Here is a 57671-nt window from a genome sequence, read left to right on the forward strand (position 1 = left end):
CGCGCCAGGCGTGGCAGACGTGCCAGGCGTGGCAGACGTGCCAGGCGCGGCAGACGATGGAGACGAGACGATGGCATCAGAGCAGTCCTCACGGTCGACAGCGCGCCCCGGACGTTCCATGGTGGACGTTCCACACTCGTGCGCGGATCAGGTGCGCCGCACCGATCCTAATATATTAACGCCGCGGCGTCGCCCGATCGAGCAGATCAGTGCGCGCGAGGAAGGACGCGACGAGCTCCCGCTCCCGCGACGCCGTCAGACCTGCGCCGCGATCCCGGGTGAGCCCTTCGACCCGCTCCCACTCCAGCAGGTCGGCGAGCGTCTCCTCGAGCGGCCGCAGGCGGAGCCCCGCCCGTACCGCGGCGGCGTTCGACCGATCCTGGAACGCCGCCCAGGCCGGATCCGCGATCCACAGCGGCAACGACTCGGGGCCCGACCATTCGGCCACGCCCTGCTCGGCGAGCCACGCACCGGGCGCCTCGACCGACTCGCCGCGGTGCCCGCCCACCGCGCGCGACGCCGCCACGTACGCACCGACCGTCGACCGAACGCCGACGGCATCGAACGCTCCGCTCAGGCCGTGCTCGATCGAGTCGAGCATCCACGTCACGAGGTCGCGCACGTCGATGAGCTGCGCGGCGGCATCCGCGATCGCGGGGACGAGCATGGGCTCGTCGTCGCGCGCCGCCCGGGCGACGTAGTACCCCGACCGACCCGAGGCATCCCCGGGCCCGCCGATGAGGCCGGGCCGCACGATCAGCAGTCGCCCGTCGAGCGCCTCCCGGTACGCGTGTTCGATCGCCGACTTCGCCTCGCCGTATGTCTCGGGTGTCGATTCGTCGGCGTCGAGCGGCGGCAGGAGCTCCGCCGATTCATCCGCGCCCGGCTCGTCGTGCCGCGCGTAGACGTTGCCCGACGAGACGAACGTCCAGTGCGCGGCACGCCCCGCGAGCGCCGCGGCCGCGCGGCGCGCGAACCCGGGGTGACGTGTCACGTCGACCACCGCATCCCAGTGCCGACCGGCGACCGCATCGTAGGCGTCGGCGCGCGAGCGATCGGCGACCACGAGCTCGGCGCCGTCGGCGACGTCGCCGGCCTCCCCGCGCGCGAGGCAGATGACACGGTGGCCGCGACGCACGGCGTCCGCGGCGAGCGCGCGCCCGAGCCACGCGGTTCCTCCGAGAATCAGCAGCTCCATGCGCCTCATCCCACCAGACCGGATGCCTCTGACGCGCACCTGTTCGCTCCGCGCAGATGCCGCGCGCCGCCGGGAATGCCACGCTGTGGATCTTGTTGATACCCCCAGGGGGTATTAGAGTGAAGACGAACGGGCGAGAGGATGCCGACATGACACACGGCCACGCTGAGGACCGCGCGGGCGCCGCGAGAAGTGGGACCGAGCACGCCGAACGGGATGGAAACGCCGCAGGGGCGGCTTCCCACCCACACACGCACGACGAACCCACTTCCGGCGGCGACGAGGACACCGGTCGCGACGGGCATGAGCCCGGGCATGGGCAGGAGCACGAGCCCGGGCATGGGCAGGAGCACGAGCCCGGGCATGGGCAGGAGCACGGGCACGGGCACGACAGCCATCCCGACCGCGGACACGGGCATGACGAGCACAGCGTCGGCCACGACACCCCCGGCGGACACGGCGGCCATGCCGGCCACGGCGATCACGTCGCCCAGTTCCGCCGCCTGTTCTGGATCAACCTCGTCCTCGCGGTCCCGACGATCGGCTTCTCGCCGATGTTCGCGTCGATCCTCGGCTATCCGCTGCCCGATCTCGCGATCACCCCGTGGATCTCGCCCGTGCTCGGCACGGTCATGTTCGTCTGGGGCGGTCGCCCGTTCCTCACCGGCGCCTGGGCGGAGCTCCGCGCGCGCACCCCCGGCATGATGCTCCTGATCGGCCTCGCGATCACGGTCGCCTACGGCGCCTCGCTCGGCGCGAGTCTCGGACTGCTCGACCATCACCTCGACTTCTGGTGGGAGCTCGCGCTCCTGATCGTCATCATGCTGCTCGGCCACTGGATCGAGATGCGCTCGATCGCGCAGGCCGGCAGCGCGCTCGACGCACTGGCCGCGCTGCTGCCGGATGAGGCCGAGCGCGTGACGGATTCCGGTGACGGCACCACGACGACCGAGGCCGTCGCCCCGTCCGAGCTCCGCGTCGGCGACGTCGTCGTCGTCCGCCCCGGCGGCCGGATCCCGGCCGACGGTGAGGTCGTCGAGGGCACGGCCGCGGTCGACGAGTCCATGATCACCGGCGAGTCCGCGACCGTGACCCGCGGCCCCGGCACGCAGGTCGTCGCCGGCACGGTCGCCACCGACACCGCGATCCGGGTTCGTGTGACCGCCGTCGGCGCCGACACGGCGCTCGCGGGCATCCAGCGCCTCGTCGCGCAGGCGCAGGCCTCGAGCTCGCGCGCGCAGCGACTCGCCGACCGGGCCGCGGCCTGGCTGTTCTGGTTCGCACTCGGCGCGGCCGTGCTCACCGCGGTCGCGTGGACGCTGCTCGGCAACCCGGACGACGCCGTCATGCGCACGATCACCGTGCTCGTGATCGCGTGCCCGCACGCGCTCGGTCTCGCGATCCCGCTCGTCGTGCAGATCGCGACCGAGCGCGCCGCGCGCGGCGGCGTGCTCGTCACCGACCGCCTCGCGCTCGAGACGATGCGCACGGTCGACACGGTCCTGTTCGACAAGACGGGCACGCTGACCAGGGGCGAGCCGGCGATGACGGATGCCTCGGCGGCACCCGGCCGCGACCTCGACGAGGTGCTCGCCCTCGCCGCGGCCGCAGAGGGCGACTCCGAGCACCCGCTCGCGAAGGCGATCGTGCAGGCCGCCGCCGCACGCGACCTCCCTCGCCTCGCCGCGACCGACTTCGCCGCCTCCCCCGCCGTCGGCGTCCGCGCCCACGTCGCAGCCCCCGTCGGCCGAGTAGCGAGCGCCAACGCCGCACCCCTCGCTGGTCGAGTAGCGAGCGCCAGCGAGCGTATCGAGACCCCGCACACCGAAGCCGGGACGCAATCACCGGGTCTCGATACGCGCCCTCCTTCGTCGGGCGCTACGCGACCAACGGAGGCGTCGGGCGCTACTCGACCAGCGGAGACGGCGGGCGCCGTGCTCGTGGAGGTCGGCGGGCCCGCACTGCTCGAGCAGTCCGGACTCGCGCCGCTCGAGGCATCCGTCGCCTGGGCCGAGGCCGGAGCGACCGTGCTGCACGTGCTCGTCGACGGCGAGGTCGCTGGCGCGCTGGCGCTCGCCGACGAGATCCGGCCAGAGTCGCGGGACGCGGTCGACGCGCTGCACGCGCTCGGCGTGCACGTCGTGATGATCACGGGCGACGCCGAACCGGTCGCGCGCACGGTCGCCGCCGAGCTCGGGATCGACCGGGTGTTCGCGGGCGTCCGCCCGGAGGACAAGGCGGCCAAGGTCCGCGAGCTGCAGCGCGAGCGCCGGTCCGTGGCGATGGTCGGCGACGGTGTGAACGACGCGCCCGCGCTCGCGCAGGCCGACGTCGGCATCGCGATCGGCGCCGGCACGGATGTCGCGATCGCGTCCGCGGGCGTCATCCTCGCGTCGAGCGACCCCCGGTCGGTGCTCTCGGTCATCGAGCTGTCGCGGGCGAGCTACCGCAAGATGCGGCAGAACCTGTGGTGGGCCGCCGGCTACAACCTGCTGTCGGTGCCGCTCGCCGCAGGCGTGCTCGCGCCGATCGGGTTCGTGCTGCCGATGTCGGTCGGCGCGCTGCTCATGAGCCTCTCGACCGTGATCGTCGCCCTGAACGCACAACTGCTGCGGCGTCTCGACCTGCGCCCCGAGGCATCCGCCCGCGCCGCCCTGCGCCGCTGACCGATCCCTACTCAGGAAGGGCGGCGCGACACGCCGGAGGCGGACGACCGGCACGCCGCAGACGGCAGCGTTCTTCCTGAGGAAGGAGGAACGGTGGATGCGGAGCGTGCGGGTGCGGAGCGGAGCGTGCGGGTGCGGAGCATAGCGTGCGGGTGTGGGTCAGGCGCCCGAGCGGACCTCGATGGGGCCGGCGTCGTCCTTCGCACGGTTGTCGATGCGGAACGTCGCGAACTCCGAACGGTACCGCGCCTCGGCGTGCTCGACGGGGCGGCCCGAGGCATCCTTCGACAGGCGCCGCTCGCGCAGCAGCGGCGCGCCGGCCGGGATGCCGAGCGCCTCGGCGTCCAGCCGGTTCGCGGCGACCGCGTCGATCGTGTGGCTCGCGCTCATGAGCGGCGCCCCATGCCGCGCGAGCTCGGCCGAGACCGACCCGTGATCGACGTCGAACCCGAACAGGTGCCGGCCGACCTCGGGCACGAACGACGCCCGCTCGATCATGATCGGCACCTCGTCGAGCAGCCGCACGCGCACGAGATCGACCACGACGGCGCCCTCGTCGAGTTCGAGCAGCCCGGCGACCGTCGTGGTCGACGCCCGCCGTTCGAGGGTGAGCGTGCGGGTCCCGGGCGCCTTGCCCTCCTCGGTCGCCCATTCGGTGAACGAACGGAACGTCGCCAGCGACTGCGCCGGCACGACCTTGCCGACGACCGGTGCGCGACCGCGCCCGCCGACCACGAACCCCTCGGCGCGCAGCGCCGAGAGCGCCCGTCGCACCGGGCCGCGGGACGTGCCGAACTCGCGGCACAGGGCGGCTTCGCTCGGAAGCGGCATGCCCGCCGCCCACTCGCCGCGTTCGATGCGTTCGCGGAGCGCGGTGCGCACGCGCTGCGACACGGGTGCGGTGGTCACTGACATGCCCCCGACCCTATGGAGCGCGGGAGGCGTGTCCGGTTGAGCCTCAGGAACGCGCGAGTGAACTCTCCGTGAACGGACCGAACCGCCGCGCGCCGTGCCGACCGAGTCGAACGGGCGCAGATGGCGGGTGTCGCGCGATGCCACCCGCCATCCGCGACCGTTCGGCGAAGGTCTGAGCCGTCCGATCTAGACGTCGACGAGCGTCGGGGTCTCGTCGGGCGAGGCGCTCGCCGCGCGCCGCGCGCGGCGGCGCTCGCGCGCACCCTCCACCAGGTCGTAGAGCACGGGCAGCACCACGAGCGTCAGCGCGGTCGACGACACGAGCCCGCCGATCACGACGAGCGCGAGCGGCTGCGAGATGAAGCCGCCGTGCCCCGTGATTCCGAGCGCCATGGGCAGCAGCGCGAAGATCGTCGCGAGCGCGGTCATCAGGATCGGACGCAGACGACGGGATGCCCCGTGCACGAGCGCGTCGCGCACGCTCATGCCTCGATCGCGGTACTGGTTCACGAGGTCGACGAGCACGATCGCGTTCGTCACGACGATGCCGACGAGCATGAGCACGCCGACGAGCGAGGCGACGCCGAGCGGGATGCCCGTGACGACCTGCAACAGCACCGCACCGGTCGCCGCGAACGGCACCGACACGAGCAGCAGCAGCGGCTGCAGCAGCGAGCGGAACGTCGCGACCATCACGATGTACACGATGAGGATCGCCGCGAGCAGCGCCAGCCCGAGCTGGGCGAACGACTCGTTCTGATCGGCCGTGACCCCGCCGAGCGAGGCGGACGTGCCCGCCGGCAGATCGACCGACTCCACCGCGGCCGAGACCGCGGCGCTCGCGGTGCCGAGGTCGTCGCCCGAGGGCGTGGCCGAAACGGTCGCGCTGCGGAGGCCCTGCACGGTGGTGACCGTCGCGGGCCCGTCGACCTGCGCGACGGTCGCGAGGGTGTCGAGCCGCACGAGACCGGCCGTGGTCGGCACCTCGAGCGCGCTCAGCGCCTCCACGCTCGTCGGCGGGTCCTCGCTCGCGAGGTAGATGGTGAGCGTCTTCTCGTCGATGACGACCGACCCGGCCGACTGCGGCTGCATCGCGGCCGAGACGAATCCGCCGAGCGCGACCTCGGAGTATCCGGCGTCGGCGGCCGCGGTGCGGTCGATCTCGATCGCGATGTACGGACGCCCGGCCTCCAGGTTCGAGGTCACCTGCGCGAGCGAGTCGACGCCGTCGAGCTCGGCGACGACCGCGTCGGTCGCGGCGCGCAGGTCTTCGGCGTTCGACGCCGTGATGTCGACCTCGATGTCGTTGGACGCGCCGAACCCGCTCGACGCGGCGAGCGTGATCTCGCCCGCATCGTCGATGCCGTCGAGCTCTTCGCGCACGTCGGCCTGCAGCGCGTCCTGGTCGGCGCCCTCGTCGGTGGTCACCGAGTAGGTCACCGTCGCCCCGCCCCCGCCGAATGCCGCGGTGAGTCCGCTCCCCGACCCGATCGAGGTCTGCACCGTCTCGATGCCCTCGGTGCCGAGCAGCACCTCCTCGACGGGTTGCGAGGCCGCCTCGAGCGCGTCGAGGCTCGTGCCGACCGGCAGCTCCTGCGTGACCTGGAACGTGTTCTGACCCGACGATCCCAGGAAGTTCGTCTTCATGAGCGGCGTCAGCGCGATGGTCCCGCCGAGCACGAGCACCGCGGCGACGAGGGTCGCGACGCCGTGCTTCAGCGTCCAGCCGATGATCGGGAGGTAGCCGCGCTGCAGTCGCGACGGGTGCTCGAGCTCGTCGGGGCCGGTGTTCACCGGCCCGGCCGGCGCGGCCTCGTCGACGAACGCCGCCGCCGCGGCATCCGACTCGCTGTGCTTGGCCCGCTTCGCGGGCTTCAGGAACCAGTACGCGAGCACCGGCACGATCGTGAGCGACACGATCAGTGACGCGAGCAGCGCGATCGTGACCGTAAGCGAGAACGGACGGAAGAGCTCGCCCGTGACCCCTTCGACGAGCGCGATCGGCAGGAACACCGCGACCGAGGTGATCGTCGACGCTGTGATGGCGCCCGCGACCTCGCGCACGGCGTGGACGATGGTCGAGGCCTTGTCGGCGCCGGCCACGAGGTGCCGCTTGATGTTCTCGATGACGACGATCGAGTCGTCCACCACACGGCCGATCGAGATCGTGAGCGCGCCGAGCGTGAGGATGTTGAGCGTGTAGTCCGAGACCTGCAGCCCGATGAACGTGACCAGCACCGAGGTCGGGATCGAGATCGCGGTCACGAGCGTCGCGCGCACCGACAGCAGGAACACGAGGATCACGAGCACCGCGAACACGAGCCCGAGCACCCCCTCGACCGCGAGCGCCTCGATGGACTGCTCGATGTAGGGGGCCTGGTCGAACACGACCGTGAACGTCGCGCCCGGGTTCGTCGTGTCGAGCGACGCCGCGAGATCGGGAAGCAGCGCGGTCACGGCGTTCGACACCTCGACCGTGTTCGCGGCCGGGAGCTTGGTGACCGAGATGGTGAGCGCCGGCTCACCATCGACGCGCGAGATGCTGCTGACCGGGTTGTCGGTCAGGTCGACGGATGCCACGTCGGCGATGGTGGCCGAAGTGGAGCCGCCGAGCACGGGCAGTGCGGAGATCTCGTCGACGCTGCCGATCCGGGTGCCGCTCTGCACCGCGAACGTCGAGTCTCCCTCGGTGATCGTGCCCGCCGGCACGAGCAGGCCGTTCTGCTGGAGCGCGTCGCGGATCGCCTGCTGGGTGAGGCCGCGGACGGCGAGCTCGGTCTGATTCGGCGTGATCGTCACGCGCTGGCCGATGTCGCCGACGAGGGTGGCCTCGCGCACGCCGTCGAGGTCGTTGATCTCGCCGAGGGTCGTGCGGGTGATCTCGTCGGACAGCGCACTGAGGTCGTCGGCACCGGTGACCGCGACCGAGATGACCGGGAAGTCGTCGATGCTGAACGCGACGACCTGGGGGTCGACGTCGTCGGGCAGCTGGCTGGAGATGCGGTTCACCGACGACAGCAGCTTCTGTTCGGCGAAGGCGAGGTCGGTGCCGTACGTGAAGCTCGCGGTGACTCTCGAGAGACCGGTCGAGCTCGTCGTCGAGGTGGATTCGAGTCCCGTGATGCCCTGGATGGACGTCTCGATCGGCGTCGAGACGTCGGCGTTCACGACGTCGGGCGAGGCGCCGGGATAGCTCGTGACGATCGCCAGCTGCGGGAACTCGATCGAGGGGGCCAGCTCCTGCTTGAGGCTCGTGAGCGAGATCCCGCCGAAGATCGCGACGACGACCGTGATGAGAGCGATCAGGGCGCGGTTCTTCATGCTGAGTCGGGCAAGCAGATGCATGACTCGAGTTCTATCAGCCGGAGGTCACGCGGAGCTGAATACCCGCTTTGCGCTAGCACTTTTGCTCAGGAAACCACAAGGGGTTTTGCGGAGGAAATCCTCCGGCCTAGCGTGCTAGACAGATGTGGGGGTGATCGGAATGGCATCTGCGACGCGCACTCGGCGTCGGCCGTTCCTTCGCTATGCACTCCTCGGCGCCGCCGTCTCGGCGGGCTGGCTCACGATCAGCCTCGTCTCCGGCGCTCAGGGCGCCTCGGCCGACGACCGCGACGGTTCGGGCCTGCTCGGCGCCGTCGGATCGGTGCTCGGCGGCGTCTCGGACACCACCGGCGCGGTCGGTGACGCGGTCGGCGGACTCGTCGACGCGGCGGTCGAACCGGTCAATTCCGTGGTCGAGCCGGTGCTCCAGGCCGTGTCGCCGGAGCCGGCGGCCGTCCCGCCTCCGGCACCTGCGCCGACCGCACCTGCGCCCGCGCCGGCCCCGGCACCTGCGCCGACCGCACCTGCGCCCGCGCCGGCCCCGGCACCTGCGCCCGCCGCACCGCAGCCCGCGGCACCTGCTGCTCCGGCCGCTCCGGCCGCGACGCCGGCCGCTCCGGCGGGCACGATCGTGGGCGCCGTCCCCGGCGTCGTCGACGGCGCGACCGGGCTCGTGAACGGCGTGCTCGACGGCGTCGACGGGGTGACGACGGGGATCATCGGCGGCGTCTCAGGCGTACTCTCGGACACCGCGTCGAGCGGTCTCGTCGGCGGCCTCACCGGCCCGGTGACCGGCTCGGTCGACGGCATCGTCGGCGGGCTTCCCATCGTCGGCGACCTGCTCGGCGACGATCTGATCGGCGGCATCGTGACCCCCGTCGCCGGGCTGCTCGACGACACGCTCGGCACGGTCGTCGGCTCGGTCGGCACGCTTCCCGAGGACGGCGTCCTCCCGACGGTTCCCAGCATCCCGCTGCTGCCGGGCATCGGCGGTGCGCCCGGCAGCCCCGGCGCGCCCGCGCTTCCGACGCCGAGCCTGCCTGCGCTGCCGAGCCTGCCCGTGACCCCGGATGGCGCCGGTGAGGCCGTGCGCGCGGCCGAGGCATCCGTGCTCGCTTCGGCGGCCGCCGCCGCCTTCGACTCGCGAGACCGCTCCGCCGGCGCGCCGACGAGCGGTGCGCTCGAGGCATCCGGAACGACCGCGGTCCTCGACGGATCGGGCGACCACCAGGGCGCACCCGAGCCGTCGCCCGCCGCACCGGTGAACGCACCCGGCGCGGCCGGCACCGCCGGTTCGGCAAGCGCCGCCGGCGGTTCCGCCGCGGCATCCGACGCCGTCTTCGACGCCGACGCGCTCAGCGCGTCCGCGTCGCTCGTGCTCAACTCGGTCGACGATGCACTGCCGTCGTCGCCGGTCTTCGGGACCGACACCACCCCTGACTGACGGGGGCCGTTCCGCCGTGCAGGCGGACACGGTCATGGCTCGGACGCACTCTGCGTCGCCGGGCACATTCACCCAATTCAGTCAGGAGGACTGATCATCATGGACCTCAAGCGGTTCGCAACGAGGGCGCTGTACGCGACCCTCATGACCGGGGGGATCACACTCCTCGGGGCCGGCGTGGCACACGCCGCAGAGACCGGGGGCGAGGACGGGGTGCTCTCCGGCACCCAGGCCGGCATCTCGATCGACCTGCCCATCAACCTCTCCGGCAACGGCATCTCGGTGCTCGGCGACGCCACGTCGTCGGAGGCCGAGACGTCCGCGGCGGCGCCGGCGGAAGCCCCGGCCGCGCCCGTCACCTCGGGCGACGACGGCGTCGGATCGGGCAGCCAGGCCGTCATCGACGTCTCCGTGCCGGTGACGATCGGCGGGAACGCGATCAGCGTGCTCGGCGACACCTCGACGACGGATGCCACGACCGAGCAGGCTCCGGCCGCCGAGGCGCCGGCGGCTGAGGCGCCGGCCGCTCCGGCAGCGCCGGCGGAGGCGCCCGCGACGAGCGGTGACGACTCGCTGCTCGGCGGCACGCAGGGCCTCATCGACGTCGCCGTGCCGGTCACCATCGGCGGCAACGCCATCTCGGTGCTCGGCGACAGCTCGACCGACGGCGCGATGACCGGATCCGGTGCCACCGGGACCACGACCGGCACCGACGAGGGATCGTGGCGCTGGGGCGAGGAGATGAACATCAGCACCCCGTACGGCGGTGACGCCTGGACCTCGGGTTCCGAGGGCGTCGCGAGCGGCACGCAGGCCGACGCCGACGCCGTCGCCCCGGTGACCGTGGGCGGCAACGCGATCTCCGTCATCGGCGACAGCTCGACCGAGGGCGCGGCCAACGCGGTCGCGGCCGGCGGCTCGGGCTCGGGCTCGGGCTCGACCGAGGGCGCCGCGACGAGCGGTGAGGACTCGATCCTCGGCGGCACGCAGGGCCTGATCGACGCCGTCGCTCCCGTGACGGTGGGCGGCAACGCCGTCTCCATCATCGGCGACAGCTCGAGCGAGGGCGCGGCCAACGCGGTCATGCCGGGCACCGGCACGGCCGGCAGCGACGGCGCGACGACCGGCGGTGAGGACGGCGTCCTCGGCGGCACCCAGGTCGGCGCCGACGCCGTCGCCCCCGTGACCGTGGGCGGCAACGCCATCTCGGTCATCGGCGACAGCTCGAGCGAGAGCGCGGCCAACGCGGTCATGCCGGGCACCGGCACGGCCGGCGGCGAGGGCGCCTCGACCGGCGGCGATGACTCGATCCTCGGCGGCAGCCAGCTGCTGCCCGAGGTCAGCCTGCCGGTGACGGTCGGCGGCAACGCGATCTCGGTCGTCGGCGACACCTCGTCGACCGATGCGGAGACCGTGGTCGTTCCCGGGAACGGCGGCTCGGGCGAGGCGATCACCGGCGGGTCCGACGGCCTGCTCGGCGGTTCGCAGATCATCCCCGGCATCGCCCTGCCGATCACGGTCGGCGGCAACGCGATCAGCGTGATCGGCGACAGCGAGACGGATGGCCCGACGACGGTCGTCGTCCCCGGTGAGCCGACCGACCCCGGCACCCCGGTCGACCCGACCGACCCGACCGACCCGACGGACCCGGTCGACCCGGTCGACCCGACGGACCCCGGCACGCCGGTGGACCCGACGGACCCCACCGACCCGACCACTCCCGGGACTCCCGGTGACGACGGCTCGGTGACCCCGGGTTCCTCGGTCGCGGGCGCCGGTGACGTCACCGTGATCGCGGCCGGCACGTCCTCGACGGGCGTGCTCGCCTCGACCGGCGCGGATGTCGCGGGGCTCGCCATCGCCGGCGGCCTCGTGCTGCTCGCGGGCCTGCTGCTCTTCGGGTTCCGGCGCTTCGCCGCGCGGAACTGAGCGGGCGAGGCATCCGCTCGCGTGGCGGCGACCCGGACCACCCGGTCCGGGCCGCCGCCCCGCCATGCCCAGCTCAGTCGGTGATGACCGACACGTGGAGGTCCGCGCACGCCGACGCGAGGCGCTTGTCTCGCGTCCACAGCCTCGCCCCTGGAACCAGAGCCACCGCCCCGATCAGATGCGCGTCGGTCGGGCTGAGCCCTCGACCCCAGAGCCTGCGTCGATCGACCAGGAGGAGCGCCTCTCCATGACGGAGTACGGGGAAACTCCGAAGGTCACCGAGCAGGTCCAGCACGGTGTCGCGCTGCGCGATCGATCCGAGCGCGAGCTCCTCGATCACGAACGGATGAGTCCCGACCTCGTCGTGCTCCAACGCCGTGTTCAGTGCGGAATCGGCGGCACGGAAATGGTCGATCCATACTGACGTATCGACCAGGATCATGCAGCAGAACCGCGACGCCGCGGCGCCGCAGTCGCCTCAGGATCAGACCCGCCCAGCGCCGCCAGCCGCCTTCCCGCCTCAACGCGGATCAAGGTCTCGAGACCCGCGCGCAGCAAGGCCGACCGCTCCGCGACACCGGTCAGCTCCACCGCGCGCTCGACCAGCGCGTCGTCGATGGTGATGGTCGTTCGCATGAGGTTCCGATCAGAAGCCGCATCAATTGATGCGGATCTCAGCATACCTCGGTGTCCAGTGGGAACGCCAGGCTCCTGCAGTTACGCGATGGAAGGCGAAAAGTGGGTCGGAATGCCGCCCAGGCGGCACTCCAACCCACTTCCCGACTTCAGTCGCGGCACGCGGCACGCGCCGAGCGATCAGTCGTTCGTCGCGGCACCCCGACGACGGCGGATCACGAACAGCGCGCCGGCCGCTGCGAGCAGCGCGGCGAGCACGAGGCCGGGCAGCACGTCGGCACCCGTCGACGCAAGACCCGAGCCGGCCCCACCGCCAGCGCCACCGCCGCCGGCTGCCGCGGTCACGGTCACCGCGGCCGCGATCGGCTCGTGGCCCGCCGACTCGACGATCAGCGTGTGCGCCCCGACCACGAAGTCGGCGGGCACCCGGACCGTGAACGACGTGGCGCCCTCAGCGCTCGCGACCGGGATGCCCTCGATCACGAGCGGCTCGCTGAACAGCGTCGCCGAGATCTGCTGCCCCGGCTCGAGCCCGGTCACCGACACCTCGAACGAGCCGCCCTGCCGCACCGTCGAGCTGCTGAGCGAGACATCCGCCCAGTCCGTGCGCGCGACCACCGCGCGGCCGAGCGGAGCCGGCGCGACCGTGACGAACTCCTCGAAGTACGACACCGCGGCCACCAGGTCGATCTGGCCGCTGTCGGCGCGGTTCGTGCCCTCCGCGAACGCGCCGAAGTTGTCGCCGCCCGGCGCGAGGAAGGAGTTGACCGTCACGCGGAACACGTCGGACGCCTCGATCTCCTCGCCCTGGAGCGACATGGACACGATGTGCTCGCCGCGCGCGGCGTCGGGCTCGTAGACGTAGCCGAAGCCCTCGGAGACCCCCAGGTGCAGCTTCGGCCGGCTCGAGCCGTCGGGCTGCCACTGCTCTTCGAGCGCCTGCTCGATCTGCGCGCCGGTCAGGTCCATCTGGAACAGCGTGTTGCCGAACGGCTGCGTGCTCGCGACGTCCTTGTAGGTGACGGTGCCGTCCTCGCCGTAGAGCAGGTCGGCGCGGAGGCCGCCCGGGTTCATGAAGGCGATCTGCGACGGCGTGCCGGCGAACGCGTCGTTCGCGCTCGAGGTCGCCCAGAGCTGCTGGTCGGCGACCAGGTTGCCGAGCGAGGACTCCACGCCGCGGTCCGCACCGGCGGGCTCGCCGCCACGGAGGATGTCACCCGTGATCGAGCCGATCTCGACCGCACCGACCACGTCGGCCGCGGCGACCGCCGCGTCGACGATCGCCTGCACCCCGGCGTCGGCCGGGTACTGGGCGACGCCGTCGACGAGCAGCGGCAGCGTGTCGACCGTCGCCGCGGTCGCGCGCTTGGTCTCGGGGTCGATCGCCAGCTGGATGCGGGCCACGTGCTTGGCGTACTCGCCGGCCGACACCACGGGGCGGTCGAACGCGGCGCCGTCGACCGGGAACTCGCACGCGACGTTCTTGTGCGTGTGGCCCGAGAAGATGGCGTCGATGTCGGCGGATGCCTCGCGCACGAGCTCCCCGTACACCGAGTCCTCGTTCGCGATGACGTCGCACGAGGTCTCCTCCGAGCCGTCGTGCGCGAGCAGCACGACCACGTCGGCCTCGCCGTTCTGGGCGTCACCGTCACGCAGCTGCGCGGCGACCCGGTTCACGGCCTCGAGCTGCGAACCGAACTCGATCTCGGCGATGCCGTCGGGGGCGACGAGCGAGTCGGTCTGCTCGGTCACGACGCCGATGTACCCGATCTTCACGCCGCCGGTCTCGACGATCTTGAACTCATCGAGGGCCGGGGTGTCGGTGCCCTTCAGGTAGACGTTCGCACCCAGCGCGAGGCCCGCGTCGCCATAGGCCGGAATGACCCGGTCGATGAGGTCGCGGTAGCCCTGGTCGAACTCGTGGTTGCCGACCGAGCTCACGTCGAGGCCCATCGCCATGAGCGCGTCGATCGTGGGCTGGTCCTCCTGCGAGAACGACGTGAAGGTCGAGGCGCCGATGTTGTCGCCCGCCGAGGCGAACACCGTGTGCCGGTTCTCGTCGCGCAGCTGGTCGACCGCGCCGGCGAGCACGGCCGCACCGGGCAGGCCGCCGCCGAGGTCCTGCTCGAGACGACCGTGGAAGTCGTTGATCGAGAGCAGCTGCACCGTCTCGGGCGTCGCGACGTCGACCGCGAGGATCGTCGTCGTTCCGGAGACCTCGTTGCCGACCGCGAGCATGGGCTCGCCGGTCGGGCTCGTCGCCGCCGGGATGAACGTGATGCCCTCCGGGCCGAGGTCGCCCGCGGCCGAGAGCTGCGCCTCGCCGTCATCCTCGACCGAGACGTCGAAGTCGCGGTAGTTGAGGTAGGTGACGAACGCCGACTCGGTGGGGGTCGTGATGTCGAACACGGCGATGCCGCCGACCCGCTCGAAGCCGATGAACGCGTAGGTGCGGCCGTCGACCTCGCCGATCGCGAGATTCTCGGGCTCGGGTCCCTTGTCGTCGCTGCGGCCCTCGAAGTTCGACTCGCTGTGGTTCGAGTTGAAGAACTCGGGTGCGGCCTCGTGGGTGATGCGCTCGAACGCCTCGCCCGAGTCGAAGACCAGCGAGCCGTCCGTGCCCCAGATGGAGAACGAGCGGGATCCGAAGGAGTAGAGCTCCTCGTAGCAGCTGCCGTCGGCCGAGAGGCCCATGGCCGTCGACACGTTCAGCCGGCCGAGGTCGGCGTCGCCGAGGAGACCGGCGGCCGGGCTGGTCGCGCAGACCGGCGCGAGGTCGTCGTCGCCGAGGTCCTTCACGCGCGCGGGCTCGACGTACTCGCCCCATTCGCGGGCGTCACCCTCGTTCGCGGTGACCAGGTAGGTCTCGCCGCCGGCCTGGTACGACTGCATGCCGTCGGGCAGGTACATGCCCTTGAGGCCCGGGAAGGTCCGGATGTCGAAGCCGCCGTCGCGGTCCGACGCGTCGATGCCGTGACCCTCGGCCGAGTGGTCGACGAAGCCGAGCGGGAGGATGTCGGTCACGGTCGCGTCCACGAGGTCGACGACCGCGATCGCGTTCGCCTCCTGCAGCGCCGCGTAGGCGACGTCGCCGTCGATCGTGACGTACTCGGGCTCGAGGTTCCGCGAGACCGGGAGGTCGGCCTCGGGCGTCGGGCCGAACACGCGCACGTCGGGGTGCAGCGTCTTCGAGCCACCCTCCTCGAACTCGTGGAAGTCCGCCGTGCGGACCGCGCTCTGCTCGGGCGCCGCGACGGTCGAGGGCAGTTCGACGATGCCGACGGAGCCCTCGGGGTCGCTCGAGAAGTCGCCCGCCGGCTCGCCCTCGTTGGCGACGACCGCGCGCGTACCGTCAGCCGAGATGGCCACCATGTCGGGCAGTGAGCCGACGACGACGGTGCCGAGCGAGACGGGCGACGCCGCGGTCGCGTCGAAGAACATGAGCCGGCCGGGAGCGGTCTTGTCCTCGCGGTCCTCGAGCGCGACGACACCGAGGCCGTCGGCGCGCACCGCAAGCGAGTTCGCGACGCCGTCGCCGGCGAGCTCACCCACCCTCACGGGAACCGCCGGGTCGCTCACGTCGAGCACGTCGATGAGCCCCGCCAGCGCGTTGACGACGTAGAGCCGTTCGCCGTAGTAGGCGACGATCTCGGCGGCGGATCTGTCGAAGATCCCGCTCTCGTAGGTGCCCACCGTCCTCAGCGAGAGCGCTGCGCCCTCGGCCGAGACCTCGGGGGCGTCCGCGATCGGCGCGGTCGCGGTGCGGATGGGGCCGGTCAGGGCTGCGGCGGGCGCCGTGGCGAGACATCCGGCAGCGAGGGCCGCGCTCAGCACGAGCGGGACCGCGGCGCGCCGGAAGAAGGGCCGGGAGGGCAGCATGGGTCACCTTCGGTCGGTAGTGGTCGGGGATCGTCCCCACCCTGGCGACCCGAGACATCCGTCGGATGTCCGTCAGGTGAACTCGAGGCGCCGGTCGGATGGCGCGAGCACGCCCGGGCTCAATCGCGCGGGGTCGCGAATGTACTCGCGCCCGCTCTCGCGTCATCGGGTCTCGATACGCGTCGCCACTTCGTGTCGGCGCTACTCGACCAACGGGGGCGTCGCCACTTCCGTTGGTCGAGTAGCGCGCGAGGAACGAGCACGCGTATCGAGACCCGTCGCGCGCTCCACGACCAACGGATTCAGACGACCTCGGCGAGGGGCAGCGCGGGGTCGGGGGCGGGCGCGGCCGGCAACGCCTGCCAGGCGCGCGCGAGCGCCGCGATCGCGGCGTCGGTCGTCGCCGCGTCGGAGCAGAACGGGAGCCGGAGGAACCGTTCGAAGGCGCCGTCGATGCCGAACCGCGGCCCCGCGGCGACGATCAGGCCCTGGCCTCGGGCGGCGAGCGCGAGCTGCGAGCTCACGGGCGCGCCGAGGTTCACCCAGGTGACGATGCCGCCGTCGACGTGCGGGACCTGCCAGTCGGGGAACTGCTCGGCGAGCCGCGCCTCGAGGTGGTCGCGACCGGCACGAAGCTGGTCGCGGCGCAGCGCGAGCACGTCGTCCATCCGGTCGAGCAGGCGCGCGACGATGAGCTGTTCGAGGATGGGCGTGCCGAGGTCGCCGGGCGCGCGCACCGCGAGCAGCCGACGGATGAGCGGCCGGTCGGCGCGGATCCAGCCGACGCGCACGCCGCCCCAGACCGTCTTGCCGACGGAGCCGATCATGACCGCCGGCCCGTAGGCGGCGAGCGGCAGCAGAGGGCGGCGACGGTCGATGTCGAGCTCGGCGATGGTCTCGTCGGCGATGACGACCGTGCCCTGTCGCGCGGCCGCCTCGAGCACGCGCTCCCGTGTGCGCTCGTCGAGGCTGCGCCCGGTCGGGTTCTGGAAGTCGGGCATGAGGTAGGCGGCCACGGGGTTCGCGTGGCGGAGCGCCTGCACGAGCTCGTCGCCCTCGTCGGAGGTGTCGCCGAGCTCGCCGACGTCCGCGCCGTGCGGCACGACGGGCACGGGCACGAGGCGTGCGCCGGCGACCCTGAGCGCCTCGTACGCGTGCGGATAAGTGGGCGCCTCGATGACCGCCCGGTCACCACGGCCGACGAGGGCACGCGAGAGCAGCGCGATGGCGTGCTGCGCACCGATCGTGACCATGATCTCGTCGGGCGTCGTGGGCAGCCCGCGCTGCGTGTACCGGGCCGCGATCGCCTCGCGGAGCTCGGGGATGCCGATCGGGTCGAAGCCGGCGTCGCCGAGGTGCCGGGGCAGGTCGTCGGCCGCCTCGCGCGCGACGTCGGCGAGCCAGGGCAGCGCGGGCGGCGACGCCTTCGAGAAATCGACGTAGTCGGTCGCGGGAGGTGCGGGCAGGATGGCGGGCGCGCCGGGCAGCCGGGCCACCGACCCCGATCCGCGCACGCTGTGCAGCAGGCCCTGCTCGCGCAGGGCACGGTATGCCGCGGTGACGGTCGTGCGACTGAGCCTGAGACGCTCGGCGAGGTCGCGCTCGGCCGGCAGCCGAGTGCCGACGGGGATGCGACCGTCGAGCACGAGCAGGCGCACGCGTTCGGCGAGCGCCCGGTAGACGGTGCCGCCGGCAGCGCCGGCCCGCCAGTCCCCGAGCAGCGTGTCGAGTGCGCGGGCGCTGATCGAGGCATCCGTCATGCGAGCCACTTTAGGCGGATTGGCTACTTGCGTGAAGGCCAATTGTGGAATTGGATATCCCTCATGCTCCACGTCCCCGCCTCGTTCCGCGATTCCGGTCCCGTGCTCACCCGACGCCTCGTCCAGCTGTTCGTCGGGCTGTTCCTCTACGGCATGGGGATCGCCATGATCGTGCGTGGCGAGCTCGGCGTCGCGCCGTGGGACGTGCTCACGCAGGGCATCGTGAAGCAGACCGGCCTGAACTTCGGGCTCATCACGATCCTCACGTCTGGCGTGGTGCTGCTCCTCTGGATCCCGATCCGGCAGCGGCCCGGGTTCGGCACGCTCATGAACGCCGTGCTCGTCGGCCCGGCGGCCGACGTCGGCCTGTGGCTCATCCCCGAGGGCCTCGACCTCTGGGTGCGCATGCTCCTGCTGCCCGGCGGCATCGTCGTGCTCGCGATCGCGACCGGGCTGTACATCGGGGCGCACTTCGGGCCGGGCCCGCGCGACGGGCTCATGACGGGCCTGCACCGCGTGACGGGCTGGCGCATCTGGATCGTGCGCACGGGCATCGAGGTCATCGTCCTCGCGATCGGCTGGCTGCTCGGCGGCAACGTCGGCATCGGGACACTCCTGTTCGCGCTCACGATCGGGCCGCTCTGCGGGTGGGCGATCCCGCTCTTCGCGATCAGGCGGGCGGATGGCTCGCCCGCAGCCAGGCCTCGCCTCGACCCTGCCGTGCCGGAACCCAGCCGCCCCGAGCCACCGCTCATCCCCGACGACTCCCCCGCCAACTAGCTCCGGCGGCGAGGCCCGCTGGTCGAGTGAGCTACGCTCCAGCGAGCGTATCGAGACCCGGCGCCGGGTCTCGATACGCTTCGCTACTCGACCAACGAGGGGTTAGAGGTTCGCTTCCGCGTAGACGCGGAGCGCGTCGCGCACGAACTCGGCACCCTGCGTGCCGCCGTAGTTCGCGCCGAAGCGCGGGTCCGCGACGTACATCTCGCCGAGCCCGATGACGTACGCCTTCGCGTCGCCGCCGTGCGCGGGCGTGCCGGGCACACTCGTCAGCCACTCGACGTGGCGCTTCGCGAGCGCCTGCGCCTCGTCCCCGTCGGGCGTCGCGCCCGAGGTCGCGGCCGAGACCCAGTCGCGGCCCAGCTCCTCGACTCGGGCCTTCCAGGCCGTGCGCTCCTCATCGCTCATGCCGCGCCACCAGCGGTCGCTCCGCTCGTACGCATCCTTGCCCCAACGCTGTTCGACCTCCTCCTTGTACCGGGTGTGGTCGAACCCGTCGAACATGTCGCTTGCCATGATCTGATCACCTCCTTCCACGGCGTCGATGGTGCGTTCGACCGACGCGATCTGTCGCGCCAGCCGGTCCTGTTCCTGCCTGAGCGACGCCAGGTGGCCGGTGAGCGCCCGGGACTCGGACGCCTCACCCGCGATCACGTCCGCGATGACGGGCAGCCCGAGACCGAGGTCGCGCAGCAGCAGGATGCGCTGCAGCCGCACGAGTGCGGCCTGGTCGTAGTAGCGGTATCCGTTGGTCCCGACCCGGGTCGGGGCGAGCAGGCCGAGATCGTCGTAGTGACGCAGCGTGCGGCTCGTCGTGCCCGCCAGCCTCGCGACCTCCTGGATCGACCAGTCCATGTCGCCTCCTTCCGGTTCGGTCTGTTCGGCGTGTATCGTTCGGATGCCACGGTAGAGGTTGACGTTACGTCAAGGTCAACCCCGAGGCATCCGGAATCTCGCGCTGAACCCTTGCCGCCCGCCGAAACGCGTTATATCGTGACTTCGTTCATACGCGATATAGCGCGATTTCCGACGGGTTCGGCCCGATCGCGCGAACGAAGGAGCGCATCACCATGACCATGGAACAGTGGAGCATCGCACCCGGCGAGAGCCGGGTGATCGACCTCGAACTCGTCCGCACCCTCAAGGTGAGCCTCGTCGGCGGCAAGGTCGATGTCATCGCGCACGACGAGCCCGGCGCGCGCGTCGAGATCTCGAACGTGAGCGGCAAGGACCTCGCGGTCTCCATCGACGGCGACCGCCTCGAGATCGACCACCCCCAGTTGCGCTGGGACAACTTCCTCGAGGTCTTCGCCAACTTCCGCGGCCACGCGAAGGCGGATGTCTCGATCCTCGCGCCGCGCAGCGCCGCCCTGAAGCTCGGGGTCGTGACCGGCGAGGCGCTCGTCTCCGGGTTCGACGGCGACGCCCGCTTCAGCACCGTGTCGGGCGACCTCGTCGTCGACAACCACCGCGGCGACGTCGAGCTGTCGAGCGTCTCGGGCGAGCTCTCGGCGGGCAATCATGTCGGCCGCGTCAGGGCGAACTCCGTGTCTGGCGACGTGATCGCGTCCGGCGAGGTGTCGGCGTTCACGGCGAAGACCGTGTCGGGCAACATGATCCTCGACGCCAAGGGCACCCCCGCGAAGGTCGACGCGAACACGATCTCTGGCGACCTCACCGTGCGCTGCGACCTCGGTTCGGGCGCGCGCTACCGCGTGAACTCGGTGAGCGGGACGTTGCTCATCGACGACTCGCAGTTCCGCGGCGTGCTCGGCAAGGGGTTCGAGCGCACCGTCGGCGAGCTCGCGGGCGAGTGGCTCGACCTCAGCGCCAACAGCGTCACCGGCAACATCTCGGTCATGCACCGCGCGAGCGCCGGTCGCGCGGAGGCCTCGGGCGGCGCGGGCGAAGGAGCATCCGAATGACGCCGCCGGTCTTCTCCCATGGCAGCCTGCGCCTGTATCTGCTCGCGCTGCTCGACGAGCGCCCGCGACACGGGTACGAGCTGATCCAGGCGCTCTCCGAGCGGTTCGGCGGCACGTACTCGCCGAGCGCCGGCACGATCTACCCGCGCCTCGCGAAGCTCGAGGAGGAGGGGCTCGTCTCCAAGCAGGCCGACGGCCGCAAGACCGTGTACGCGATCACCGAGGCCGGCCGCGCCGAGCTCGAGGCGCGACGACCCGAGCTCGACGCCATCGAGGACGAGGTGACCGACTCGGTCCGCCGCCTCGCCGACGGCGTGCGCGCCGAGGTCAACGACGCCATGCGCACGCTGCGCGCCGAGCTCGCAAGCGCCGCGCGGGAGGCGAAGCGCGCCGCACGGTCGGCGAGCGGGTCGAGTGGATCTGGCGGGTCGGCGAGCGGCTCGGGTGGCGGCACGACGAACCTGCACGTGGACTCGAACCGAGCCGTGCACGAGGCGGACCTGGTGATCAACGAGTTCCGGCAACAGTTGCGCACCGACCTGCGCACGCAGGCGCATCGCGCGCGTGTCTCGCCGGACACGGTCGACCGGCTGCGCACGCAGCTCGCGCAGGTTCGCGCCGACGTGCTCGCCGAGCTCGGCCTCCCTCGCGAGTGATACCGATCCGTCTCGACCGTGGCCGAGATGCGGCTGCGTTCGGGTCGTTCCTGTATCACTCGACCCAGGGCGCGCGGGGCGCGCGGGGCGCGGGTGGCGGATGCTTCACTGGGAACATGAGCGATGTCGCCCTCCGGCCGTGGGCCGACGATGACCTCGAGACGCTGCGGCGTGCGAACGCGCCGGAGATGATGACGTATCTCGGCGGGCCCGAGACCGAGGAGCAGCTCGTCGCACGTCACGAGCGGTATCTGCGCCTAGGCCGCGAGGGCTCGGCGTGGATGTTCCGCATCGTGACGCCGGACCACCCCGAGGGCGTCGGCACGATCGGGTACTGGCGGCACGAGCACCACGGCGAGCGCGCGTTCGAGACCGGCTGGGCCGTGGAGACCGACTACCAGGGCCGCGGTCTCGCGACCGCCGCCCTACTTCTTGCCCTCGCCGACGCCGCCCGCCGCGAACCCGGCCTCCCGGTCTACGCCTACCCGCGGGTCGCGAACACCGCATCGAACGCCATCTGCCGCAAGGCGGGCTTCACTCTCGAGGGCGAGGAGGAGTTCGAACACCCGAAGGGCACCCGGGCCACGTCGAACGTGTGGGTGTTCCGGCGATCGGGTGCGTGACGACGCCACGGATCACTCCGCACGAGGCGTACCCACCGTCAGCAACCCCGGACAGTACCGCGCCCTTCACGCGGATGTGCGTGAAGGGCGCGGTGCCGACTCGACCGTAGGTTTCGTTAACGCGGTCAGTACGACTCAGCGACCTTGCTCATCCGGATAGTCGTGGATGGCCTCCGCCATCGCAATACGGTGCGGGACGCTCGCGTCGAGGACGTTCCCGGTGATGTCCGCGTACGCCGTCGAGTACCCGTACTGCCATGGTGCGCCGGCAGCTGAAACCCGGACGTTCACGTGACGGGGCTTTCCGGTGCAGGGCACGGTGACACTCGCTTTCCCTTGTCGAGCATCGTCCTGGACCAGCTTCACGGTCACCACGGCCTCGGTCTCTGCCGCGCACGTGTAGAGCACGGCGAGGTAGGCCGTCGTCTCGTCATTGAGCAGCACGGCACCGCCGATCCAGTAGGCCTGATTGCCAGTCTCAACCGATTGGGCGTGCGCCGGGGCACCCGCGAACGCACCTAGGGCAACCAGGCTGGCCGCCGCGACAACCGCGATTCGGCCTCGAGAACGGGGGCGAAGGGGGATAGTCATGGCAATCTCCTTTGTGTACTAATATTCCTGATCGTATCAGTGGATCTCTCGATTTTGAAGGTCTGAGCCACCCAGTTCCAGGCGACGCGGTCGTGCGCCTCCGCTGAAGGATCCGAGCGATGACCGAGAGCCAAACATTCAAAAACTAATATGGCAATACACTGACGGTTTCGGAATGCTCGTGCCCTGGCCGTTCTCGACAGAATCGCGCGCCCGCCGGCTCAGCGCGTCAGGCGCCCCGCGAGGTCGGGCCAGTCGACGATGACGGCCTCGCCGTGGACGAGCGCCTTCGAGAGCAGCGCGTCGCGCAGCACGATGCCGTTCGCCGAGAGCTCGGAGATCGCGAGCGCCTGCCCTCCCCCGTCGAGCCGCCAGTGCTCGGCGAGCTCGCCGATGCCGCGGTCGATGAGCAGCTCTTCGGCCTCGACGTACTCCTGCGGGCCGCCGACGGCGTGCCCGAGCCGGTTCCGCGGGATCACCGCGGCGAAGTCGGGTGCGGTCGGCTGCAGGTAGCCCACGACCTCGCGATCGTCACGGGTCACCGCGACCCACGTCGACGGGTCGAGGCCGTACGGGGCACGGTCCGCCGCGCCGGTCACGGCGCGTCGGCACCCGGCGGCCGCCGCCGCGTGGTGCGCACGATGAGCACGATCACCAGGCCGAGGATCACGATGCCGCCCACGACGAACGCGGCGATCGCCCAGCCATCGGGGCCGGACTCGCCGCCGGTCGTCGCAGCCGTGTCGGAGTCGTCGTCGGCCGCCGCGTCGTCGTGCGGCGGCTCCGACTCCCAGACCCCGGTCGCTCCGGCGCCCACGCCGAAGTCGATCGTTCCCTCGATGGGGTGCCCGTCGGACGAGACGACCCGCCACCGCACCTGGTACTCGCCCGACAGGTCGGACGGCAGCGTCGCCGAGACCTCCGGACCGAGCACCTCGGTCGCGCCCACATCGATCGCCTCGCCGTGGTGATCGACGACCTCGATGACCGTGCCGACCTCGATCACGTCGTTCGAGAACGTCAGCTCGACGGCCTCGGGCGCGGTCTCGAGCACCGCACCGGGCTCAGGCGACGAGCCGAGCAGCTCGTCATGCGCGATCGCGGGCGCGGCAGCGCCCGCGACGGCGAGCGCCATCGCCCCGAAGAGCGCCGCGGCAGCGGCGATCGCGCGGGTCGAACGAACGCGTCGGGGGCGGGTGAGCGTGGTCATGTATGGTCCTGTCGTCGCCGGCGGATGCCTCCCGCGGGCAGCGCCCGCGGCCGCCGCCATGCTAGCAACCCCCGACCACTTGACACTGGGTGCGGCAGGTGTAATGTCATCCGCCGTGATACATGAGGAGGACACACCTCCAGCCGCCCCGCCCGCCGAGCTCAAGTCGGCGAAGCACTGGATCATCGGCGATCCGCTCCCCACCGAGAAGCTCGAGGGCCAGCTCCTCCCGAAGCGCCTCGCGTTGCCGATCTTCGCGAGCGACCCGCTGTCGTCGGTGGCGTACGCCCCACAAGAGCTGTTGATGATCCTGCTCGTCGGCGGGCTCGCGTTCCTGTCGTTCGCGCCGTGGGTCGCGCTCGCGGTCGTCGTGCTGCTGGTGACCGTGGTCGCGAGCTACCGGCAGCTCATCCGCGCCTACCCGTCGGGTGGCGGCGACTACGAGGTCGCGCACCGCAACCTCGGCGAGAAGCCGGGGCTCGTGGTCGCGTCGGCGCTGCTGGTCGACTACGTCATGACCGTGGTCGTCTCGGTCGCGTCGGGCGTCGACAACATCATCTCCGCCATCCCCGAGCTGAACCCGTGGCGGGTCGGGCTCGCGGTGGCCTTCGTGCTCATCCTGGCCGCGATCAACCTGCGCGGCGTGAGCGAGTCCTCACGCGCGTTCGCGGTGCCGACCTACCTCTTCATCGGCAGCGTGTTCCTGATGGTCGTCGTCGGGCTCGTCCGCACCGTCTTCGGCGACCCTCCGGTCGCCGAGTCGGCCGGCTACGAGGTGCAGGCCGAGTCGCTCACGCAGGCCGCGGTCGTCCTGTTGCTGCTGCGCAGCTTCGCGAGCGGATGCTCCGCCCTGACGGGCGTGGAGGCGATCTCGAACGGCGTGCCCGCGTTCCGCCGGCCGAAGATCGGCAACGCCCAGCGCACGCTCGTCGCCATGGGCGGGATCGCGATCGTGCTGTTCGCCGGCCTCACCGCGGTCGCGCTCATCTCGGGCGTGCACTACGCCGAGGTGCCGTGCCACCTCATCGGCTGGACCGACTGCGCGACCGAGCCGCAACGGAGCCTGATCGCCCAGGTCGCGGCCGCCACGTTCGGCGACGCCACGGTGCTCTTCTACGTCATCCAGGCCGCGACCGCGCTCGTCCTCCTGCTCGCGGCGAACACGGCGTTCAACGGCTTCCCGTTGCTCGGGTCGGTGCTGGCACGCGACGGCTACGCGCCGAAGTCGCTCTCGACGCGCGGCGACCGGCTCATCTACTCCAACGGCGTGATCATCCTGGCGCTCGCGGCCAGCCTCATCCTCGTCGTGTTCCAGGCGAATCTGACGGTGCTCATCCAGCTGTACATCATCGGGGTGTTCGTCTCGTTCACGCTCGGGCAGACCGGCATGGTGCGGCACTGGTTGCGTGAACTCGGCCGGGCGGGCCATCGGGGCTCGTCGAGGCATCCGTCGTCGACGAAGCATCCGTCGACGAAACGGCCATCGACGAAGGCCAAACCGGCGCAGCATCACTCGCCCGTGCCATCCGATGTGCGCCCGCTGACCCGGCCAGCCATGATGCGTGCGCTCGTGATCAACGCGCTCGGCGCGGTGATGACCGCGGTCGTGCTCATCGTCGTCACGATCACGAAGTTCACGCACGGCGCCTGGATCGTGTTCGTGCTGATGCCCATCCTGTTCCTGCTCATGCTGGGCGTGCACCGGTACTACCGCGACGTCGAGAAGGAGATCGAACCCGACCCGACCACGACGTTCGGCGCGAGCGGCGACCACGCGATCGTGCTCGTCGGCCGGATGCAGAAGCCGACCCTCAAGGCGCTCGACTACGCGATCGCCGCCCGGCACGATTCGCTCGAGGCGGTGCACGTCTCGCTCGACGAGGCGCAGACCAAGCGGCTGAAGCGCGACTGGGTGAAGCAGAACATCCACGTGAAGCTGCGCATCCTGTCATCGCCCTACCGCGACCTGAGCTACCCGCTCGTGCACTACATCAAGGAGCGGCGCCAGGAGTACGGCCCGCAGGTCGTGACCGTGTACATGCCGCAGTTCATCGTGGGCCACTGGTGGGAGAACCTGCTGCACAACCACAAGGCCCGTCGCATCCGGCAGAAGCTCATGCTCGTGCACGGCGTGACCGTCGCGCTCGTGCCGTGGCTGCTCGACTCCTCCGACCTGCTCTACGGGCGGCGCTCGCGCCCGCTGCCCGGGCAGGACCGGCGCGGCGAGCCGGTGCGGCCGGCACGGCCGGTGCCGCGGCGGCCGCTCGAAGGCGCGACGCCGAAGCGGATCCGGGCGGGCGGGTAAGCTCAGTCGGTGACCCGCCTCCCCCAGCTCGCCGGCGGCCCGGTCGGCGCCACCGCGCTCGTCGTGCTCGGGCTGATCGCCCAGGAGGCCGGGGCCGCGCTGGCCGTGCTGCTGTTCCCCAGCGCGGGCCCGCTCGGCATGGTGACGTTCCGGCTCGTCTTCTCGGCGCTCATCCTGCTCGCGATCGCGCGACCCAGCTGGCGCGGCCGGTCGACCCGCGCCTGGGCGACCGTGGTCGCGTTCGGCGCGGTGCTCGCGATCATGAACGGCCTCTTCTACCTCTCGCTCGACCGCATCCCGCTCGGGGCCGCCGTGACCATCGAGGTGCTCGGGCCGCTCGTGCTCTCGGTCATCGCGAGTCGTCGCGCGTCGGCCTGGCTGTGGGCCGGGCTCGCCGCCGTCGGCGTCGTGCTCCTCGGCCAGGGCAGCTTCGGGCACCTCGACCCGCTCGGCATCCTGCTCGCCGCGGGCGCCGGGGTGGGCTGGATGCTCTACATCCTGCTCTCCGCACGCACCGGCGCCGAGTTCGCGCGCCTCGACGGGCTCGCGATCGCCATGGCGATCGGCGGGGTGATGATCCTCCCGTTCGGCATCGCGACCTCGGGCTCGGCACTCGTACGACCCGACCTGCTCCTGCTCGGCGCGGCCGTCGCCCTGCTCAGCTCCGCCATCCCCTACGCGCTCGAGCTCATCGCGCTGCGCCGGCTGCACGCGTCGACGTTCGCGGTGCTGCTCGCGCTCGCGCCGGCGATCGCGACGCTCGCGGGGCTGGTGTTCCTCGGGCAGACCTTCACCTGGGTCGGGGCGATCGCGGTCGGGCTCGTGGTGGCCGCCTCGATCGGTGCGGTGCGCAGCGCGCCGCGCGGCGGGGCACCCGCTGAGCCTGCGCCGTAGCCGTGAGGGCCGCTACAGCATGGCCATGATCTGGCGCGCGATCATGCGGCCGGCACGGTTCGCGCCGATCGTCGACGCCTGCGGGCCGTAGCCCGCGAGGAACACGCGCGGGTCGCCCCACGTCGCGCCCTGTCCGACCGTCACGCCGCCGGCCTTCTCGCGCAGACGCAGCGGCGAGAGATGCCGCAGCTCGGGCCGGAAGCCCGTCGCCCAGATGATGGCGTCGGCGGGGGCCGAATCGCCGTCCGACCACACGACGCGGTCCGCCTCGATGTGGTCGAACATCGGGCGCGCGGTGAGATGCCCTCGCTCGATGGCTGACGCGATGCGGCGGCTCTTCGGCACGCCGGTTCCGCTCACGATCGACGGCAGTGCGCGGCCCGCGCGTGCGGCCTCGTCTTGCACGGCGACCGCGGCGGACGCACCCTCGAGGTCGAGCTCCTGGCGGTCGAGCCAGTCGATAGGCCGCCGGGCCACCCAGGTGAGCTGCGCGGCGACGCCCTCGAGCTCGAGCATGAACCCGATCGCGGACGTGCCGCCGCCGACGACCACGACGTTCCGGTCGCGGAACTCCTCGGCGTCGACGAAGTCGGTCGTGTGCAGATGCCGGCCGCGGAAGTCGCTCATGCCCGGATAGAACGGAACGAACGGGGACCCCCAGGTGCCGGTCGCGTTGACCAGGAACTGGGCGTGCAGCGTGTGCCGCGGCATGACGGGCTGCCTGACCTCGTGGAAGGTCTTCCGGCGGCGGCCGAAGAACCCGCGCGCCTTGGGCGCTTCGACCGGCGTCTCCTCGGCCACGGGGGCGCTGAGGTCCTCGTAGTCGATCCTCAGGTCGGCTCCGGCATTCTCGACCCGCCGGACCTGCACGGGCCGGTGCACGCGGAGGTCGTAGTGCTCCTCGAAGCGCCCGTAATAGTCGGCGACGACCTCGCGCGCCGGCAGCTGGCGATCGGCGTCGTCGAAGCTCAGCCCGAGGTCGGCCATTCCCGGCAGATCGTTCACGCGGTGCGCCGTGCCGAGCCGCAGCGACGACCACCGGTGCTGCCACGCACCGCCGGGGCCGGGTGCGCGGTCGAGCATGGTGAAGTCCTCGTCGGCGACGAGTTCGAATCGTCGCAGATAGTACGCGACGGAGAGCCCGGCCTGACCGGCGCCGACCACCGCCACCTTCACTCGCTCGGGCACGGGATGCACACTCCATCTCAGCATGTCTGCGCTCCGAACCACAGGAGGGGAGACCAATCAGCGGTGCTAAACTGGTGGGCAAGCGTGTTCATCATCAGAGTGAGCCGGGTGAGACGCATTCCACCCGGCCAGACGTCGTAAGGGGGTCACGCATGGGGCGCGGCCGTCAGAAAGCCAAGCACACCAAGGTCGCTCGGGAGCTGAAGTACTTCAGCCCCGACACCGACTACAGTGCGCTCGAGCGCGAGCTCACCAACTCGCAGCACGACCAGTACGAGGACGAGGCCTCGAAGTGGGCGGAGTACGCCGACGACGAGAGCTACGTCCCCGGCGACGGCTCCGCTCAGCGCTGACCCGCGACGCGCGCGACGCGCGCGCTCCATGACGAACGGCGCCCGGACGGAGGTCCGCCCGGGCGCCGTGTGCTGGCGATCCCGTCGCTACAGCAGGATGGACAGGGGCTGCTCGATGCGCCGCACGAACGCCGCCAGCCATTGCGCCGCCAGCGCGCCGTCGATGACGCGATGGTCGGCCGAGAGCGTCACCGTCATCACCGTGCCGACTGCGAGCTGCCCGTCGTCGACGACGGGGACCTGACGGGCCGCTCCGACGGCGAGGATGCCCGCGTGCGGCGGATTGATGATCGCGGAGAACTCCGACGTGCCGTACATGCCGAGGTTGGAGACGCTGAAGCTGCCGCCCTCGAGCTCGTCCTGACGCAGCCGCCCGGCACGCCCGCGCTCGGCGAGGTCGGCGACGGCGGCCGAGATGTCGGCCAGCCCGAGCCGATCGACGCCGCGCACCACCGGGGTCAGCAGCCCGCCCTCGATGGCCACCGCGACCGCGATGTCGACCGAGCGGTGGCGGTGGATCACCGTGTCACCCCACGTGGCGTTGGCCTCGGGGACCTCGGCGAATGCGCCCGCGCAGGCCTTCAGCACGAAGTCGTTCAGGGAGACCCGGACCGGCGAGGCCTCGTTGACGCGCCGACGCAGCTCGAGCAGCTCCTCCACCCGGCAGTCGGCCGTGAGGTAGAAGTGCGGCACGGTGGACTTGCTCTCGGTCACCCGGCGCGCGATGGCGCGACGCATCGGCGTCAGCCGGACCTCCTCGGGCTCGAGCCCGGCCGGCCCAGCGGCGAGCGACACCGCTCGCGCCGGTTCGTCGCGCGCGGGCCGCTCCCCAGCGCCCGAGGCCCGGACCTCGGGCGTCCGGGCGTCGCCCGCCTGCGTCTCGAGGTCGCGCCGGACGATCCGGCCACCGGGTCCGGTGCCGACGAGGCGCGACAGGTCGATTCCCTGCTCTCGCGCGAGCCGTCGCACGATGGGGCTCGCGAACCGTCGCGGCCCGGGCTGCGGGTCCGGATGCTGCTCGGGCCGGCGTTCCGCGTCGGCGTCCGGCACATCGGGCGTGGGCTCGATGACGGGCGCGCCGGACTCGGGGTCGGCGTCCGAGCCGGTCGCGGGCGCCGAGACATCCGCCGACGCCGCCGTGGGCGCCGACGCACCCGACGCGGCGCCACCCGCGAGATCGCCGTCGTCGACGGCCTCGCCGGCCGCACCGACGACCGCGATCGGATCGCCGATCGCCACCGGCGCGCCGGCTTCGACCAGCAGCCGGAGGACGGTGCCCTCGGTCTCGGCGGCGTACTCGACGACGGCCTTCTCGGTCTCGACCTCGGCGAGCGGCGAACCGACGGTCACCTCCTGGCCGGGCTCGACGAGCCACACCTGGATCGCCGCCTCGGTGATGCCGGTGAGCACCTCGGGCATGCGGATGATGGTCGCCATCAGGCACCGCCCATCCCGGCACGGAGCCGTTCGATGCCCGCGATGACCTCTTCGGTCCTCGCGATCGCCGCGCGCTCCAGCACCTTGGAGATGCTCGGGCTGGCCTCGCTGCCGGTGACCCGCTGCACCGGCTGGTCGAGCCAGTCGAAGTAGCGCCGCTGGATCTCGTCGGCGAGCCAGCCGCCGTACGACGTCCCCTGCGCACCCTGCTCGACGATGAGCACGGCGTTCGTCTTCTTGACCGACTCCTCGATCGTCGCCCAGTCGATCGATGCGCGGTCGAGCCAGCGCAGATCGATCACGTCGGCGTCGAGACCGGTCTGCTCCACGGCCTCGAGGCTGTGCCGGACCATCGAGAGGTAGCTGATGATCGTGGCGTCCTCGCCCGTGCGGCGCAGACCGGCCTTGCCGAAGGGCAGCTGGTAGTCGAGGTCGCCATCGGGGATCTCGTCGGCGGCGCCGTAGAGGTCGATGTGCTCGATCACGAGCACGGGATCCTCGAGCGCGAGCGCGGCGTTCATGAGGCCGACGTAGTCGGCGGCGGTCGAAGGGGCCACGATGCGCCAGCCAGGGCTCGTCGAGAAGATGCCGGCCGGGTCCATCAGGTGCTGGGAGCCATACCCCGACCCCATCGCCACCTTGGTGCGCAGCACGAGCGGCACGGGGTTCACGCCGCCGAACATGTGCCGCGCCTTGCCGATCTGATTGAACACCTGGTCTGCGGCGACCCACATGAAATCCGGATACATGAACTCGACCACGGGCCGGAACCGGCCGTCGAGCGCGAGGCCGCCACCGAGCCCCACGAACGCGTTCTCGCTGATCGGTGTGCCGAGCACGCGATCGGGGAACCGCGCGGCGAGCCCCTTGGTCGCGCCGTTGGTGCCGCCGGCGAGCCGGTGCACATCCTCTCCGAGCACGACGATGCGCGGGTCCTCGTCCATGCGACGCTCCATGACCCGGGCGACGGCATCGACGAACTTGGCGGGCGTCATCGTCACGTCGGCGCCGATCGGCTCGAGCGTGCGTGCGCCGGCGAGCTCGCTGGCGTCACCGCGCACACCCACGTCGACGAATGCGGGGTCCGGCCACAGATCGGGACGGATCCGGCGCTTGCCCTCTCGCTCGGGGTCGGCCTCGAGCAGCTCAGCGGCCGCTGCGCGCATCGCCTCCTGCGCCTGCGCGCGCACGGACTCGACCTCCTCCGGGGCGAGATAGCCGAGCGCCTCCATCTCGCTCGCGACGCGCAGCAGCGGGTCCCGAGCGCGCCACTCGGCCTCCTCCTCCTTGCTCCGATATCCGAAGGCGCTTCCGGGGTAGGGCCCGTTCTGGTGGAAGTAGCGGTAGACCTCGGCCTCGATGACGGCGGGGCCCTCCCCCGCGCGCATCCGCTCCGCCGCCTCGTCCATCGCGAGGTGCACGGCGAGCGGGTCCATTCCGTCGACCTGCCAGGACGGGATCGCGAACCCCTGCCCGCGGACCGACAGGCGCGTGTCCGCCGTGACCTCGGTCACGTGTGTGGAGACGCCGTAGAGGTTGTTCTCGATGAAGAAGGCGACGGGCAGCTGCCAGGTGGCCGCGAGGTTCATGCTCTCGAGGACCGAGCCGATCTGGCTGGCACCGTCGCCGAAGTAGTTGACGGTGAGATCGGTCGTGTCCGAGTGCTTCTGGGCCCAGGCGTTGCCGGCGGCCATCGGCGCGCCGCCGCCGACGATCGCGTTCGTGCCGAGCGCCCCGGCCTCGAACCACTGCAGGTGCATCGAGCCTCCCCGGCCCTTGCAGTAGCCCTGTGCGAGGCCGAGGATCTCGGCCAGCGTCTTCTGGAGCACCTCCTGCACGGGCGTCGTTGCGACCGCGGCGAGGTCGTGCCGGCCGCCCGCGACGTGGGTCAGCGCCTTGGCGAGGAACTGGTGGTGCCCGCGGTGCGAGCCATTGATCGCGTCGCTGCTGCGCAGGCCGATGATCGAGCCGACCGCTCCGCCCTCCTGGCCGATGCTGGAGTGCGCGGGTCCGTGCACGAGCCCCTCGGAGGCGAGCTCGAGCACCGTCTCCTCGAAGGCGCGGATCAGGTGCAGCTGGGCCAGCATGCCGGCGAGGAGCGCCGGGTCGGCGCCCTTCCAGTCGGCGGCGGTGGTCGTGAGCCGGACCCATGGCGCGGCCGCCTCAAGGCGTTCGTGCGTCGGCATCGTCCCTCTTCTCCATCGATGGGGCGGATCGCGGCGCCCGATACGCCACGTGGAGCCGACACTACTCGTGATTGCATCCAATCACAATCGCGCACAGGGGAAATATAGACAGAATGGCGGCCGCTGCGCCATGCTTGAATCCAATCAAGGAGGATGCATGCCACTTCCGGGGATGCGAGGCGCCGACCACCTGGGCGTCACGGTGCCAGATCTCGATGAGGCCGACGCCTTCCTCGTCGACATCCTCGGCGCCGAGCGGTTCTACGAGCTGGGCCCGTTCGTCCACGACGAGGGCGACTGGATGGCGGAACATCTGAACGTGCATCCGCGCACCGTGATGCGACGGCTCAGGTTCTACCGACTCGGCACTGGCACCAACCTCGAGGTCTTCGAGTACGAGCCGGCCGACGGCCAGGCTTCACAGCCGCGCAACAGCGACCTCGGCGGCCACCACGTCGCGATCTACGTCGACGACCTCGACGAGGCCGTGGAGTTCCTGCGATCCCAGGGCGTCCGTGTGCTCGGCGAGCCCACCGCGAGTCGCAACGCCAGCGAAGGACAGCGCTGGGTGTACTTCCTCAGCCCATGGGGCATGCAGTTCGAGCTCGTCAGCTTCCCCGGTGGCAAGGCGTACGAGCGCGGACTCGACCGGACCCTCTGGCACCCGGCGCGCCCCGCGGAGTGAGGTCGGGCTACGCGGTCGGCGCCCGCCGTCCGCAGCCCGCATCGTCGATATCCGGATCCCGCACACTCCTCGGGAAGCCCGTCGTACCGGACGCGCATCGCGTTCGATGTCCGTAGCCGCAGGACGCGGCCCTGCGCGGCAGTGACGACTTCAAGGAGGAAGACCACATGTCGGAGCCCGATGTCCCGATCATCATCGTCGGCGGCGGCCCCGTCGGGCTGATGACCTCGATCATGCTCAGCCGGATGCGGGTGCGCCATGCCCTGTTCGAGCGACACCCCGGAACGTCCGTCCATCCGAAGGCCGTCGGCCTCAACCAGCGCACCTCGGAGATCTTCCGCGACGTCGGCATCGCCGACGAAGTGGCGGCGCTCGCGGCACCGCCGCACACGGTGGGCGGCACGTCGTGGCACACGTCCTTCGCCGGGCCGACGCCCCTGCACGGCCGCCAGATCGCCGCCCGCGACGCGTGGGGCGGCGGCCGCTACGCCGAGGAGTACCGCGCCGCGAGTCCGGCGCCCTACCTCATGATTCCGCAGATCCGGCTCGAGCCGGTGCTGAAGCGCGCGGCCGAGTCGTACGCCGAGGGGGAGATCCGCTTCGGGCACGAGGTCGAACTGGTGACGCCAGAGGCGGAGGGGGCACGCGTCACGATCCGCACGCCTGAGGGGTCTGCGCTCGACCTGACCGCACGATTCGTGATCGTCGCCGACGGCGGCCGATCGGTGGCCGCCCAGCTCGGCATCACCGAGACCGGGCCGCGCGACCTCGTCGACATGGTCAGCGCGCATGTGACCGCAGACCTGTCCGCGATCCTGCCGCACCACGACAGCCTCATCCACTGGTTCGTCAACCCGGACCTCGGCGGCTCGATCGGCGCCGGGTACCTGTACCACATCGGGCCCTGGGACGACCGCGGAGCGTCACGGGAATGGGTCTTCGCCGCCGCCTCGATCCCCGGCGATCCGGTGCGGTTCGACGAAGCCGGCATGCGGTTGCGCATGCAGCGCACCCTCGGCGTCCCGGACCTCGAGCTCGAGGTGAACTCCATCTCCCACTGGCACATCAACGCGGTCGTGGCCGACCGGTTCCGCCAGGGCGACGTGTTCCTGGTCGGAGACGCGGCACACCGCATTCCGCCGTGGGGGGCACTCGGCCTGAACACCGGCGTGCAGGACGCGCACAACCTCGCGTGGAAGCTCGCGGCGGCCTTGGCCGACCCCGCGTTCGAGCCGCTGCTCGACACGTATGACCGGGAGCGCCGACGGATCGCCCGCAACGTCGCGGACACCTCGCTGCGGAATTTCCAGAACCACGGCGGGATCGTGGACCGCGCGCTCGGCCTCGAGCCCGGGCAGCAGCCCGACGACGGGTGGCGGGCGCTCGGCGAGCTCTGGGCGAGTGGAGCGCGGGGCGACGCGCGCCGCGCCGCGGTGGCCGAGGCGATGACGGTGCTCGATCAGGAGTTCCACGCGCACGGGACCGAGATCGGCTTCGGCTACCCGGAGGGCGCCCTCATCCCGGAGGACGGCTCGGACCAGGACTCCTTCGGGGCACTCGTCTACGAGCCGAGCACGGTCCCGGGCCATCACCTTCCCCACTGCTGGCTCGTGGAGGACGGCGTCGAACGATCGACGCTCGACCTCCAGGGGCCGGGGCGCTGGGCGCTGATCGTCGATGACCGAGCGGAGGCCTGGCGCGACTCGCTCAGCGCGTCGGACGCACCGCTCGCCGCCCACGTCGACGTGATCGAGGTCGGCGTCGATCGCGCGATCGCCGACGTCTCCGGCGCGTGGGCCTCGACCCGGGACATCGAATCCGATGGCGCGATCCTCGTCCGGCCCGACGCGTTCGTCGCCTGGCGAGCGCGCACGTCGGACGGGATCGACGGGCTCGACGCTGCGCTTCGCACCCTGTCGGGCGCCCCGGTCGGCTCAGTCCCGTAAGGCCTCGGAAGTGCGGAGCGTGTCGGAGGCACGGAGTGCCTCGGAGGCACGGAGCGTCGCCGACGGCAGCTCCCCGTACCTGGCCCGATAGGTTCCGGAGAACCGACCGGGGTTGCCGAACCCGCGTGCACGCGCGATGTCGGCCACCGTCGCGCGCGATCGGCCGGCGGCGACGCGCTGGAGGTCCCTCCGCGCCGCCTCCAAGCGCACCCGTGTGACGTACTCGAGCGGCGTGATGCCGAACTCACGCCGGAACGCGGCGTACACCGCGCGTTCGCTGACGTGGACCTGCTCGGCGATCGTCGCGGCCGTGATCGTCTCGGCGTGGTGCTCGCGGATCCACGCCGCGGCACGGTCGACCCACGGGGATCCGGCCGGAGCGGGCGACGGCCCGAGCTCGTCCATGCGGTCATGGGCGTGGTGGAGCAGCATGGTCGAGAGCAGGAGCTCGCGAAGCTCCTCGACCACCACCGCCCGCCTCGGGTCCGTCCCGAGGTCATCCATCGCCGCGGCCAGCGATCGGACGAGGCCCACGATCAGCGCGTCCTGGCTGCCGGCGCCGAGTGTCGGCCGGAAGCGCATCGGGCGAGCATCGCGACCGCCGCCGAGCGTCTCCCACTTCCGCGCGAGCGCCTCGGTCTCCAGCCGGACGACGAGCAGTTCGAGATCACCGCTCCACCGCATCCGGACCGGTGCGGCGTCCGAGAACACGGCGCCCTCGCCGGTTCCGACGACGTGCCGTTCGTCGCCGCGTTCGAAGCCCAGTCGGCCACGCAGCGGGATGTGCACGGTGCAGAAGCCGTCGAGCGGAGCGGCGGTGATCTCGACCGACGCCCGGTACGAGAAGGCGAGCATGGAGACGTCGGTGCCCGGCGTCGCACGGATCTCGGCCCGGAACCTGGCCGAGTCCTGCCCGAGACGCATGCGATGCCGGTTGAGCAGCTGCGCGGCGAACTCGTGAGCCTCGTCCGCCGTGCCGTCGAGGAGCACGCGGCGGGCGCCGAGCGCGCCACGCGGGTCGTGTCGTGTCATGAGTGCACTTCTTCGCGTCGTCGACGACCGCGGACTTCGTCCGCGCCCGCTTCATTCCAGCAGCGATGAGGCGAATCGGCAAGCGAAGCTGTGGTCCATTGCATGCAACCGGGGAGCGCGTACCCCCTCGGCGGTGGCCAAAACCGCATCGGGCCGATAAGAATGGATCCAATCGAGTTCCGCTGATGACCGGCGACAGGAGACCAAGCCGTGCAGACCCAACTTCCCCGGACGGCTCCGGTCGCCGCGGCGGCTCGCCGATGACGGCGACGCGGCCCGAGGCATCCGGCATGGTGCGGATGACCCGCGGCGGCGACGCCGGCGCGCGCGTCGCCGACGGGATCCGCGACGCGATCCTCGCCGGCGAGTTCCCGCCGGGCACCCGAATCCGGCAGGAGGACGTCGCGGAGCGATTCGGGGCGAGCCGCGTGCCCGTCCGCGAGGCGCTCCGGATCCTCGAACACGAAGGACTCGTCACGCTGGTCGCCAACACCGGCGCCTGGGTGTCCTCGCTCACCGCCGACGAGTGCGAGGAGATCTATCAGATGCGCGAGCGCCTCGAGCCGCTCCTGCTCGCCTACTCCGCCCCATACCTGGACGACGGGGACCTCGACGAGCTCGCCGCCCTCGCTCAGGAGATGGCGGCGACGGACGATCTCGATCGCTTCCTCGAGCTCGATCGACGATTCCACCTCGCCTCCTATCGGCGCGCGGCGACGAGCCAGCTCGGCGAGCTCGTGACCAAACTGTGGAACACCACCCAGCCGTACCGCCGCACGTACACCCGGGCCTTCGGCGACGAGGCGCGACGCATCGCGAACGACGAGCACCACCTGCTCGTCGTGGCGCTGCGCGACCGCGACGTTCACGAGGCCGAGCGCGTCCTCGCCGCCCACATCCGGCGCACGCGCCGGCAGCTGTCGCGGCATCCCGAGCTGTTCGTCGGCCTCTCGGCGGGCGCGACCGACTCCCCCACCTGACGAAAGGCATCGAATGGACTACATCCGGCTCGGATCGAGCGGACTCGAGATCTCGCCGATCGCCGTCGGCAGCATGAGCTTCGGCGAGCCCGGCCGCGGCACGCACCCCTGGACGCTCGGCGAGGAGCGCAGCCGGGAGCTGATCACGCTCGCGGTCGAGCTCGGGCTCAACTTCTTCGACACCGCGAACGTGTACTCGGACGGCTCTGGCGAGGAGATCCTCGGCCGCGTGCTCGCCGAGGTCGCGCCGCGAGACGAGCTCGTCATCGCGACGAAGGTGCACGGGCCCATGGGCGCGGGTCCGAACCGACGCGGGCTTTCTCGCAAGGCCATCCGCCAGGAGGTCGACGCGAGCCTGCGGCGCCTGGGCGTCGACTATATCGACCTCCTGCAGATCCACCGGTTCGACCCGGAGGTCCCCCTCGACGAGACGCTCATCGCGCTCGACCAGCTCGTGCGCGACGGCAAGGTGCTCTACCTGGGCGCATCGTCGATGCACGCGTGGCGGTTCGTGATGGCGCGCGAGCGGCAGCGCGAGCTCGGCCTGGCGCCCTTCGTCTCGATGCAGAACCAGTACAGCCTCATCTCGCGCGAGGACGAGCGCGAGCTGCTGCCGTACTGCGCGCACGTCGGGGTGGGCGCGATCCCGTGGAGCCCGCTCGGGCGCGGGAAGCTGACCCGCCCCTGGGGCACCGAGACCCACCGGACCAGTCGCGACGCCGTCGCGCTCGACCACTACCGGCAAGCGGTGGACTCCGACCACGCCGTCGTCGACGCCGTGGCAGCGGTCGCCGCCGAGCGCGGTGTGCCGATGGCCCAGGTGGCGATCGCGTGGCTGCGGCGCAACCCGGCGCTCAGCGCACCGCTCATCGGGGTCACGAAGGAGCAGCACCTCCACGACGCGGTCGCCGCGCTGGATCTCGCGCTCACCGACGAGGAGGCGGCCCGGTTGGAGGCGCCGTACCGGCCGCGGCTCCCCGAGCTGTACTGACGGTCGCCCCGCGATCCGTCCGATCCGAGTGGCCTGTTACGGCGCGACGATCGGCGTGATCTCAGCGCGGTCGCGCGACGCCGCGAGCGTCTCGTCGATCCGCTCGAGGGGCCGGATGCCGCCGAGCATCGCCTCGACGTCCACCGCCCCCGACTCGAGCATCGGGCCGAACGTCGCGATGTCCCGCCTCATGTCGAGCCGCCCGCTCTGCGAGCTGCGCACGTCCCGCCCGCGCAGCGCGAGGTCGAACAGCGGGAACGCGACCTCCGTGTCGCGCGTGACATACGAGGTCAGCGTCACCACGCCGCCGAGCCGCGTGAGCTCGAAGGCCTGACGCACGGACTCGACGGAGCCGCCGGCATCGAAGCCGAAATCGGCACCGCGGCCGTGCGTGGCCGCGAGGACCGCCTCGCGGAGGTCGACGGCCTCCGGATCGATCACGTGCGTCGCCCCGACCCGTTCGGCCAGCCGGCGACGCTCGGCGATGGGGTCGACCGCGACGATGCGTGCCGCACCGAGGATCCGGGCGGCCTGGATCATCCAGAGCCCGATCTGACCGCAACCGACCACGACGACCGAGCTGCCCGGCTCGACCCGCCCGACGTTGACGACCGCGCCCATGCCCGACACGATCCCGCAGCCGAACATCGCGAGCCATTCGTCGGGCAGGTCGCTCTCGATCGGGAACACCTGGATGTCGCGGATCACCGAGGCCTCGGCGTACGTGGCCGACGAGCCGGGCGCGCGCACCTCGCGCCCGTCGTCGAGCCTCCCGATGACCGGCGGCTCGACGAACAACCCCTCGCACTGGTCGACGCGACCGTTCACGCACCAGAAGCAGCGCCCGCACTCGGGCGTCGCCGTGATCAGCACGCGCCGGCCACGAGCATGGCGAGCGGATGCCCCGGCGTCGGCGATCGTGCCGACGGCCGCGTGTCCGAGTACGACGGGATGGACGCCGAGCTCGGACAGCCCGGTGTCGCCCTTCAGCGCGAGCCAGTCGCTGTAGCAGAACGCGCTCGCGTCGATCTCGACGACCACGTCGGACTCGCCCGGGTCGCGGAGCGCAACGCGCTCCACGGCGAACTCCGTCGCCCCGTCATGCGCCACCGCGGCGCGGATCGTGGTCGGCATGCCGACTCCTCTCTCTGTGGTCTCCAGTCCTCGGTCGGTCGGTCGCGGCGAGTCGCGGCCGGTCGCGGCCGGTCAGGTCGCCTCGCCCGGGTCCGCGGCGCCGCGGCGGCGCGGGAGCGAGACCGCCCCCAGCCCGGCGAGCGCGACGGCGGCCACGGCGAGCGCCGCGCCGACGACGGATGCACCGGTCAGCCCCATCGCGTCGACGGGGATGAGCAGGTCCAGTGCGAGTGACGCGATAGCCTGCCCGGCGGCGACGCACATGATGACACTCAGCACGCCGATCGTGCGTACGGTGACCGCGGTGACGACCCCGACCACCGCACCCACGGCACCGCCGAGCGGCGCCCAGGCGGGCACCGCGGCGAAATCGATGGGGTCGATGGCGTTCGCGATCAGGAGGCCGATGACCGCGAGCACGCCCGAGGTCGCGAAATTGATGACCGACATGGCCGCGAACTCGCCGGTGGCGACGACGACCCATCCGTTGGCCGCCTGCTGGATCGCGACGATGATGCCGGCGACGACGACCACGGGGACGACCGCGACGTTCGCCGGGTCGAAGCGGCCGAACGCACCCACGAGCACGGCGATCACCGCGACGGCCAGGCCCGCTGCTCGGAGCGGGGTGAGCGACCGACGGCCGCCTGGGCCGAGATTCCAGGAGTCGGCCATGACCGATCCGGCGAGCTGGCCCAGCGTGATGGCGACGGCCACCGTCACGACGCCGACCTCCGGCGTCACGATGACGATCGCGAGCACCGCGACATAGCCCATGGCACCGCCGAGGAACCACCACCGGCGCAGTGGCACGACCCCGGCTCGCAGCCGGCGGAGTGCTCGGGGCACCGCGCCGGTGACGACGGCCACGAGGAGCGCGAGCACGAGCGCCGAGCCGTGGTTGATCGCGGTCGCGTAGACCGGCGAGCCGACCGCCACGCTCGCGTGGCCGTTGATCGAGGTCTGCGCCGCGACCCCCGCGCCGGCCGCGAGCGCGGCCAGCGTGGCGGGGACGACGGCCCCGGCCGGGCGCCTCACGCCAGCACGCGGTGCAGGAGGGCGAGATGGGCGGCATCGGGCTGCAGCTCATCGCGCTCGATGCGGTGCGCGACCTCCACGACGGCCCTGTTGACCGGGGTCGGGATGCCGAGCCCGGCGCCGGCTTCGACGACGTGCCCGTTCAGGTCGTCGACCTCGCTGTGCCGGCCCTTGCGCCAGTCCTGGAGCACGGTCGTCGTCGCGCCGGGCACGACGAAGCCCGCGAACAGCTTGTCGGTCATGATCTCCACGACCCGGTCCGGCTCGGCGATCTCGTCGGGCGTGAGCCCGAAGATCGGCAGGACCGGATGCCCCAGTGCGGCGCCGACCGTGAGCGCCTCTTCGCCCGCCGCCACCATGACATCGCGGAAACCCGGGGTGTGCAGCGCGTCCAGCATGGGCAGGCCGAGGATCGCCGAGGTGACGAGCAGCGTCGCGTTGCTCACGAGCTTCATCCACTTCGCCGCTTCGATGTCGTCGAACCGCTGGACCGTGCCGGAGTGCCGGAGCAGCGCCGCGATCTCCTCGGCGCGCGCAGCGGGCCCGCCCGGAAGCGCACCGACCGCGAACCACGAGCGCGGGACACCCGTATGGCGGTGCACGATGCCCGGCTCGTCCATCGTCGCGGAACACTCGATGACCGCTCCCATGGTGCGATCGGGGCCGGCGACCTGCTCGATCGCGCGTGCCGTCATGCCGTTCTGCACGCCGACCATGAGCCCGTCCTCGGCGAGGTACGGCGCGATCAGCTCAGCGGCCCATCGCGAGTCGTAGGCCTTCATGACCATGAGCACGACGTCGAACGGCTGCTTCAGCTCGGCGACCTCGCAGAGGTGCATGGTGCGCGGGCGGACGTGGAGCTCACCCTCGGGCGAGAGGATCCGCAGGCCCTCGGCCCGCATCCGCTCGACGTGGGCCGGCCACTGCTCGACGAGGACGGCATCGAGGCCGGCCGCCGTCAGATCGGCGCCGATCGACGCACCGTTCGCCCCGGCTCCCAGCACCGCGATCCGCGGGTCGCTCATCCGCGCCTCCGTTCCTCCATTGGCACCGAACACGATACAGCACAGATGTACACTAAAGGCGGTCGTCGGCTGATATCGTGGGACAGACCCATCGCCATGTACATCATGGCTGCACATCTCGACGAGGAGAGCAGGACCGAATGATCCTCCACATCGCAGCGTTCCGCTGGAAGGACGACGTCACCGAGGCGGACGTCACCGCGCTCACCGACGCGCTGACGCAGATGGCGACGCAGATCCCGGAGATCCGCTCGTACTCGGCCGGCCCGAACCTCCACCTTCGCCCCGCGGGCGCCGACTACGGCGTCGCGGCGATCCTCGACGACGCCGCCGGCCTCGACGCCTACCTCGACCACCCGCTGCACCTCGCCGTCTACGAGGAGCACCTCGGTCGCATGATCGGGGAGCGTGCCGCGGTCCAGCTGCCGATCAGCGAAGGCGCATTCCGGTGACCGACATGCGCGCCGCAGTGCTGCACGCCGTGGGCGACCTCCGCATCGACACGCGTCCCGTGCCCGAGCCCGGTCCGGGCGAGGTGCTGATCCGGGTCGCGGTGTGCGGGGTGTGCGGCAGCGACGCGACGGAGTACGGGCGGGGTCTCGTCCTCGCGCAGCCGCCCGTGACCCTCGGTCACGAGTTCGCCGGCACCGTCGAGGCCCTCGGGCCCGGCGTCGACGGACCGGCCGTCGGCGCGACGGTGATCTGCGGCGCGGGAATCTCGTGCGGCGAGTGCAAGCCGTGCCGCCAGGGCCGTACCAACCTCTGCCGCAGCTACACGACGCTCGGCTTCCACCACGACGGCGGACTCGCGGGGTACGTCGTCGCGCCCGCCGGAATCGTGCTGGACGTGAGCGACAGCGGCCTCGCCATGGACACGCTCGGGCTCGCACAGCCCATGGCGATCGCCGTGCACGCGGTGCGCCGCAGCGGGCTCCGCGATGGCCAGGACGCGGTCATCGTCGGCGTCGGCGGCATCGGCGCCTTCATCACGGTCGCGGCGGCCGCGACGGGTGCTCGCGTGCTCGTGGTCGACCTGAACGAGGACCGGCTCGAGCTCGCCACCCGGCTCGGCGCGTCGGCGACGCTTCGCGCCGGGACGACCACCCTGACCGACCGGCTCGACGAGCTCGGCATGGATCCCGACGTCTTCTTCGAGGTGAGCGGCTCGGCGCCCGGGCTCGCCTCCGTGCTCGAGGCGGCCGAGCCCGGTGCGACGATCGTTCCGGTCGGCATCCAGCGCGGCGAGCCGGCCCTGCCGCTCGGCCGCTGGACGCTCAACGAGTACACGATCGTCGGCACCGTCGCGCACGTCTACCACGACGATTTCCCCGAGGCCGTGCGTCTGCTCGGCACGCGCGAGGACTGGTCCGATATCGCGGGCGAGGTGATCCCCCTCGATCAGGTGGGCGAGCACGCGCTGCGGCCGCTGCTCGAGGGGCACTCGGAGCAGATCAAGACCCTCGTGGACCCGTGGATCTCGGCACCGCGCCGCGCGGTGCACGCGCGCTGATCCCCGGCCGTCCCGCTCGCTCGCGCCACCCGCGACGATCCGCGCCAGGTACGACCGTCGCACCTGGCGCGGATCGTCTGGGCTGGCGCGGGTGGCGCGATGGGGCGTCAGGCGCCGAGCTCGTCGAGCGAGCGCAGCACGTCCACGGCGGAGCCGATCGTCGCGCCCGGCTTCACGGGCTCGCCCGGTGCATCCCGCATCGCCTGATTCTGCTGACGGCGGCCGACGACGAACCAGACGCCCTTGGCGATGCCGGACCCGCGGTTCTCGTAGAGGTGCGGCCGCACCGAGTCGAACTGCAGCGAATCGCCGGGTCGGAGCACGTACGTGTCGAAGTCGAGGTGCAGCGTGAGCTCCCCCTCGAGCAGGTAGGCGTACTCGATACCTGCGTGCCGCATGAGCTTGCCCTCGACCGAGCTGCTGGCGCCGGGCTCGTAGGTGACGAGGATCGCGTCGGCCGGTCCGCCCGCGGCGGCGGCGAGCCGCTCCCACCGCACCCCGTTCTCCATCTCGATGACCGGGTTGTCGTCGGCACGCTGCACAGCGAGCAGCCCGCCCGAGCCGTCGACCGCGCCCACCGCAGGCGCCACGGACTCGTCGGCGAGTCCGAGCAGCTCGTCGAGCGAGGCGCCCAGGTGGTTGGCGAGCGCGTAGAGCGTCGCGACCGAGGGCTGCGTCTTGCCGATCTCGACCTGCGAGATGAGGCTCGCGGAGACGCCGAGGGACTGCGCCACTCTGCGCAGGCTCAACCCCCGCTTCAGTCTGGCGTCGCGCAGGCGTTCACCGAGGCTGTCCGGCATGTTCGCTCCCATGTGCGTCCTGTCTGGAACGACGACGCACGCGCCGGTCGCTCAGGTTCTGCCGCCATTGTAGGGCCCGGAGGGCGGACGGCGTTGTCCTCGTGTTAAGCTCTACTGTACGCGGCGTACAGTGCTGCGCGGAACTTTCCTGACAGGAGTACTCGATGAAGAGCACCGGCACCACCGGAACCAACGCCGTCGACTGGGAGGCCCGAGTCGATTTCGATCGCCTCCGCGACGATCGGCTGGCACGCCTCAAGGCCGAGCTGGAACGATCCGATCTGGGCGCTGTGCTCGCGTTCGACTTCTCGAACATCCGCTACATGACCGCCACGCATATCGGCACCTGGGCCATGGACAAGCTGATCCGGTTCGCCCTGCTCACGCGGAACACCGATCCCATCTCGTGGGACTTCGGTTCGGCGGCGAAGCACCACAAGCTCTACAACCCCTGGCTCGACGTCACGTCCGCCGAGATGGACGCGGACCCCAATGCCCCGCACGAGGGCGCAAAGCGCCCGCGCCTCGAGAGCGGCGCGCGAGCGGGCATCTCCACGCTCCGCGGCGCGTTCCCGCCCGATGCCGAGATCGCCGAGGGCGTCGCCAAGAAGATCAAGCGCGAGCTCGAGAAGTTCGGCCTCGCCGACCAGCCACTCGGCGTCGACGTCATCGAGCTGCCCATCCTGTTCGCGCTGCAGCGCGAGGGCATCCAGGTCGTCGACGGCCAGCAGGTCTTCATGGAGGCTCGTCGCATCAAGACGCACGACGAGATCCGGCTGCTCACGCAGGCCGCGTCGATGGTGGATGCCGCCTACGAGGACCTCTACCGATTCCTGCGGCCGGGCGTGCGCGAGAACGAGGCGGTCGGCCTCGTCGCGAAGACCCTCTACGACCTCGGCTCCGAGTACGTCGAGGGCGTCAATGCCATCTCGGGCGAGCGCTGCTCGCCGCATCCGCACGTGTTCTCCGACCGGCTCATCCGCCCCGGCGACCCGGCGTTCTTCGACATCCTGCACAGCTTCAACGGCTACCGCACGTGCTACTACCGGACGTTCGCGGTCGGCTCGGCAAGCTCGGCGCAGCGCGACGCCTACACCCGGGCGCGCGAGTACATGGACCGCGCGATCGCGCTCGTGCGCCCCGGCGCGACCACTGCGGACATCGTGAAGGTCTGGCCCACCGCCCAGGAGTTCGGCTTCCCGGACGAGGAGGCCGCGTTCGCGTTGCAGTACGGCCACGGCGTCGGGCTCTCGATCTGGGAGAAGCCGATCTTCTCCCGGCTCACCTCGCTCGATCACCCCGAGGAGCTCAAGGAGGGCATGGTCTTCGCGCTCGAGACGTACTGGCCGTCCGCGGACGGCTGGGGCGCCGCCCGCATCGAGGAGGAGGTGGTCGTCACCGCCGACGGCTGCGAGGTCATCACGAAGTTCCCGGCTGAAGAGCTGCTCGTGGCCGGTCAGCGCTACTACGCGGTCGGCGGCCCGCTCGAGCTCACGCGCGACTCGCAGTCGCACCTGAACACCACGTGGGGACGCGGCGAGGCATGACCACGCTCGGCTTCCTCGGGCTGGGCTCCATGGGCGCCGGCATGGCCCGGCGTCTCATCGATGCCGGCCACACCGTGACGGTCTGGAACCGCTCACCCGAAGCCGCGGACGAGCTCGTGGCGGCCGGCGCGCTCCGCGCCGGCACGCCGGGCGAGGCGCTCGCGGCGGACGTGTCGTTCTCGATGCTCGCGAACGACGAGGCGGTCGAGTCAGTGCTGGACGCCGAGACCGTCCGCGCGGCGTCCGGGCGGATCCACGTGCTCATGGCCTCGATCAGTCCCGACCTCGCCGACCGGATGGCGGCCGCGTTCACCGAGGCGGGGGCCGCGTACGTCGCGGCGCCCGTGCTCGGCCGCCCCGCGGTCGCCGCGGCCGGTGAGCTGAACATCATGGCCGCCGGACCCGCGGCGACGGTCGACGAGGTCGAGCCGTACCTCGAGGCCATGGGCAAGCGGGTCTGGCGGCTCGGCGAGCGGCCCTCGGTCGCGAACGCCGTGAAGGCCGCGGTCAACTACAACATCATCCACGCCATGCAGGCCCTCGGCGAGTCCATCGCGATGACCGAACGACTCGGCGTGGACGCCGAGCAGTTCGTCGAGCTGCTCACGAGCACGCTCTTCGGCGGCGTGGTGTACAGCGGGTACGGATCGATCATCGCGAAGGGCGAGTACTTCCCTCCCGGCTTCCACGTCTCGCTCGGCCGGAAAGACCTCGGCCTCGCCGAGGAGGTCGCGACCGCCACGGGCGTCCACCTCGCGACCCTCGGCGCCCTCATCGCGGTGTTCGATCGCACGCTCGCCGACCCCGAGCTGAAGGACGGCGACTGGAGCGCGATCGCCGAGGTCAGCCGCCGCGACCTGCTCTGACCGCGGCGCCACCACCGTCGGTCGAGTAGCGAGCGCCAGCGAGCGTATCGAGACCCCTCGCGAGGGTCTCGATACGCTTCGCTACTCGACCAACGCACCCGGTCTCGCTCGCTACTCGACCGACGGTCAGCCGACTGGAAGGCGTTCCTTCTCGTCCTGCTTCGGGGCGGTGTCACCGTCCGGTCCGCCCTTCCTCCCGAAGGGCAGCACCCGGCCGATCGCGCCGGTCCGCTTCGCCGTGCGCTCCCACTGCGAGAGCCCGACCGCGGCGAGCAGGGCGACGCCGTTGAACAGATCGTTGATCCACGGCGGTGCGCCGATCAGCTGCAGCCCCTTGATCCCGACGGCGAGCACGTACACCGAGATGACGGTGCCCCAGACGTTGAACCGGCCGCCACGGAACTGCGTCGAGCCGAGGAACACGGCCGTCAGCGCGGGCAGCAGCAGGCTCGGGCCGACGGTCGGGTCACCCGTGTTGATCCTCGACGTGATCAGGATGCCCGCGATGGCCGCGATCACGCCGCCGGCGACGAGCGCGCCGATCTGCAGCCGCCCCACGTTGACGCCGGCCAGCCGGGCGCCGTCGGCGTTGTAGCCCGCCGCGTACATCCGGCGGCCGACGGGGGTCCGCTCGAGCACGTACCACGCGATGAACGCGATCACGATCATGATGTACGCCGGGTTCGTCACGCCGAGGAAGCTGCCGGTGGCGACGAGACGGAAGTCCTGAGGCATCCCGAGGATCTGCTGGCTCGAAGACAGCCAGGCCAGCGCAGCCAGCAGGATCGAGCTCATGCCGAGCGTGGCGATGAACGAGTCGATCTTGCCCTTGGTGATGATGAGCCCGGAGATCAGCCCGACGAACGCGCCGCCCGCGAGGGTCAGCGGGATCGCGACCGGCCAGGGCAGGCCCGCCCGGACGATCAGGAACGCGACGAGGATGCCGGCGAAGCCGACCTCCGCGCCGATCGCCAGGTTGAACGCGCCGGTCACGAGCGGGATGAGCACCGCGATCGCCGCGATCACCGTGATCGCCTGCGCGTCGAGCAGCGTGCGCCAGACCCCGGGCTGCAGGAACGTCTGCGGCGTGAGCAGCGAGAAGATGGCGAAGATCGCGATGAAGATGTAGATCGCGCTGATGTTGCGGAACGACAGCAGTTTCGCCGCCCTCCCGCGCGTGGTGCTTTCGGTGTTCGTCACTGGTGTCCCCTGTCTGCTGATGCGTCGGCGTGCTCCGACAGTCCGTGTCCCTCGAGGACGAGTCGTGCCTCCGTCAGCTGCTCGCCCGACAGCTCGACCACGACGCGACCGTCGCGGAGCACGAGCACCCGGTCGCAGAGCCGCACGAGCTCCTTGGCCTCCGAGGAGCAGACCAGCACGCCGGCGCCCTGGCCGGCGGCCTGGTCGATCGCGCCGTAGATGGCCTGCTTCGCACCGATGTCGACGCCCTGCGTCGGCTCTTCGAGCAGCAGCACCGACGGCCGGTTCCGCAGCCATTTGGCCATGACGATCTTCTGCTGGTTGCCCCCGCTGAACTGCGCGAACGTCTGCTCGGCGCGCGGCGGCTTCACGTCGTACGCCGTGATCAGCGCGTCGGCCTCGGCGCGCTCCTTGCGCCCGTCGAGGGCGCCGAGCGCGGTGCGGAGGCTGCGCAGTTCGGGCAGCGTGATGTTCTCGCGCGCGTTCATGGGCCGCACCGCGCCGAGCCGCCCGCGGTCGCCCGCGACGAAGCCCATGCCGCGCCGGATGCTCTCGGCCGGCACACGCCGGTCGTAGGACCGGCCGCCGAGCGTGAACGACTCGGCCGTCGACTCGGCCGAGCCGAAGAGCAGCGCGGGCAGCGCCTCTCGCCCGGATCCGAGCACGCCGGCCACGCCGACGACCTCGCCCGCGTGCAGGGTGAGGTCGACGGACTCGATGCCGGCGCCGGTGAGCCCCGCGACCTCGAGCACGACGTCGCCGCGCTCGCGGCCGGTCCTCCCGGACTCGCCCTCACCGACCGGCACACCCGTCACGTAGGACACGAGGGTGTCGTGGTCGATGCCGGCCCGGGCCTCGTCCGCGACCTTCCGGCCGTCCCGCAGCACGACGACGCGGTCGGCGAGGTCCAGCACCTCGTCGAGGCGGTGCGAGATGAAGATGACGCCCGCGCCCGCCGCCGCGACCTTCTTCACGGCGTCGAACAGGATGCGAACCTCGCTCGCGTGCAGCGCCTCGGTCGGCTCGTCGAGGATGAGCACGTTCCGCTCGTGCGCCCAGCCGTCGAGCGCTCTCGCGATGGCGATGATCGAGCGCTGCGCCGGCGCGAGGGTGGCGATCGGCACGTCGACGTCGAACGCCTCGCCGAACCGCCCGATGAGCCTGCGCGCGCGTTCCCGCTCGCGCTTGACGTTGAAGGGCGCGACCGCGGCGCCGCCCCGGTCGCGGTTCAGCCCGAGGTTCTCGATGGCGGTCAGGGGCGCGATGAGCCCGAGGTCCTGATGGATGATGTGCAGCTCGGTCTGCAGGCCGCCGTGCTCGGCGAACTCGACGGTGCCGCCATCGGCGGTGTAGACCCCGGCGAGGATCTTGACGAGGGTCGACTTGCCGGAGCCGTTGTGGCCCACGACCGCGACGACCTCGCCGCTGCGGACCTCGAGGTCGACCGCGTCCAGGGCGCGCAGGCCCGGGAAGTCCTTGGTCAGTCCCTCGATCGTCAGCAGCGACGAGGTGTCGCTCGTCGCCGGGCGCGGTGCTGGCGACTCGACGGTCATGGCGTCACTTTCCCCACAGTTCCAGGAAGTCGTCCTTGAAGTCGGGGTACGCGACGAAGCCCTCGAGGTAGTCGTCGGCGTTCGCGCTGCTGAGCACCTGCGAGAGGAGCGGGTTGATCTCCGCCCAGTCGCCGTAGTTCACCTCGGCGCCCATGTGCCGGCGCAGTCCCTCGTCGATGAGCAGCCACATGAAGAGGTCGAAGTCGACCGCGAACCCGCCGGACTGCAGCCCGTTCGCGATCTGCTCGATGTTCGGCGGCAGCGACGACTGGCCGAGCCCGGGCACCGAGATGCCGGCGAGCTCCTGCTTGGCCTGCATGCCGATCTGGATCTGATCGGCGGGCGTGACGAAGTACTTGGTCTCGGGGTGCGCCTGCAGGTCGCTGATCACGGCGTCGCCGGCGGTCGTGTCGAGGCTCGCGACCGGGAGCTCGACGACGCGCAGGGTGCAGTCGTCGCAGATCTCCGGCAGGAACTCCTTGGTGCTCGCGAGCTGCACGTGCGAGAACGGGAACTCGGGGACGTGATAGAACACGAAGTCCGTCGCCGCGCCGCAGGTGAAGGCGACCGCCGCGGCCGCGAGGACGCGGCCGTTCTCCGTCGAGGCGCCGAGCCCGCCGAACGAGTCGAGGAGGTCGTAGTCCTCGGCGTTGGTGATCGACGCCGAGACGATCGTGGTGCCCTCGTCCTGGAGCGAACCCAGCTGGTCGATGTAGAACGACGGGTCGAGGCCCACGCCGAGCACGATGTCCGGGCGGGTCTCGACCACGGTGTTGAGGGCCGAGTTGATGCTCTGCGCGTCGGTGCCGGTGTCGACGTTCGTGATCTGCACCCCGGCCGCCTGCGCGGCGGGCTCGATGAACGACCACATGAGCCCGGCCACCGCGGTGCCGTTGTTGAGGAAGGCCACGGTGGTGCTGGGGTCGATGGGCTCGGGGAGCGGCTCGGTGACGACGAGCCGGTCGGGCTTGGTCTGATACGTCTCGATGATCTCGGCCGCCGCGTCGTAGTCGACGCCGTCGAGCGGTTCGACGTTGCAGTTTCCCTCGGCGTCGGGGTAGATGTCTGCCGCCTCGCCGCCTTCGCCGCCGGCCGGGTTCGAACTGCAGCCCGTGACGACGAGCGACATCGCCGCGACGACGGCGAGAGCGCCCAACGCGCCTCTGGTGCTCCGTTGCATGTGCGTGCTCGCTTCCTGACTTCGTTGTCGTATCGTCAGACACTCTTGTCGGACAATGCGATCATCATACACATTGTTCAGCCACACTCAACAGCGTTAAGTGAGAGCGGTGGTTCAGACGCCCTCCGACCGCAGGCGCGCGCGCAACTCCTGCGTGGCTCGCTCGTCGACCCGGACCCCCTCGGGGTCGTAATGCGGATCACCGGACACCACCACGCCGTACAGTCGTGCTGCACCCTCGATGGTCACGTACTCATCGCGCACATCCCGGCGGACGAGGTCCGGATCGCGTTCGAGCGGGTCCCCCCATCCGCCCGCGCCATTGGTGATGTAGCGCAGCACCGACTGCGACGAGCTCGTGTTCGCGTTGGCGAACGGGTAGCGGTACTCGCCGTCGGCCGAGGGTGCATTGCTGTCCGGGTCGATGACACCGGCCCACGCGGTGCCGGCCGCGAAGGAGGCGCGGTCGGTCGCCGGGATCGCCGGCTCACCCGTCTCGTCGGGCGGGAAGATCCACACCCCGCCATTGACGCCCGACCCGCCGCCGTGCACACCGAACCCCGTCACGGATCGATGGCGCAGCTCGATGATCGAGTGCATCGCATCCGTGAGCCAGAGCGTGTCGCGCAGCATGGCGTTGCCGCCGCGGTGGACGCCGGGCCCCGCCGTGTCCGGCACGGGCTCGTGCCGCAGCATCACCACCGGGCTCTCCTTCTCCACGGCCTCGACCGACGGGGCGACGCCGTTCGCGAGGTACGACATGCACTGGGTGTCCGCGTCGCCATGCCGGTTCGCGCCGTACGGGCCGATCTCACCGCCGCACTGCATCGCCGAGACCCACGGTCGCCCGTCGGGCCACGAGCCGAACGCGGTGTGCAGGTTGGTGCCCGCCCGGTCCCCCGCGATCGCCCGATCGCCGAGCGCCCGCTCGAGCGCCATCAACGCCGTCGCGAGGATGACCTGGCTCTGCTCGAAATAGAGGAACACCGCGCCGTCGGGCGGGAGTGCCGACACCACCGTTCCCTCGGGCACGACGATGTCGATGTTCCGGAAGAGCCCGGAGTTGAACCGGCCCCGCGGGTCGAAGTTGTACTTCAGCGCGACGCCGATCGCCGTCTTCACCTCCCAGACCGTCGCGTTGATCGAGGTCCGCGCCTGCCGGTGCGTGCCCGAGAAGTCCACCTCGATCCGGTCGCCGCGCTTTCGGATCGCCACATGCACCGGGTAGGACTCGGTGTCATCCACGCCGTCGCAGTCCACGCCGTGCTCGGCCTCCCAGTCGCCATCCGGCAACTCGGCCATGCCGAGCGCCATGCGCTCGGCGGCGGCATCCGTGGCGTACCGCATGGCGCCGTGGAACGCGGCGAGCCCGTACCGGTCGATCGACTCGTGCACGAGCCGTTCGCCGAGCTCGAGGCTCGAGCACACCGTCAGCATGTCGGGATACAGCACCTCCGCCATGCGCACATTGTCGAAGATGACGCTCCAGGTCTCCGGGACGTTCTCGCCCTGGCGCACGAGCAGACGTGGCGAGAGCACGAGCCCGTTCTCGAACACGTTCTGCTTCGTGGCGCTGAACCCGCCGGGCACGGTGCCGCCCATGTCGAGCTGGTGCGCGTTCAGCGTCACGAACGCAACGATCGCGTCCCCGACGAACACGGGCCGCGTGAACACGAGGTCGTTGTTGTGGTTGCCGGTGCGGTACGGATCGTTCGCGATGAGCACGTCCCCCGGGCGCAGCCGGTCGACCCCGTACTCGGACACCATGTTGGGCACGGCGTCGATCGTCGTGCCGGCCATCAGCACGATGCCGTTGCTGGCCGCGGGCACGGGGTAGCCGAGCTCGGGCGGACCGGCGATCGTGCAGGCGAGGTCGTAGAAGTCTCTGAGCACGGGTGAGAACGCGCCGGTGAGCAGGCGCGCGCTCATGTGCTCGACGAGGTAGTCGAAGCGGTTGCCGAGCACGGTCGCCGTGTACCGGTCGCAGTCGTAGTGCGACCGGAACGCGCGGTCGTCGAGGTCCCGGATGAGCCGGCGCTCGGCCCGCTCCTGCTGGGTGGTGATGGTCATGCCGTCCTCCCGGCGGTGATGATGATCTCGCCGCAGCGGCCGACGGTGGCCGCGTGCCCGTCCGGCACGAACGTCGTGCTCAGCTCCTCGCGGATGACGGCCGGGCCGGTCACGGTGGCGCCGACCCCGAGGTTCGCGCGCGTGAACCACTCGGCCTGCACCGGCTCGTCGGAGAGGTGGCGGAGCGTCGTGGTGCCCTCGGGGGCGGCCGGGTACGGCTCGACCGGGTCCGCCGGGACGTACTCGACCTTCTCGGCCGGGATCACGAGCTCGACCCGGTAGGTGACGCCTTCGACGGGGAAGGCGTCGAACCGGTTCCCGTTGCGCTGCTCGTACGCGTCGTGGAAGCCGGCGACGACCTGATCGATCGTGTGCGGTCCGATCGGCCCGTCGGGGATCGGCACGAACGGCGTCTCCCAGCTCTGGCCGACGAGGCGTCCGTCGAAGCTGCGGCGAACCGGGAGGTCGGCGGCGGCCGGCCCGAGGCGCGCGCGCAGCTGCGCCTCCATGCCCGCGTAGACCGCCTCGACGTGCTCGGCCGTGTCCGCACCGAACACGACGTACGCGCTCTCCGACTCCGAGTAGACCTGGTCGGTCGAGAGCAGGCCGAGCGCCGAGAAGAGCCCGGGGTGCGGCGGGATGACGACCTCTCGGAGCGGGAGGAGGTCGAGCGCGGCCGGCAGGAGCATCCCGCCGGCCGCGCCGTACGCCATGAGCGTGAAGTCGCGGATGTCGACGCCGTGCCGCACCGCGACGTTCAGGATCTCCTCGGCCATGTGGGCGACCGCGAGCCGGTAGGCGGTCCGGATGCGCTCGCCGTGCGGCACCGGGGTGTCCAAGGCCGCGAAGGCGCGCTCGGACGCGTCACGGTCGAGCGAGAGCTCCCCGCCGGCGAAGCCCTCCGGATCGAGGATCCCGATCAGCAGGGCGGCGTCCGTCACGGTCGGGCGGGTGCCGCCACGGCCGTAGCAGGCGGGCCCGGGCTCGGCGCCCGCGCTGCCCGGTCCGACGACGATGCCGCCGGCGGACGACACCGAGACGAGGCTCCCGCCGCCCGCGCCCACACTGGAGACCTCGGTCGAGAGGGCGTTGATGATGAGGTCGTGCTCGATCTCGAACGTGTTCTGCACGAACGGCCGGCCGTCGACGATGATCGAGACATCCGTCGACGTGCCGCCGACATCCGCGCAGAGCAGGTTGGCGCGGCCGATGGCGGCGCCGAGGTGTCCGCTCGAGACGGTCCCCGCGGCCGGGCCGGCGAAGAGGATGCGGAAGGGGCGCTCGAGCGCCTCCTGCCAGGGCAGCAGGTTCGCGGCGCAGTCGGCGAAGTTCAGCTGTCCGCCGAAGCCGAGCCCCGAGAGCTCGGCGTCGAGCTCTCGGGCGTACCCGTCGAAGAGCAGCTTCATGACCACGTCGATGACGGTGGTCGACGCCCGCTCGTACTCTTTCGCGAGCGGCGAGGTCGCCGACGAGATCGACACCGCGACGCCGGCGCCGAGCACCTCGTGCACGAGCTCGCGAAGCCGCAGCTCATGGGCCGGGTTCACGTAGGCGTTGAGCAGGCAGATCGCGACGCCCTCGACCTCGCACCGCCGCAGCACCTCGAGCTCGCGGCGCGTCTGCGCCTCGTCGAGTGCGATGAGCTCCGAGCCGTCGGCGGTCAGACGCTCGCGGATGCCTCGCCTGAGGTAGCGCGGGACGAGCGGACGCGCCGCGTCCCCGAACGTGCGCCGCCACGCCGGGTCGGTCTGCGCATCGAGCGGACGGTGCACAGACCCGCGATCGAGCACGTCCCTGAACCCGTCGGTCGTGAGGAAGGCGACCTTCGGCAGGCGGCGCTCGAGCACCGCGTTCAGGCCCATCGTGCTCGCGTGGTTGAACACCGCGCTGTCGTCCACGCCCAGGCGCCTGGCGCCCTCGACCACCGACCCCGCCGGGTCGGTCCGGCTGCTCGGCACCTTCGTGACCTCGACACGTCCGTCGCGGATCGCCACCACATCGGTGAACGTGCCGCCGACATCGACTCCGATCATCGTGCGCTCCTGCCCTTCCGGCTCAGACCGTGGACCCGAGCGGGATGAACGAGCCGAGCGCGGGCGCGGGCGTGCGCTCGAGCGAGTGCAGGCAGTCCTGGCACTTCACGACCGTCCACCACCCGCCCTCGCTCAGCGCGCGGTAACTCCGGACGTCGTCGGAACCGCACTCGGGACAGCTCGCGGGCACCGGCGCTCGTTCCACGAACAGCCGTTCCTCGCTCGGACGGGGGAAGGTGTGCACAGTCGCTCTCCTTTGAGTCGGGGTGCTCTGGGTGGAAGATCCGCTCGGTGCTGCGCGGTGAGCTCAGGCGAGCGCCGCGGCGCGGGTCTCTTGCGGTCGGCGAGCGTGCGCGACGAGCGTCTCGAGCACCGCGGTGAGGTCACCCGCCTCGTACCCCTCGACGATGGCGGAGTGATCCTCGAGGAGTTTCGTCGTCGCACGCGTGGACTCGCGGATGGTCCGCAGCTCGAGCGCGGGCAGTCGCAGCCCCTTGTACGTCTCGTTCAGGATGACGCTCCCCGCGAGCCCCACGAGGTATTCGTGGAACTCGGCGTTCGACCGGATCCATCCCTCGGCGTCCCCGAACTCATCGCCGTGGACGAACTCGAGGGTGGCCTCCATGAGCCGGCGGAGCTCCGCGAGCTCGGCCTGGCCGACCCGGCCGACCGTCTGGGCGGCGGCGCCCACCTCGACCGCGAGCTTGGCGGCGTAGTAGTCGAAGATCACCTCGTCGGGCACGGGCTCGACCTCGAAGACCGCACCGGTCCGGCGCACGAGGCCCTCGTCGACCAGGGCGACGAGGGCCTGGTAGGTGCGCCCGACCTCGAGGTCGAGCTGCGCCGAGATGCGCTCGGCATCGAGCGGGACCGAGATGTCGGTGACGCTGCTCACGACATAGTCGCGGACCGCGTGCAACGCGGCGGCGTCGGGCGCGGTCTGCATGCGGCCGAAGGAACCGCGGAAGTAAGCGAGCGGGTTGCCGGGGTGGGAGGTGACGCGCACCACCTGTGCGAGGAAGACGAGGTGCGTCCCGCCGCGCACGGTCTCCTCGACGACGCACTCGAACTGCGCGATCGAGCCCGAGATGAGGGGGATGTCCCGGTGCCCGCGCTCCAACGCGACGGACTGGAACTTGTCGGGCGCCTTGCTCGCGAAGCGCTGAGCGACCGGCGCCGAGTCCTCGGAGAGCACGTTCACGGCGAACGTGCCCGAGCGCATGATCGCCTGCGCGGTGCTCGAGCTCACGTTCAGGCAGATCAGCAGCATGGGCGGCTCGTCCGAGAGGGAGCTGACCGCGCTCGCCGCCGCACCGTAGTCGGTCTCATCGTCGCGCGTGGTGATCACGGTCACGCCGCTCGCGAAGCGCCCCATGACGTCGCGGAACTCCCACTTCGACGGACGTTCGGCCGTGAATTCGGCAGATGTCATCGTTGCGCCCCTCTGCGTTGCTCGTTGCGGGCGTCCCGGCCCGCGCGTGCAGCCACGCTAGCAGGTAGTTACACCTGTTACAACTAAATTGTCGGTCGGCGTTCCGCACGTGAGAGGTTTATAGTACTGTCGGACAATCCAAGGACGACGACGTTCAGAGAGGCAGACCATGCGCATCATCTCGGGCCGATCAGGCGCCCCCTCCAGCACCGCGGCGAACACCTTCACCGGAGAGGTGTGGATGGATGGGGTGATCACCGACCAGTCCGACGTGAAGATCAACAATGTCATCTTCACGCCGTGCGCGCGCACCTACTGGCACCATCACGAGCACGGCCAGATCCTGCAGGTCTTCCGCGGGCGCGGATTCGTCTGCGGCCGGGACGGTGAGCCGCGCGTGATCGAGCAGGGCGACACCGTCTGGATCGAACCGGGCGAGCGCCACTGGCACGGCGGCACCCCCGACTCGCTCATGGGCCACACCGCCATCACGCTGGGCGACACCGTCTGGCTCGAGGAGGTCAGCGACGAGGAGTACGCGAAGGCGCAGGGCTGAGCGGTGACCGAACGGGTGCAGACCGGACGCCGCTTCCCGCAGCCCGAGCCGATCACACTGCCCGACGAGGCACGTGACGAGCTCATCGCGATCGTGGGTCGCGAGCACCTCCTGCTCACCGAGGCCGAACGCGACACCTACCGCGACCCGTACTGGCACGAGGACGACCGGACGTACGACTCCTCCGCCGTCGTCTTCCCCGATTCGGTCGAGCAGGTCCAGGCGGTCGTACGCGTCGCGAGCCGGTACGAGATCCCGGTCTGGACCTCGTCTCAGGGGCGCAACAACGGATACGGCGGCCCCTCGGCGCGCGTGGCCGGGTCGCTGCTCATCAGCCTCAGGCGGATGAACAGGATCCTCGAGATCGACACCGAGCTGGCGTACGCGGTCGTCGAGCCGGGGGTGCGCTGGTTCGATCTCTACGACGCGCTCCACGAGCTCGGCGACGAGCTCATGGTCTCGGTGCCCGACATCGGCTGGGGTTCGGTCGTCGGCAACTCGCTCGACAACGGGATGACCTACCTCCCCCTCGGGTCGGACTGGGCGGCGCCCTGCGGGCTCGAGGTCGTGCTCGCCGACGGCTCGCTCCTGCGCACGGGCATGGGCGCGATCCCCGAGAACCGCTCCTGGCATCTCTACAAGCGCGGCCTGGGCCCGGTGCTGGACCCGCTCTTCATGCAGTCCAACTACGGCATCGTCACGCGCATGGGGGTCTGGCTCATGCGCCGCCCGCGCGCCTACGCACCGCTCTATCTGTCGATCCCACGTGATCACCAGCTGGGGCAGGCCATCGACCTCGTGCGCGAGCTCCGCCTCGACGGCGTGATCCGCGGCGTGCCGAACATCCAGAACCTCATCACCATGGGCACGCAGTTCCCCGAGCACATGGGCAAGTTCCCGGGCGCAGATCCCACCTGGAGCGAGGAGCGGCTCGACCGGCTCGCCGACGAGACGGGCATCGGCCGCTGGGGCGTGCGCACCGCGCTCTGGGGCGACCCGCCCGTGGTCGAGCACCACCTCGCGAGGATCCGCGAGGCGTGGTCGGCCATCGACGGAGGCCGCGTCGACCACCTGGGCACCTTCACCCGGGAGAACTGGGGCGAGATCTCGACCTTCATGCAGCGGATCTCCGCCGGCGTGCCGAGCTTCGACATGATGGAGCAGATGCCCGACTGGGTGGGGCACGTCGGCTTCTCGCCGATCGTGCCGCTCACGGGCCGGGAGGTCGTGAAGGTCGTCGACCAGATCAAGGCGCGCGTCATCGAACGCACGGGCGTCAACTTTGTCTGCGCGGTGTTCCCGACGAACGACCGCAGCGCCATGATCGTGAGCGCCATGAGCTTCGACCGCCGCGATCCCGACCACGTGCGGGCGACGTTCGACACCGTGCGGGAGCTCGTCATCGAGCTCGGTGAACAGGGCTACGGCGAGTACCGCGCGCACCTCGACGTCATGGACCTCGCCGCCGACCAGTACTCGTTCGGGGACCACGCGTACCGACGCTTCACCGAGGCCATCAAGGACGCCGTCGACCCGAAGGGCATCCTCTCCCCCGGCCGCCACGGCGTCTGGCCCGCCCGCTACCGCGACGCATAGGCCCGGCCGTCGATCACCACCCGTCGGTCGCTCGCTACGCGACCGGCGGGAAGGGCTCGCCGGCGCTCGCTACCCGGTCAGTCCAGCCGGCTCCGGATGCCGCGCTCAATGGTCGAAGACGATGACGCCGCAGACGTCGTCGAGGGAGCCCGAGCGGTCGCGCGCGAGGTCGAGCTCGTCGAGGGGGTAGGTGCGTGTGAGGATCGGCGCGGGGTCGAGCAGGCCGCGCTCGAGCAGGCCGGTATAGCGCTGCAGATCGCTCCGCATGTGGACCTGACCGTTCTGCGAACTCAGGATCTGCCGGCTCTGCAGTCCGGTCTCGACCTGCGGCAGCGTGAGCTCCGCGCCGCCGATCTCGAACCCGGTGTAGACCACGCGGCCGCCCCGGCGCGTCGCGAGCAGGGCGAGCCGCTGCGACTCGGTCGGGCCGGCGGCCTCGAGCGTGACATCCGCACCTCGTCCGCCCGTGGCCCCGCGCACGGCAGCGACCGCGTCCTCGGCGCTCGGGTCGACCAGATGATCGGCGCCGAGCTCGCCGGCCAGCTCACGCCGGCCGGCATGCGGCTCGACGACGGTCACGGATCCGGCGCCCGCGAGC

General features: G+C 71.2%; 48 protein-coding genes (2 of these 48 running past the window's edge). 20 read left to right on the forward strand and 28 right to left on the reverse strand.

Annotated elements, in window-relative coordinates; translation table 11 throughout:
* On the reverse strand, positions 1-77 hold the start of the coding sequence (locus RH864_RS02275; protein WP_310515873.1) for an SGNH/GDSL hydrolase family protein. Its footprint begins 997 nt before the window's first position; only the first 77 of its 1074 coding nucleotides appear in the window; its start codon is at positions 75-77; its stop codon lies beyond the left edge, outside the window.
* Between the two features lie 98 nt (positions 78-175).
* Positions 176-1198, reverse strand: coding sequence for an NAD-dependent epimerase/dehydratase family protein (locus RH864_RS02280; RefSeq protein ID WP_310515874.1), 1023 nt, complete (start codon positions 1196-1198; stop codon positions 176-178).
* Between the two features lie 149 nt (positions 1199-1347).
* On the opposite strand from RH864_RS02280, the gene RH864_RS02285 reads away from it, so the two are divergent.
* A complete protein-coding gene (locus RH864_RS02285; protein WP_310515875.1) occupies positions 1348-3864 on the forward strand; it encodes a heavy metal translocating P-type ATPase in 2517 nt (838 codons plus the stop codon).
* A 159-nt stretch (positions 3865-4023) separates the two neighbouring features.
* Here the strand turns inward: RH864_RS02285 and RH864_RS02290 are convergent, their stop codons facing one another.
* Positions 4024-4779, reverse strand: coding sequence for a GntR family transcriptional regulator (locus RH864_RS02290; protein ID WP_310515876.1), 756 nt, complete (start codon positions 4777-4779; stop codon positions 4024-4026).
* Between the two features lie 186 nt (positions 4780-4965).
* Positions 4966-8124: an efflux RND transporter permease subunit gene (locus RH864_RS02295; RefSeq protein WP_310515877.1), complete on the reverse strand. Its 3159-nt coding sequence runs from the start codon at positions 8122-8124 to the stop codon at positions 4966-4968.
* Between the two features lie 139 nt (positions 8125-8263).
* On the opposite strand from RH864_RS02295, the gene RH864_RS02300 reads away from it, so the two are divergent.
* Both RH864_RS02300 and RH864_RS02305 read left to right on the forward strand, forming a co-directional pair.
* A complete protein-coding gene (locus RH864_RS02300) occupies positions 8264-9547 on the forward strand; it encodes a hypothetical protein (protein WP_310515878.1) in 1284 nt (427 codons plus the stop codon).
* A 99-nt stretch (positions 9548-9646) separates the two neighbouring features.
* Positions 9647-11476, forward strand: coding sequence for a chaplin family protein (locus tag RH864_RS02305; protein WP_310515879.1), 1830 nt, complete (start codon positions 9647-9649; stop codon positions 11474-11476).
* 73 nt (positions 11477-11549) lie between these two features.
* Here the strand turns inward: RH864_RS02305 and RH864_RS02310 are convergent, their stop codons facing one another.
* The 4 genes from RH864_RS02310 to yczR all read right to left on the reverse strand — a co-directional run bounded on the left by RH864_RS02310 (position 11550) and on the right by yczR (position 17751).
* Positions 11550-11918, reverse strand: coding sequence for a type II toxin-antitoxin system VapC family toxin (locus RH864_RS02310; RefSeq protein ID WP_310515880.1), 369 nt, complete (start codon positions 11916-11918; stop codon positions 11550-11552).
* A complete protein-coding gene (locus RH864_RS02315) occupies positions 11915-12112 on the reverse strand; it encodes a type II toxin-antitoxin system VapB family antitoxin (protein WP_310515881.1) in 198 nt (65 codons plus the stop codon). Before RH864_RS02315 ends, RH864_RS02310 begins: the two co-directional genes overlap by 4 nt.
* Positions 12113-12292: 180 nt before the next feature.
* Positions 12293-15991 carry a choice-of-anchor I family protein gene (locus RH864_RS02320; protein WP_310515882.1) on the reverse strand — a complete coding sequence of 1233 codons (3699 nt, stop codon included), beginning with the start codon at positions 15989-15991 and terminating at the stop codon, positions 12293-12295.
* Positions 15992-16293: 302 nt separating this feature from the next.
* Positions 16294-17751, reverse strand: a complete 1458-nt coding sequence (yczR, locus tag RH864_RS02325; protein WP_310515883.1) for a MocR-like transcription factor YczR — start codon at positions 17749-17751, stop codon at positions 16294-16296.
* Positions 17752-17814: 63 nt separating this feature from the next.
* On the opposite strand from yczR, the gene yczE reads away from it, so the two are divergent.
* Positions 17815-18531, forward strand: coding sequence for a membrane protein YczE (gene yczE / locus RH864_RS02330; RefSeq protein WP_310515884.1), 717 nt, complete (start codon positions 17815-17817; stop codon positions 18529-18531).
* A 102-nt stretch (positions 18532-18633) separates the two neighbouring features.
* Here the strand turns inward: yczE and RH864_RS02335 are convergent, their stop codons facing one another.
* Positions 18634-19386: a MerR family transcriptional regulator gene (locus tag RH864_RS02335; RefSeq protein ID WP_310515885.1), complete on the reverse strand. Its 753-nt coding sequence runs from the start codon at positions 19384-19386 to the stop codon at positions 18634-18636.
* A 215-nt stretch (positions 19387-19601) separates the two neighbouring features.
* Here RH864_RS02335 and RH864_RS02340 point away from each other — a divergent pair, with 215 nt between their 5' ends.
* From RH864_RS02340 to RH864_RS02350, 3 genes are all read left to right on the forward strand, one after another.
* Positions 19602-20456: a DUF4097 family beta strand repeat-containing protein gene (locus RH864_RS02340; RefSeq protein WP_310515886.1), complete on the forward strand. Its 855-nt coding sequence runs from the start codon at positions 19602-19604 to the stop codon at positions 20454-20456.
* Complete coding sequence (locus tag RH864_RS02345; RefSeq protein WP_310515887.1) at positions 20453-21112, forward strand: PadR family transcriptional regulator; 660 nt, start codon at positions 20453-20455, stop codon at positions 21110-21112. Before RH864_RS02340 ends, RH864_RS02345 begins: the two co-directional genes overlap by 4 nt.
* A 116-nt stretch (positions 21113-21228) precedes the next feature.
* Entirely contained in the window at positions 21229-21735 is a 507-nt protein-coding gene (locus RH864_RS02350) for a GNAT family N-acetyltransferase (RefSeq protein ID WP_310515888.1), read from the forward strand.
* 135 nt (positions 21736-21870) lie between these two features.
* Here the strand turns inward: RH864_RS02350 and RH864_RS02355 are convergent, their stop codons facing one another.
* The 3 genes from RH864_RS02355 to RH864_RS02365 all read right to left on the reverse strand — a co-directional run bounded on the left by RH864_RS02355 (position 21871) and on the right by RH864_RS02365 (position 23536).
* Positions 21871-22326, reverse strand: a complete 456-nt coding sequence (locus RH864_RS02355; protein WP_310515889.1) for a hypothetical protein — start codon at positions 22324-22326, stop codon at positions 21871-21873.
* Positions 22327-22547: 221 nt separating this feature from the next.
* On the reverse strand, positions 22548-22925 hold the full coding sequence (locus RH864_RS02360; RefSeq protein ID WP_310515890.1) for a hypothetical protein: 378 nt from the start codon (positions 22923-22925) through the stop codon (positions 22548-22550).
* Positions 22922-23536 (reverse strand): copper resistance CopC family protein, encoded by a 615-nt coding sequence (locus tag RH864_RS02365; protein ID WP_310515891.1) that lies wholly within the window; start codon positions 23534-23536, stop codon positions 22922-22924. The genes RH864_RS02360 and RH864_RS02365 overlap by 4 nt, the downstream gene beginning before the upstream one ends.
* 103 nt (positions 23537-23639) lie before the next feature.
* On the opposite strand from RH864_RS02365, the gene RH864_RS02370 reads away from it, so the two are divergent.
* Entirely contained in the window at positions 23640-25841 is a 2202-nt protein-coding gene (locus tag RH864_RS02370; RefSeq protein WP_396129935.1) for an APC family permease, read from the forward strand.
* 9 nt (positions 25842-25850) lie between these two features.
* Positions 25851-26735, forward strand: coding sequence for an EamA family transporter (locus RH864_RS02375; protein WP_310515892.1), 885 nt, complete (start codon positions 25851-25853; stop codon positions 26733-26735).
* 12 nt (positions 26736-26747) lie between these two features.
* On the opposite strand, the gene RH864_RS02380 is transcribed toward RH864_RS02375, so the two are convergent.
* Complete coding sequence (locus RH864_RS02380) at positions 26748-27923, reverse strand: NAD(P)-binding domain-containing protein (RefSeq protein ID WP_449224125.1); 1176 nt, start codon at positions 27921-27923, stop codon at positions 26748-26750.
* Between the two features lie 152 nt (positions 27924-28075).
* Here RH864_RS02380 and RH864_RS02385 point away from each other — a divergent pair, with 152 nt between their 5' ends.
* Positions 28076-28276, forward strand: coding sequence for a DUF3073 domain-containing protein (locus RH864_RS02385; RefSeq protein WP_310515894.1), 201 nt, complete (start codon positions 28076-28078; stop codon positions 28274-28276).
* An 87-nt stretch (positions 28277-28363) separates the two neighbouring features.
* Here RH864_RS02385 and RH864_RS02390 read toward each other — a convergent pair whose 3' ends face one another.
* Positions 28364-29713 (reverse strand): dihydrolipoamide acetyltransferase family protein, encoded by a 1350-nt coding sequence (locus tag RH864_RS02390; RefSeq protein WP_310515895.1) that lies wholly within the window; start codon positions 29711-29713, stop codon positions 28364-28366.
* Complete coding sequence (locus RH864_RS02395) at positions 29713-31899, reverse strand: alpha-ketoacid dehydrogenase subunit alpha/beta (RefSeq protein WP_310515896.1); 2187 nt, start codon at positions 31897-31899, stop codon at positions 29713-29715. The genes RH864_RS02390 and RH864_RS02395 overlap by 1 nt, the downstream gene beginning before the upstream one ends.
* Before the next feature lie 157 nt (positions 31900-32056).
* Between RH864_RS02395 and RH864_RS02400 the strand changes: the two genes are divergently transcribed.
* Both RH864_RS02400 and RH864_RS02405 read left to right on the forward strand, forming a co-directional pair.
* Complete coding sequence (locus RH864_RS02400; RefSeq protein ID WP_310515897.1) at positions 32057-32584, forward strand: VOC family protein; 528 nt, start codon at positions 32057-32059, stop codon at positions 32582-32584.
* Between the two features lie 167 nt (positions 32585-32751).
* The gene (locus RH864_RS02405; RefSeq protein WP_310515898.1) at positions 32752-34530 is read left to right on the forward strand and encodes an FAD-dependent monooxygenase; all 1779 of its coding nucleotides are present in this window, start codon (positions 32752-32754) and stop codon (positions 34528-34530) included.
* Here the strand turns inward: RH864_RS02405 and RH864_RS02410 are convergent.
* On the reverse strand, positions 34519-35562 hold the full coding sequence (locus RH864_RS02410; RefSeq protein WP_310515899.1) for an AraC family transcriptional regulator: 1044 nt from the start codon (positions 35560-35562) through the stop codon (positions 34519-34521). The genes RH864_RS02405 and RH864_RS02410 overlap by 12 nt on opposite strands.
* 260 nt (positions 35563-35822) lie before the next feature.
* Between RH864_RS02410 and RH864_RS02415 the strand changes: the two genes are divergently transcribed.
* Together RH864_RS02415 and RH864_RS02420 are read left to right on the forward strand one after the other, a co-directional pair.
* Complete coding sequence (locus RH864_RS02415; protein ID WP_310515900.1) at positions 35823-36542, forward strand: GntR family transcriptional regulator; 720 nt, start codon at positions 35823-35825, stop codon at positions 36540-36542.
* Between the two features lie 13 nt (positions 36543-36555).
* Entirely contained in the window at positions 36556-37533 is a 978-nt protein-coding gene (locus RH864_RS02420) for an aldo/keto reductase (protein WP_310515901.1), read from the forward strand.
* Positions 37534-37569: 36 nt separating this feature from the next.
* On the opposite strand, the gene RH864_RS02425 is transcribed toward RH864_RS02420, so the two are convergent.
* From RH864_RS02425 to RH864_RS02435, 3 genes are all read right to left on the reverse strand, one after another.
* A complete protein-coding gene (locus tag RH864_RS02425) occupies positions 37570-38667 on the reverse strand; it encodes a zinc-binding dehydrogenase (RefSeq protein ID WP_310515902.1) in 1098 nt (365 codons plus the stop codon).
* A gap of 72 nt (positions 38668-38739) precedes the next feature.
* On the reverse strand, positions 38740-39705 hold the full coding sequence (locus RH864_RS02430) for a DMT family transporter (protein ID WP_310515903.1): 966 nt from the start codon (positions 39703-39705) through the stop codon (positions 38740-38742).
* Positions 39702-40730: a ketopantoate reductase family protein gene (locus tag RH864_RS02435; RefSeq protein ID WP_310515904.1), complete on the reverse strand. Its 1029-nt coding sequence runs from the start codon at positions 40728-40730 to the stop codon at positions 39702-39704. The genes RH864_RS02430 and RH864_RS02435 overlap by 4 nt, the downstream gene beginning before the upstream one ends.
* Positions 40731-40870: 140 nt before the next feature.
* Between RH864_RS02435 and RH864_RS02440 the strand changes: the two genes are divergently transcribed.
* Together RH864_RS02440 and RH864_RS02445 are read left to right on the forward strand one after the other, a co-directional pair.
* Positions 40871-41182: a Dabb family protein gene (locus RH864_RS02440; protein WP_310515905.1), complete on the forward strand. Its 312-nt coding sequence runs from the start codon at positions 40871-40873 to the stop codon at positions 41180-41182.
* 5 nt (positions 41183-41187) lie between these two features.
* Positions 41188-42240, forward strand: a complete 1053-nt coding sequence (locus RH864_RS02445) for a zinc-dependent alcohol dehydrogenase (RefSeq protein WP_310516016.1) — start codon at positions 41188-41190, stop codon at positions 42238-42240.
* A 107-nt stretch (positions 42241-42347) separates the two neighbouring features.
* On the opposite strand, the gene RH864_RS02450 is transcribed toward RH864_RS02445, so the two are convergent.
* Entirely contained in the window at positions 42348-43052 is a 705-nt protein-coding gene (locus RH864_RS02450; RefSeq protein WP_310515906.1) for a helix-turn-helix domain-containing protein, read from the reverse strand.
* Positions 43053-43204: 152 nt separating this feature from the next.
* Here RH864_RS02450 and RH864_RS02455 point away from each other — a divergent pair, with 152 nt between their 5' ends.
* Together RH864_RS02455 and RH864_RS02460 are read left to right on the forward strand one after the other, a co-directional pair.
* Positions 43205-44587 carry a M24 family metallopeptidase gene (locus tag RH864_RS02455; RefSeq protein WP_310515907.1) on the forward strand — a complete coding sequence of 461 codons (1383 nt, stop codon included), beginning with the start codon at positions 43205-43207 and terminating at the stop codon, positions 44585-44587.
* A complete protein-coding gene (locus tag RH864_RS02460) occupies positions 44584-45453 on the forward strand; it encodes an NAD(P)-dependent oxidoreductase (protein ID WP_310515908.1) in 870 nt (289 codons plus the stop codon). The genes RH864_RS02455 and RH864_RS02460 overlap by 4 nt, the downstream gene beginning before the upstream one ends.
* 126 nt (positions 45454-45579) lie before the next feature.
* On the opposite strand, the gene RH864_RS02465 is transcribed toward RH864_RS02460, so the two are convergent.
* From RH864_RS02465 to RH864_RS02495, 7 genes are all read right to left on the reverse strand, one after another.
* Positions 45580-46653 carry an ABC transporter permease gene (locus tag RH864_RS02465; protein ID WP_310515909.1) on the reverse strand — a complete coding sequence of 358 codons (1074 nt, stop codon included), beginning with the start codon at positions 46651-46653 and terminating at the stop codon, positions 45580-45582.
* Positions 46650-48206 (reverse strand): sugar ABC transporter ATP-binding protein, encoded by a 1557-nt coding sequence (locus tag RH864_RS02470; protein ID WP_310515910.1) that lies wholly within the window; start codon positions 48204-48206, stop codon positions 46650-46652. The genes RH864_RS02465 and RH864_RS02470 overlap by 4 nt, the downstream gene beginning before the upstream one ends.
* Positions 48207-48210: 4 nt before the next feature.
* Entirely contained in the window at positions 48211-49386 is a 1176-nt protein-coding gene (locus RH864_RS02475) for a hypothetical protein (RefSeq protein WP_310515911.1), read from the reverse strand.
* 114 nt (positions 49387-49500) lie between these two features.
* Complete coding sequence (locus RH864_RS02480) at positions 49501-51456, reverse strand: hydantoinase B/oxoprolinase family protein (protein WP_310515912.1); 1956 nt, start codon at positions 51454-51456, stop codon at positions 49501-49503.
* A complete protein-coding gene (locus RH864_RS02485; protein WP_310515913.1) occupies positions 51453-53489 on the reverse strand; it encodes a hydantoinase/oxoprolinase family protein in 2037 nt (678 codons plus the stop codon). Before RH864_RS02485 ends, RH864_RS02480 begins: the two co-directional genes overlap by 4 nt.
* A 22-nt stretch (positions 53490-53511) precedes the next feature.
* Positions 53512-53733 (reverse strand): hypothetical protein, encoded by a 222-nt coding sequence (locus tag RH864_RS02490; RefSeq protein WP_310515914.1) that lies wholly within the window; start codon positions 53731-53733, stop codon positions 53512-53514.
* Between the two features lie 63 nt (positions 53734-53796).
* Complete coding sequence (locus RH864_RS02495) at positions 53797-54921, reverse strand: flavin reductase (protein ID WP_310515915.1); 1125 nt, start codon at positions 54919-54921, stop codon at positions 53797-53799.
* A 169-nt stretch (positions 54922-55090) separates the two neighbouring features.
* Between RH864_RS02495 and RH864_RS02500 the strand changes: the two genes are divergently transcribed.
* On the forward strand, positions 55091-55477 hold the full coding sequence (locus RH864_RS02500; RefSeq protein WP_310515916.1) for a cupin domain-containing protein: 387 nt from the start codon (positions 55091-55093) through the stop codon (positions 55475-55477).
* 3 nt (positions 55478-55480) lie between these two features.
* On the forward strand, positions 55481-57073 hold the full coding sequence (locus tag RH864_RS02505) for an FAD-binding oxidoreductase (RefSeq protein ID WP_310515917.1): 1593 nt from the start codon (positions 55481-55483) through the stop codon (positions 57071-57073).
* Positions 57074-57178: 105 nt separating this feature from the next.
* On the opposite strand, the gene RH864_RS02510 is transcribed toward RH864_RS02505, so the two are convergent.
* Positions 57179-57671: the 3' end of a zinc-binding dehydrogenase gene (locus RH864_RS02510; protein ID WP_310515918.1), read on the reverse strand. It continues 611 nt past the right edge of the window; the window shows 493 of its 1104 coding nt (coding positions 612-1104); the start codon falls outside the window, past its right edge; the stop codon is at positions 57179-57181.

It is taken from the genome of Agromyces aerolatus (assembly GCF_031432255.1).
Classification (GTDB): Bacteria; Actinomycetota; Actinomycetes; order Actinomycetales; family Microbacteriaceae; genus Agromyces.

Coding starts and splice junctions, on each gene's coding strand:
- RH864_RS02300 (WP_310515878.1), top strand. CDS start 8,264: ATGGCATCTGCGACGCGCACTCGGCGTCGGCCGTTCCTTCGCTATGCA.
- RH864_RS02340 (WP_310515886.1), top strand. CDS start 19,602: ATGACCATGGAACAGTGGAGCATCGCACCCGGCGAGAGCCGGGTGATC.
- RH864_RS02455 (WP_310515907.1), top strand. CDS start 43,205: ATGAAGAGCACCGGCACCACCGGAACCAACGCCGTCGACTGGGAGGCC.
- RH864_RS02335 (WP_310515885.1), bottom strand. CDS start 19,386: ATGGACTGGTCGATCCAGGAGGTCGCGAGGCTGGCGGGCACGACGAGC.
- RH864_RS02345 (WP_310515887.1), top strand. CDS start 20,453: ATGACGCCGCCGGTCTTCTCCCATGGCAGCCTGCGCCTGTATCTGCTC.
- RH864_RS02280 (WP_310515874.1), bottom strand. CDS start 1,198: ATGGAGCTGCTGATTCTCGGAGGAACCGCGTGGCTCGGGCGCGCGCTC.
- RH864_RS02285 (WP_310515875.1), top strand. CDS start 1,348: ATGACACACGGCCACGCTGAGGACCGCGCGGGCGCCGCGAGAAGTGGG.
- RH864_RS02460 (WP_310515908.1), top strand. CDS start 44,584: ATGACCACGCTCGGCTTCCTCGGGCTGGGCTCCATGGGCGCCGGCATG.
- RH864_RS02290 (WP_310515876.1), bottom strand. CDS start 4,779: ATGTCAGTGACCACCGCACCCGTGTCGCAGCGCGTGCGCACCGCGCTC.
- RH864_RS02435 (WP_310515904.1), bottom strand. CDS start 40,730: ATGAGCGACCCGCGGATCGCGGTGCTGGGAGCCGGGGCGAACGGTGCG.
- RH864_RS02385 (WP_310515894.1), top strand. CDS start 28,076: ATGGGGCGCGGCCGTCAGAAAGCCAAGCACACCAAGGTCGCTCGGGAG.
- RH864_RS02450 (WP_310515906.1), bottom strand. CDS start 43,052: ATGGGAGCGAACATGCCGGACAGCCTCGGTGAACGCCTGCGCGACGCC.
- RH864_RS02355 (WP_310515889.1), bottom strand. CDS start 22,326: ATGACTATCCCCCTTCGCCCCCGTTCTCGAGGCCGAATCGCGGTTGTC.
- RH864_RS02390 (WP_310515895.1), bottom strand. CDS start 29,713: ATGGCGACCATCATCCGCATGCCCGAGGTGCTCACCGGCATCACCGAG.
- RH864_RS02295 (WP_310515877.1), bottom strand. CDS start 8,124: ATGCATCTGCTTGCCCGACTCAGCATGAAGAACCGCGCCCTGATCGCT.
- RH864_RS02400 (WP_310515897.1), top strand. CDS start 32,057: ATGCCACTTCCGGGGATGCGAGGCGCCGACCACCTGGGCGTCACGGTG.
- RH864_RS02320 (WP_310515882.1), bottom strand. CDS start 15,991: ATGCTGCCCTCCCGGCCCTTCTTCCGGCGCGCCGCGGTCCCGCTCGTG.
- yczR (WP_310515883.1), bottom strand. CDS start 17,751: ATGACGGATGCCTCGATCAGCGCCCGCGCACTCGACACGCTGCTCGGG.
- RH864_RS02350 (WP_310515888.1), top strand. CDS start 21,229: ATGAGCGATGTCGCCCTCCGGCCGTGGGCCGACGATGACCTCGAGACG.
- RH864_RS02425 (WP_310515902.1), bottom strand. CDS start 38,667: ATGCCGACCACGATCCGCGCCGCGGTGGCGCATGACGGGGCGACGGAG.
- RH864_RS02305 (WP_310515879.1), top strand. CDS start 9,647: ATGGACCTCAAGCGGTTCGCAACGAGGGCGCTGTACGCGACCCTCATG.
- yczE (WP_310515884.1), top strand. CDS start 17,815: ATGCTCCACGTCCCCGCCTCGTTCCGCGATTCCGGTCCCGTGCTCACC.
- RH864_RS02405 (WP_310515898.1), top strand. CDS start 32,752: ATGTCGGAGCCCGATGTCCCGATCATCATCGTCGGCGGCGGCCCCGTC.
- RH864_RS02495 (WP_310515915.1), bottom strand. CDS start 54,921: ATGACATCTGCCGAATTCACGGCCGAACGTCCGTCGAAGTGGGAGTTC.
- RH864_RS02415 (WP_310515900.1), top strand. CDS start 35,823: ATGACGGCGACGCGGCCCGAGGCATCCGGCATGGTGCGGATGACCCGC.
- RH864_RS02485 (WP_310515913.1), bottom strand. CDS start 53,489: ATGATCGGAGTCGATGTCGGCGGCACGTTCACCGATGTGGTGGCGATC.
- RH864_RS02470 (WP_310515910.1), bottom strand. CDS start 48,206: ATGACCGTCGAGTCGCCAGCACCGCGCCCGGCGACGAGCGACACCTCG.
- RH864_RS02315 (WP_310515881.1), bottom strand. CDS start 12,112: ATGCGAACGACCATCACCATCGACGACGCGCTGGTCGAGCGCGCGGTG.
- RH864_RS02365 (WP_310515891.1), bottom strand. CDS start 23,536: ATGACCACGCTCACCCGCCCCCGACGCGTTCGTTCGACCCGCGCGATC.
- RH864_RS02310 (WP_310515880.1), bottom strand. CDS start 11,918: ATGATCCTGGTCGATACGTCAGTATGGATCGACCATTTCCGTGCCGCC.
- RH864_RS02500 (WP_310515916.1), top strand. CDS start 55,091: ATGCGCATCATCTCGGGCCGATCAGGCGCCCCCTCCAGCACCGCGGCG.
- RH864_RS02410 (WP_310515899.1), bottom strand. CDS start 35,562: ATGACACGACACGACCCGCGTGGCGCGCTCGGCGCCCGCCGCGTGCTC.
- RH864_RS02395 (WP_310515896.1), bottom strand. CDS start 31,899: ATGCCGACGCACGAACGCCTTGAGGCGGCCGCGCCATGGGTCCGGCTC.
- RH864_RS02420 (WP_310515901.1), top strand. CDS start 36,556: ATGGACTACATCCGGCTCGGATCGAGCGGACTCGAGATCTCGCCGATC.
- RH864_RS02445 (WP_310516016.1), top strand. CDS start 41,188: ATGCGCGCCGCAGTGCTGCACGCCGTGGGCGACCTCCGCATCGACACG.
- RH864_RS02480 (WP_310515912.1), bottom strand. CDS start 51,456: ATGACCATCACCACCCAGCAGGAGCGGGCCGAGCGCCGGCTCATCCGG.
- RH864_RS02370 (WP_396129935.1), top strand. CDS start 23,640: ATGTCATCCGCCGTGATACATGAGGAGGACACACCTCCAGCCGCCCCG.
- RH864_RS02475 (WP_310515911.1), bottom strand. CDS start 49,386: ATGCAACGGAGCACCAGAGGCGCGTTGGGCGCTCTCGCCGTCGTCGCG.
- RH864_RS02440 (WP_310515905.1), top strand. CDS start 40,871: ATGATCCTCCACATCGCAGCGTTCCGCTGGAAGGACGACGTCACCGAG.